This window comes from Flavonifractor sp. An306, assembly GCF_002159455.1.
GTDB lineage: Bacteria > Bacillota > Clostridia > Oscillospirales > Oscillospiraceae > Flavonifractor.
The window spans coordinates 1-56,926 of sequence record NZ_NFIQ01000009.1; the positions used below are offsets into that span (position 1 = coordinate 1).

At 55.8% G+C, this 56,926-nt stretch carries 56 protein-coding genes and 1 pseudogene (1 of these 57 cut by a window edge); 36 read left to right on the forward strand and 21 right to left on the reverse strand.

From position 1 onward, the window contains the following. The 8 genes from B5F88_RS03300 to B5F88_RS03335 form a co-directional block, all read left to right on the forward strand. Positions 1–941, forward strand: a 941-nt coding sequence (locus tag B5F88_RS03300; protein WP_140402050.1) for a DUF4368 domain-containing protein, incomplete at its 5' end; no start/stop codon positions are given. 67 nt (positions 942–1,008) lie between these two features. Beyond that, positions 1,009–2,364 (forward strand): MobA/MobL family protein, encoded by a 1,356-nt coding sequence (locus tag B5F88_RS03305; RefSeq protein ID WP_087341613.1) that lies wholly within the window; start codon positions 1,009–1,011, stop codon positions 2,362–2,364. A gap of 105 nt (positions 2,365–2,469) precedes the next feature. After that, a complete protein-coding gene (mgtA, locus tag B5F88_RS03310) occupies positions 2,470–5,235 on the forward strand; it encodes a magnesium-translocating P-type ATPase (protein WP_087341614.1) in 2,766 nt (921 codons plus the stop codon). 18 nt (positions 5,236–5,253) lie between these two features. Continuing rightward, complete coding sequence (locus tag B5F88_RS21025; protein ID WP_087341616.1) at positions 5,254–5,421, forward strand: hypothetical protein; 168 nt, start codon at positions 5,254–5,256, stop codon at positions 5,419–5,421. A 286-nt stretch (positions 5,422–5,707) separates the two neighbouring features. Then, positions 5,708–6,448 carry a LytTR family DNA-binding domain-containing protein gene (locus tag B5F88_RS03320; RefSeq protein WP_087341618.1) on the forward strand — a complete coding sequence of 247 codons (741 nt, stop codon included), beginning with the start codon at positions 5,708–5,710 and terminating at the stop codon, positions 6,446–6,448. Positions 6,449–6,473: 25 nt separating this feature from the next. Beyond that, entirely contained in the window at positions 6,474–7,724 is a 1,251-nt protein-coding gene (locus tag B5F88_RS03325) for a GHKL domain-containing protein (RefSeq protein WP_087341621.1), read from the forward strand. Between the two features lie 54 nt (positions 7,725–7,778). After that, positions 7,779–9,056, forward strand: coding sequence for a sensor histidine kinase (locus B5F88_RS03330; protein WP_087341623.1), 1,278 nt, complete (start codon positions 7,779–7,781; stop codon positions 9,054–9,056). 64 nt (positions 9,057–9,120) lie between these two features. Next, positions 9,121–10,380 carry a GHKL domain-containing protein gene (locus B5F88_RS03335; protein WP_087341625.1) on the forward strand — a complete coding sequence of 420 codons (1,260 nt, stop codon included), beginning with the start codon at positions 9,121–9,123 and terminating at the stop codon, positions 10,378–10,380. A gap of 91 nt (positions 10,381–10,471) precedes the next feature. Here B5F88_RS03335 and B5F88_RS03340 read toward each other — a convergent pair whose 3' ends face one another. Then, positions 10,472–12,706 carry a hypothetical protein gene (locus tag B5F88_RS03340; RefSeq protein WP_087341626.1) on the reverse strand — a complete coding sequence of 745 codons (2,235 nt, stop codon included), beginning with the start codon at positions 12,704–12,706 and terminating at the stop codon, positions 10,472–10,474. A 253-nt stretch (positions 12,707–12,959) separates the two neighbouring features. On the opposite strand from B5F88_RS03340, the gene B5F88_RS03345 reads away from it, so the two are divergent. The 7 genes from B5F88_RS03345 to B5F88_RS03375 all read left to right on the forward strand — a co-directional run bounded on the left by B5F88_RS03345 (position 12,960) and on the right by B5F88_RS03375 (position 16,447). Then, on the forward strand, positions 12,960–13,370 hold the full coding sequence (locus B5F88_RS03345) for a peptide deformylase (RefSeq protein WP_087341628.1): 411 nt from the start codon (positions 12,960–12,962) through the stop codon (positions 13,368–13,370). Next, complete coding sequence (locus B5F88_RS03350) at positions 13,367–13,681, forward strand: TIGR04076 family protein (protein WP_087341631.1); 315 nt, start codon at positions 13,367–13,369, stop codon at positions 13,679–13,681. Before B5F88_RS03345 ends, B5F88_RS03350 begins: the two co-directional genes overlap by 4 nt. Positions 13,682–13,690: 9 nt before the next feature. After that, positions 13,691–14,209, forward strand: coding sequence for a hypothetical protein (locus B5F88_RS03355; protein ID WP_087341633.1), 519 nt, complete (start codon positions 13,691–13,693; stop codon positions 14,207–14,209). A gap of 51 nt (positions 14,210–14,260) precedes the next feature. Beyond that, entirely contained in the window at positions 14,261–14,818 is a 558-nt protein-coding gene (locus B5F88_RS03360; RefSeq protein ID WP_087341635.1) for a TetR/AcrR family transcriptional regulator, read from the forward strand. 69 nt (positions 14,819–14,887) lie between these two features. Further along, the gene (locus B5F88_RS03365; protein ID WP_087341637.1) at positions 14,888–15,337 is read left to right on the forward strand and encodes a hypothetical protein; all 450 of its coding nucleotides are present in this window, start codon (positions 14,888–14,890) and stop codon (positions 15,335–15,337) included. A gap of 3 nt (positions 15,338–15,340) precedes the next feature. After that, positions 15,341–16,006: a hypothetical protein gene (locus B5F88_RS03370; protein ID WP_087341639.1), complete on the forward strand. Its 666-nt coding sequence runs from the start codon at positions 15,341–15,343 to the stop codon at positions 16,004–16,006. 24 nt (positions 16,007–16,030) lie between these two features. Beyond that, positions 16,031–16,447 carry a DUF2871 domain-containing protein gene (locus tag B5F88_RS03375; protein WP_087341641.1) on the forward strand — a complete coding sequence of 139 codons (417 nt, stop codon included), beginning with the start codon at positions 16,031–16,033 and terminating at the stop codon, positions 16,445–16,447. Between the two features lie 93 nt (positions 16,448–16,540). Here the strand turns inward: B5F88_RS03375 and catA are convergent, their stop codons facing one another. The 9 genes from catA to B5F88_RS03420 form a co-directional block, all read right to left on the reverse strand. After that, on the reverse strand, positions 16,541–17,176 hold the full coding sequence (gene catA, locus B5F88_RS03380) for a type A chloramphenicol O-acetyltransferase (RefSeq protein ID WP_087341642.1): 636 nt from the start codon (positions 17,174–17,176) through the stop codon (positions 16,541–16,543). Between the two features lie 45 nt (positions 17,177–17,221). Next, positions 17,222–17,986, reverse strand: a complete 765-nt coding sequence (locus tag B5F88_RS03385) for a hypothetical protein (protein ID WP_087341644.1) — start codon at positions 17,984–17,986, stop codon at positions 17,222–17,224. Positions 17,987–18,172: 186 nt separating this feature from the next. Continuing rightward, complete coding sequence (locus B5F88_RS03390) at positions 18,173–19,342, reverse strand: thiolase family protein (RefSeq protein WP_087341646.1); 1,170 nt, start codon at positions 19,340–19,342, stop codon at positions 18,173–18,175. Between the two features lie 31 nt (positions 19,343–19,373). Beyond that, the gene (locus B5F88_RS03395) at positions 19,374–20,117 is read right to left on the reverse strand and encodes a beta-ketoacyl-ACP reductase (protein WP_087341647.1); all 744 of its coding nucleotides are present in this window, start codon (positions 20,115–20,117) and stop codon (positions 19,374–19,376) included. 99 nt (positions 20,118–20,216) lie between these two features. Beyond that, positions 20,217–21,074 carry a 3-keto-5-aminohexanoate cleavage protein gene (locus tag B5F88_RS03400; RefSeq protein WP_087341649.1) on the reverse strand — a complete coding sequence of 286 codons (858 nt, stop codon included), beginning with the start codon at positions 21,072–21,074 and terminating at the stop codon, positions 20,217–20,219. Between the two features lie 23 nt (positions 21,075–21,097). Then, positions 21,098–22,396 carry an acetyl-CoA hydrolase/transferase C-terminal domain-containing protein gene (locus tag B5F88_RS03405; RefSeq protein WP_087341651.1) on the reverse strand — a complete coding sequence of 433 codons (1,299 nt, stop codon included), beginning with the start codon at positions 22,394–22,396 and terminating at the stop codon, positions 21,098–21,100. Continuing rightward, entirely contained in the window at positions 22,393–23,430 is a 1,038-nt protein-coding gene (locus B5F88_RS03410; protein WP_087341652.1) for a 2-dehydropantoate 2-reductase, read from the reverse strand. The genes B5F88_RS03405 and B5F88_RS03410 overlap by 4 nt, the downstream gene beginning before the upstream one ends. A 32-nt stretch (positions 23,431–23,462) precedes the next feature. Beyond that, positions 23,463–24,782 carry a GntP family permease gene (locus B5F88_RS03415; protein WP_087341654.1) on the reverse strand — a complete coding sequence of 440 codons (1,320 nt, stop codon included), beginning with the start codon at positions 24,780–24,782 and terminating at the stop codon, positions 23,463–23,465. 241 nt (positions 24,783–25,023) lie between these two features. After that, on the reverse strand, positions 25,024–26,463 hold the full coding sequence (locus B5F88_RS03420) for a sigma 54-interacting transcriptional regulator (RefSeq protein WP_087341656.1): 1,440 nt from the start codon (positions 26,461–26,463) through the stop codon (positions 25,024–25,026). A 248-nt stretch (positions 26,464–26,711) separates the two neighbouring features. On the opposite strand from B5F88_RS03420, the gene B5F88_RS03425 reads away from it, so the two are divergent. The 3 genes from B5F88_RS03425 (at position 26,712) to B5F88_RS21925 (ending at position 28,843) form a co-directional block, all read left to right on the forward strand. After that, on the forward strand, positions 26,712–27,158 hold the full coding sequence (locus tag B5F88_RS03425) for a helix-turn-helix domain-containing protein (RefSeq protein ID WP_087341659.1): 447 nt from the start codon (positions 26,712–26,714) through the stop codon (positions 27,156–27,158). Next, on the forward strand, positions 27,145–28,209 hold the full coding sequence (locus tag B5F88_RS03430) for an FUSC family protein (protein ID WP_087341662.1): 1,065 nt from the start codon (positions 27,145–27,147) through the stop codon (positions 28,207–28,209). The genes B5F88_RS03425 and B5F88_RS03430 overlap by 14 nt, the downstream gene beginning before the upstream one ends. A 118-nt stretch (positions 28,210–28,327) precedes the next feature. Continuing rightward, on the forward strand, positions 28,328–28,843 hold the full coding sequence (locus B5F88_RS21925; RefSeq protein WP_087341664.1) for a helix-turn-helix transcriptional regulator: 516 nt from the start codon (positions 28,328–28,330) through the stop codon (positions 28,841–28,843). Between the two features lie 180 nt (positions 28,844–29,023). Here B5F88_RS21925 and B5F88_RS03440 read toward each other — a convergent pair whose 3' ends face one another. Further along, positions 29,024–29,680: a hypothetical protein gene (locus B5F88_RS03440; protein ID WP_087341666.1), complete on the reverse strand. Its 657-nt coding sequence runs from the start codon at positions 29,678–29,680 to the stop codon at positions 29,024–29,026. Between the two features lie 188 nt (positions 29,681–29,868). Between B5F88_RS03440 and B5F88_RS03445 the strand changes: the two are divergent. Both B5F88_RS03445 and B5F88_RS03450 read left to right on the forward strand, forming a co-directional pair. Continuing rightward, positions 29,869–29,982: pseudogene (locus B5F88_RS03445) on the forward strand (helix-turn-helix transcriptional regulator); the annotation flags it as partial. A gap of 80 nt (positions 29,983–30,062) precedes the next feature. Next, a complete protein-coding gene (locus B5F88_RS03450) occupies positions 30,063–30,317 on the forward strand; it encodes a DUF6061 family protein (RefSeq protein WP_087341670.1) in 255 nt (84 codons plus the stop codon). A 49-nt stretch (positions 30,318–30,366) separates the two neighbouring features. Here B5F88_RS03450 and B5F88_RS03455 read toward each other — a convergent pair whose 3' ends face one another. Next, positions 30,367–30,672 carry a helix-turn-helix transcriptional regulator gene (locus B5F88_RS03455; protein WP_242959619.1) on the reverse strand — a complete coding sequence of 102 codons (306 nt, stop codon included), beginning with the start codon at positions 30,670–30,672 and terminating at the stop codon, positions 30,367–30,369. Positions 30,673–30,789: 117 nt separating this feature from the next. On the opposite strand from B5F88_RS03455, the gene B5F88_RS03460 reads away from it, so the two are divergent. From B5F88_RS03460 to B5F88_RS03485, 6 genes are all read left to right on the forward strand, one after another. After that, positions 30,790–31,254, forward strand: coding sequence for a hypothetical protein (locus tag B5F88_RS03460; protein ID WP_242959620.1), 465 nt, complete (start codon positions 30,790–30,792; stop codon positions 31,252–31,254). A 98-nt stretch (positions 31,255–31,352) separates the two neighbouring features. After that, positions 31,353–31,556, forward strand: a complete 204-nt coding sequence (locus B5F88_RS20160; protein WP_204246190.1) for a type II toxin-antitoxin system prevent-host-death family antitoxin — start codon at positions 31,353–31,355, stop codon at positions 31,554–31,556. Continuing rightward, the gene (locus B5F88_RS03470) at positions 31,553–33,268 is read left to right on the forward strand and encodes a class I SAM-dependent DNA methyltransferase (protein ID WP_087341677.1); all 1,716 of its coding nucleotides are present in this window, start codon (positions 31,553–31,555) and stop codon (positions 33,266–33,268) included. The genes B5F88_RS20160 and B5F88_RS03470 overlap by 4 nt, the downstream gene beginning before the upstream one ends. Further along, a complete protein-coding gene (locus B5F88_RS03475) occupies positions 33,265–34,515 on the forward strand; it encodes a restriction endonuclease subunit S (protein WP_087341679.1) in 1,251 nt (416 codons plus the stop codon). Before B5F88_RS03470 ends, B5F88_RS03475 begins: the two co-directional genes overlap by 4 nt. Beyond that, positions 34,512–34,892: a hypothetical protein gene (locus tag B5F88_RS03480; RefSeq protein WP_087341681.1), complete on the forward strand. Its 381-nt coding sequence runs from the start codon at positions 34,512–34,514 to the stop codon at positions 34,890–34,892. The genes B5F88_RS03475 and B5F88_RS03480 overlap by 4 nt, the downstream gene beginning before the upstream one ends. After that, positions 34,892–37,888 carry a type I restriction endonuclease gene (locus B5F88_RS03485; protein WP_087341683.1) on the forward strand — a complete coding sequence of 999 codons (2,997 nt, stop codon included), beginning with the start codon at positions 34,892–34,894 and terminating at the stop codon, positions 37,886–37,888. The genes B5F88_RS03480 and B5F88_RS03485 overlap by 1 nt, the downstream gene beginning before the upstream one ends. Positions 37,889–37,898: 10 nt before the next feature. On the opposite strand, the gene B5F88_RS03490 is transcribed toward B5F88_RS03485, so the two are convergent. After that, entirely contained in the window at positions 37,899–39,086 is a 1,188-nt protein-coding gene (locus tag B5F88_RS03490) for a hypothetical protein (RefSeq protein WP_087341685.1), read from the reverse strand. 32 nt (positions 39,087–39,118) lie between these two features. Then, entirely contained in the window at positions 39,119–40,234 is a 1,116-nt protein-coding gene (locus tag B5F88_RS03495; protein WP_087341687.1) for a DUF6076 domain-containing protein, read from the reverse strand. A gap of 173 nt (positions 40,235–40,407) precedes the next feature. Here B5F88_RS03495 and B5F88_RS03500 point away from each other — a divergent pair, with 173 nt between their 5' ends. The 7 genes from B5F88_RS03500 (at position 40,408) to B5F88_RS03530 (ending at position 46,951) form a co-directional block, all read left to right on the forward strand. Further along, a complete protein-coding gene (locus B5F88_RS03500; RefSeq protein ID WP_087237588.1) occupies positions 40,408–41,019 on the forward strand; it encodes a CHC2 zinc finger domain-containing protein in 612 nt (203 codons plus the stop codon). Beyond that, positions 40,997–42,292, forward strand: coding sequence for a phage/plasmid primase, P4 family (locus B5F88_RS03505; RefSeq protein WP_087237590.1), 1,296 nt, complete (start codon positions 40,997–40,999; stop codon positions 42,290–42,292). Before B5F88_RS03500 ends, B5F88_RS03505 begins: the two co-directional genes overlap by 23 nt. Positions 42,293–42,715: 423 nt before the next feature. Then, on the forward strand, positions 42,716–42,937 hold the full coding sequence (locus B5F88_RS03510; RefSeq protein ID WP_087237592.1) for an LLM class flavin-dependent oxidoreductase: 222 nt from the start codon (positions 42,716–42,718) through the stop codon (positions 42,935–42,937). Between the two features lie 351 nt (positions 42,938–43,288). After that, positions 43,289–44,554 (forward strand): plasmid recombination protein, encoded by a 1,266-nt coding sequence (locus B5F88_RS03515; RefSeq protein ID WP_087237594.1) that lies wholly within the window; start codon positions 43,289–43,291, stop codon positions 44,552–44,554. Positions 44,555–44,571: 17 nt separating this feature from the next. Next, positions 44,572–44,871: a hypothetical protein gene (locus tag B5F88_RS03520; protein ID WP_087341689.1), complete on the forward strand. Its 300-nt coding sequence runs from the start codon at positions 44,572–44,574 to the stop codon at positions 44,869–44,871. Positions 44,872–45,003: 132 nt separating this feature from the next. Next, positions 45,004–46,581, forward strand: a complete 1,578-nt coding sequence (locus tag B5F88_RS03525) for a recombinase family protein (RefSeq protein ID WP_087341714.1) — start codon at positions 45,004–45,006, stop codon at positions 46,579–46,581. Positions 46,582–46,654: 73 nt separating this feature from the next. Next, complete coding sequence (locus B5F88_RS03530; protein WP_242959621.1) at positions 46,655–46,951, forward strand: hypothetical protein; 297 nt, start codon at positions 46,655–46,657, stop codon at positions 46,949–46,951. Positions 46,952–47,035: 84 nt separating this feature from the next. On the opposite strand, the gene B5F88_RS03535 is transcribed toward B5F88_RS03530, so the two are convergent. The 5 genes from B5F88_RS03535 to B5F88_RS03555 are packed head-to-tail and all read right to left on the reverse strand — an operon-like array spanning position 47,036 to position 50,413. Continuing rightward, positions 47,036–47,788 (reverse strand): carboxymuconolactone decarboxylase family protein, encoded by a 753-nt coding sequence (locus tag B5F88_RS03535; protein WP_087341691.1) that lies wholly within the window; start codon positions 47,786–47,788, stop codon positions 47,036–47,038. Positions 47,789–47,800: 12 nt separating this feature from the next. Beyond that, positions 47,801–48,283, reverse strand: a complete 483-nt coding sequence (locus tag B5F88_RS03540; RefSeq protein WP_242959622.1) for a cyclophilin-like fold protein — start codon at positions 48,281–48,283, stop codon at positions 47,801–47,803. A gap of 23 nt (positions 48,284–48,306) precedes the next feature. Next, on the reverse strand, positions 48,307–49,281 hold the full coding sequence (locus tag B5F88_RS03545; protein WP_087341692.1) for an alpha/beta hydrolase: 975 nt from the start codon (positions 49,279–49,281) through the stop codon (positions 48,307–48,309). Between the two features lie 14 nt (positions 49,282–49,295). Then, complete coding sequence (locus B5F88_RS03550; RefSeq protein ID WP_087341694.1) at positions 49,296–49,835, reverse strand: flavodoxin family protein; 540 nt, start codon at positions 49,833–49,835, stop codon at positions 49,296–49,298. After that, a complete protein-coding gene (locus B5F88_RS03555; RefSeq protein ID WP_087341695.1) occupies positions 49,832–50,413 on the reverse strand; it encodes a DapH/DapD/GlmU-related protein in 582 nt (193 codons plus the stop codon). Before B5F88_RS03555 ends, B5F88_RS03550 begins: the two co-directional genes overlap by 4 nt. 142 nt (positions 50,414–50,555) lie before the next feature. Between B5F88_RS03555 and B5F88_RS03560 the strand changes: the two genes are divergently transcribed. After that, on the forward strand, positions 50,556–51,443 hold the full coding sequence (locus B5F88_RS03560; RefSeq protein WP_087341697.1) for a LysR family transcriptional regulator: 888 nt from the start codon (positions 50,556–50,558) through the stop codon (positions 51,441–51,443). Positions 51,444–51,526: 83 nt separating this feature from the next. On the opposite strand, the gene B5F88_RS03565 is transcribed toward B5F88_RS03560, so the two are convergent. Both B5F88_RS03565 and B5F88_RS03570 read right to left on the reverse strand, forming a co-directional pair. Then, positions 51,527–53,491, reverse strand: coding sequence for an oleate hydratase (locus B5F88_RS03565; protein ID WP_087341699.1), 1,965 nt, complete (start codon positions 53,489–53,491; stop codon positions 51,527–51,529). Between the two features lie 148 nt (positions 53,492–53,639). Beyond that, positions 53,640–54,200 (reverse strand): TetR/AcrR family transcriptional regulator, encoded by a 561-nt coding sequence (locus B5F88_RS03570; RefSeq protein WP_087341717.1) that lies wholly within the window; start codon positions 54,198–54,200, stop codon positions 53,640–53,642. A 174-nt stretch (positions 54,201–54,374) separates the two neighbouring features. On the opposite strand from B5F88_RS03570, the gene B5F88_RS03575 reads away from it, so the two are divergent. Both B5F88_RS03575 and B5F88_RS03580 read left to right on the forward strand, forming a co-directional pair. Continuing rightward, entirely contained in the window at positions 54,375–56,375 is a 2,001-nt protein-coding gene (locus B5F88_RS03575) for a hypothetical protein (RefSeq protein ID WP_140402051.1), read from the forward strand. 17 nt (positions 56,376–56,392) lie between these two features. Beyond that, on the forward strand, positions 56,393–56,926 hold the start of the coding sequence (locus B5F88_RS03580) for a DEAD/DEAH box helicase family protein (protein ID WP_087341703.1). The gene runs 2,919 nt beyond the window's last position; the window shows 534 of its 3,453 coding nt (coding positions 1–534); it begins with the start codon at positions 56,393–56,395; its stop codon lies off the right edge, out of view.

Sequence of the window (56,926 nt, forward strand, 5' to 3'; positions counted from 1 at the left end):
CTGACTGCGGAGCTAAGATGTATAACCACCGGGGCAAGCGCAAAAAGGCCGGACGGGAATATTCTGTGGATTTTTACAGCTGCTCCACCTACACCCTGACCTTTGAGCGAGAAACGCAGATGTGTTCTTCTCACACGGTCAGCACTAAGGCTCTGAATGCCCTGATTCTGGAAACCATCCGCACTACCGCCAGCTATGCCATCCAGAACAAGGAGGAATTTATTCAGAAAGTTCGCAGCATATCACAGGTTCGCCAGCAGGAAGCGGCCAAGGAGCTGAAACGCAAGGTCGCCAAGGAGCGCAAGCGCAGCGCCGAGCTGGATGTGCTGATTAAAAAGCTATACGAAACCTATGCCATGGGCAAGTTGGAGGAAAAACGGTTCGAGCTGCTGTGTGCCGAATATGAAAAGGAACAGGCGGAGCTGGAACAGCTGCTTGCCTCCGAGCAGGCACAGCTGGACCAGTTTCACGAGGACACCGACCGTGCCAGCCACTTTCTGGCGCTGGCACAGAAATATACGGATTTCACCGAGCTGACCGCCCCTATGATCCATGAATTTGTGGAGAAAATTCTGGTCCATGCCCCGGACAGAAGCACCGGGGAACGGGTGCAGGAAATTGAAATTTACCTGAATTTCATCGGGAAGTTTGAAGTGCCCATGCCCGAACCCACCGAGGAAGAACTGGCTGCGGAGGAAAAGCGCCGCCAGAAGCGCATCCGTGACCATGAAAAGTATCTGCGCCAGAAGGAGCGCAAACAGAAGATTGCCGAGGGGCTGATCGTTCCGGGTGAACCGTACCAGCTGGTGTGCCAGTGCTGCGGGGAGCCGTTCCAGTCTGTCCGCCCCAACGCTAAATTCTGCAAACCCGCCTGCCGGGAGAAGTTCTACCGGCAGGAGAAGCGGAAAGCCAAAGAAACGGAAACATCACAAACTGCATAAAGACTGCGGCCTGCCCCAACAAACCGGGCAGGCCGCTTTTTTTATGCCCTGAAACGGAGGGATTTTTATGACACTCTTTGAACTGGTAAAACAGAATATTTGTGTGCCGGATGCAGCGAAACACTATGGGCTGCAAGTCAACCGAAACGGGATGTGCAGCTGTCCGTTCCATGAGGACCGGCACCCCAGCATGAAGCTGAACGAACGGTATTTTTACTGCTTCGGCTGCGGAGCCACCGGTGATGTGACCGACCTTGTGGCGAGGTTATTTGACCTAAGTAACTACGAAGCAGCGCAGAAACTGGCACAGGATTTCGGGATTGACCCTGACAAGCCCCCGGCGGCAATCGCCTTACCAAAACCGGAGCGTCCTCTGCTGAAAGCATACCGGCAGGAAGAAGTGCGCTGTCTGCGGGTATTGTGCGATTATCTGCATCTTCTGGAAAGCTGGAAGGTGCAGTACAGCGATGAACAACTTGTCCTGTGGCGGGCTGCATGGGCGGATGTAGCAAACCGCTATCTGGAGCGTTCCGGCCACGAAGAACGTATCGACCACCGCAGCCATGCCGAGCGTGGCCTGCTGGAGCGGCCTACGGTCCATGAGGGTGTGGTTGCCAGAGCCATGGAGAAAAAGGGTATTATCTCTGACCGATGCGAACTGAACCGGCAGATCAAGGCCGACAATGCCCTGCTCCAGGAGCTGAGAGGACAGGTCAAAAAGCTGGCGCAAGCAGTCAAAAGTACCCTCCCGGCGCTTGCCGAGGCCATGGAAAATCTACAAAAAAATCTGCTGCTGTTCTGTTATCAGCTGGGTTATCTCTGCAAGGGCAAGGAACGCCTGAATGCTTCGCTGAATACGCTGCGCCCTGCCCTCACACAGTACAATCAGCTGGCAAAGGACATCCGAGATAAGACGAAGGAGCGCCGCAGCCTGCTTACCGAGAAAAAGGCGCTCTCTGCGGTTCATGTGTTCCGGCACCGGGAGCTGGCCGCAAAAATTGCGGCACTGACAGAGGATTTGGAAGAATTGCGTTCTGAGAAAAATCTGCTTCTGGCGTCGCTGGCATATACCGAGGAAGATGCCGCCGATAAATTTCCTAAAGACATCGCTGCCATGGAGCAGAGCCTGAAACGGCTGGAAGAACAGGAGCAGAAATATTCCACCGAGTTGGACGCTGCCCTGAATGAGTATGCCGGGCTTCGGGAGCAGGCACAGGGTTTCAACCGGGTGCAGCTGTATGAAGCAAGGCAGGCCATCCGCCCCGGCAAAGAACAAGAAGCGGAGAACCGGGCACAAGAGGTTTACGGCGAGAAGTACAACCCACTGCTGATGTTTGACAGCAAAAAGGCAGTTTCCCGTATGCTGCATGAGGATATCCTGACCATCTGGGGCATTGGATATAAATTCAACGACAAGCTGTAAATTTAAATTCTTACCAAATCGCAAGAAAATCGCAAGGTTTTGAACCTGTGCTTTTTCTTGCGGTTTTTTATACTCGTTCAGGACGCAAGAAGGAGGTATGAAACGATGCATAAAAAAGAAAATCGCCGCGCGGCTCGTCAGGCTGCGCAGCAGGCTGTCCTCCGCGACAGGCAGAACCGCCGCATTCAGGATGCGGCGGTCGCCCCGGTCAATACCCTTCTGCGTGAGCTTCACGCTCCGCTGGGCGGACTTGAGCCGGAGGCCGTCGCCACCAGCCGTGCCAGATACGGCAGCAACAAAGTGACCCACGAGAAAAAGAAATCCTTGCCCAGGCGGCTGGCGGGCGCGTTTGTCAATCCCTTCACCGCCATTCTGCTCTGCCTGGCTCTGGTGTCCACCATGACGGACATGGTGTTCCCCTGTCTCTCGCTGTTTGGCAGCGTGCCGGAGGATTTTGACTGTTTGACCGTGGTCATTATTCTGACCATGGTCATCATCTCCGGCACGCTCCGGTTTGTCCAGGAATCCAGAAGCGGCAGCGCGGAGGAAAAGCTGTTGGCCATGATCACAACCACCTGCACGGTAACCCGCAAAGGACAGGAAAAAGTGGAGCTCCCCATGGACGAGCTGGTGGTTGGCGACATTGTCCATCTGTCCGCCGGGGATATGATTCCCGCCGATGTGCGCATTCTGGACGCCAAGGATCTGTTTGTCAGCCAGGCCAGCCTCACCGGTGAGAGCGAACCGGTGGAAAAGCAGCCCCAGGCAAACCCGCAAAAGGAAAGTGTGACCGATTATACCAACATCGCCTTTATGGGCAGCAGCGTGGTCTCGGGCAGCGCCGTTGCCGTGGCGGTCTGTGTGGGGAACGATACCCTCTTTGGCTCCATGGCCTCAGCGGTGGCGGGAGAGGCGACAGAGACCAGCTTTACCAAGGAGGTAAACGCTGTCTCCTGGGTGCTTATCCGCTTTATGCTGGTGATGGTCCCCCTGGTCTTTTTGATCAACGGCATCACCAAAGGAGACTGGCTGAACGCCTTCCTCTTCGGCATCTCCATTGCCGTGGGTCTGACCCCTGAGATGCTGCCCATGATCGTGACCACCTGCCTGGCCAAGGGGGCGGTGTCCATGAGCAAAAAGCAGACCATTGTCAAGAACCTGAACTCCATCCAGAACTTTGGGGCCATCGACATTCTGTGCACCGACAAGACCGGAACCCTGACCCAGGACCAGGTGGTACTGGAATACCATCTCAACGTAAACGGCGAGGACGATACCCGTGTGCTGCGCCACGCCTATCTCAACAGCTATTTCCAGACCGGCTACAAAAATCTCATGGACCTGGCCATCATCCGCAAAACGGAGGAAGCTGAGGCGGAGGACCCCCGGCTGGTAGACCTGTCGGAGCACTATGTGAAGGTAGACGAGATCCCATTCGATTTTGCCCGCCGGCGGCTGAGCACCGTGGTACAGGACAAGGCAGGAAAAACCCAGATGGTGACCAAGGGCGCTGTGGAGGAGATGCTGTCCATCTGCTCCTATGCCGAGTGCGGCGGTGGGGTTCAGCCGCTGACGGGCGACGTGCGCCGGCAGATCCTTCAGACTGTGGACGGTCTCAATGACAAAGGCTTCCGGGTGTTGGTCGTCGCTCAGAAGAGCAATCCCTCCCCCGTGGGCTCTTTTGGAGTAAAGGATGAGTGCGACATGGTGCTCATTGGGTATCTGGCCTTTCTGGATCCGCCCAAGGAGTCCACAGCAGACGCCATCCGGGCCCTCAAACATCACGGTGTGACCACCAAAATTCTTACCGGTGACAACGACAAGGTGACCCGCACCATCTGCAAACAAGTGGGACTGAAGGTGCGCAACATGCTGCTTGGCTCCGACCTGGATGGTATGAGCGACGATGAACTGGCAAAGGCGACAGAGACCACTGATGTGTTCGCCAAGCTCACTCCGGACCAGAAGGCACGTGTGGTTTCCGTCCTGCGGGAAAGCGGGCACACCGTCGGCTTTATGGGGGACGGCATCAATGACGCCGCCGCCATGAAGGCCGCCGACATCGGCATTTCCGTGGACACCGCGGTGGACGTGGCCAAGGAGTCGGCGGACATCATCCTGCTGGAAAAGGACCTGATGGTGCTGGAGCAGGGCATCATCGAGGGCCGCAAGACCTACGCCAACATGATTAAATACATCAAGATGACCGCCTCCTCCAATTTCGGCAATATGTTTTCGGTCCTGGCGGCCTCCGCCCTGCTGCCCTTCCTGCCCATGATGAGCGTACACCTCATTTTCCTCAACCTGATCTACGACCTGTCCTGCACCGCCATTCCCTGGGACAATGTGGACGAGGAATTCATCGCCAAGCCCCGGAAGTGGGACGCATCCAGCGTGGGCAATTTCATGCTCTGGCTCGGACCCACCAGTTCTATCTTTGACTTTACCACCTATCTCTTTATGTACTTCGTTTTCTGTCCCATGTTTGTCTCCGGAGGCGTACTCTTTAACGACCTGGCGACCCACTTCAGCGGCGCAGAGCTGGCCTTGATGCAGGCAAAGTATATCGGCCTGTTCCAGGCGGGCTGGTTTGTGGAATCTATGTGGAGTCAGACTCTGGTCATCCATATGATCCGCACCCCCAAGCTGCCCTTCCTCCAGAGCCGGGCCTCCGCTCCGCTGACCCTGCTCACATCGACCGGCATCACCGTACTGACGGTGATCCCCTTTACGCCTCTGGGCGCCGTACTGGGATTTATCGCCCTGCCTGCCGCCTATTTTGCCTATCTGATCCCCTGTATCCTGCTCTATATGGTACTGGCAACCAGCCTGAAAAAGGCCTATGTACGCCATTACGGCGAATTACTCTGACGATGGGAGGAATGTTGTATGACCTGGTCCAAGCTGTGGATGGATCTATTCGGAACCACTTCCTTTTGCGGAATTGACATGGGCTTCTGGGCGGCCATGTCCGCCGTTCTGCTCCTTGTCATTCTGATGAATGTGGTATTTTGGGGGATGAGTCCCAAAAAGGACAGCAGAGAAACACAGATGTAAAGGGTCTCTTACGATTTCCCCATTATGACGGAATAGCGGAAATGCCCCATTGGAGGTCTATTGAGCCTTCAACGGGGCATTTCCGCTTGTTCAGGCGGCGCAACATCCATCTGCCCTGACCAGCTGTAACAGACAATTTTTACACAATCAGGCCTAAATTTTGCACCGGCCGTAGAGCGTTTACAGATTAAATGATACTATATTTTAAAATAGGCACAAAAAGCGCGAGGGAACAGGAGTGCTGCCTGCGTAAAATGCGCGCTCTGCTACAGAAGGAAGGTTGGCTATGCTGCGGATCGCCATATGTGACGATGAAGAAAAACACCTCGAGCAGACAGCGGCGCTGCTGTGTACCTACCTCCAGTCCCGCCCCGGCCTGCACGGGCAGGCGGAGACCTTCCGGAGCGGCAGGGCGCTGCTGGCGCGGGCGGAATGCGCGGGGGGCTTTGACCTCTATGTGCTGGACATCCTCATGCCGGAGCTGAGCGGGATCGACACCGGGCGGCGCCTGCGGGCGCTGGGCGCGGGCGGTGAGATCGTCTACCTCACCAGCTCCAACGACTACGCCGCCGACAGCTATGACGTCCGGGCCTTTTTCTATCTGCTCAAGCCGGTGGAGGAGAGAAAACTCTTCCAGGTACTGGACGGGGCGGTGGCGAAGCTCAACCGGCGGCGAAGCAACGCCGTTGTGGTGGCCACGGCGGACGGGCCCCGGCGTATCCTGCTGGAGCGTATCCGGTATGTGGAGCGGGTGGGGCGCTGCATGCGCTATTACTGCACCGATGACACCATAGATTCTCAGACCATCCGGGTCTCCTTCCGGGAGGCGGCCGCACCCCTGCTGGCCGACCGGCGCTTTTTCCAGTGCGGGGCCAGCTTTGTGCTGAATTTTCAGCATGTGACCGGAGTAAATGGCCAGACCGCCTTGCTGGACAACGGCCGGGCTGTGACGCTGCCCCGCACGGCGGCAACAGATTTCAAGAAGGCCTGGGGGAATTACTGGCTGACGGAAACCAACGAACTATAACGATAATCAGCGGAATAAGGAGGCGTTGAAACTGGACCTCTATCACACGCTGTTTGTGGGGCTGTCACAGGTATTTCTGGGCAGCTATGTGATGCTGATGATTGATTTCCGCAGACCGGTCGACACATGGCGGGCCCGATGGATTGTTATTGTGGTGCTGGTTGTCGGCGCCAATCTGGTTGGACTGCTTTTTCTGAATTTCTGGGACACCTACAAGCGCGTGGCTCTCTTCACCGTGACGCTCCCATATATTTTGGTCACACTCTGGTGCTCCAGGCATCGGGATTTTCGCGCTGTTTTTAATATGGCAACCGCTCTGTTCATCGGCTGCGTTGGAACGGCGATGGCCACGCTGGCAGAATTATTTTTCGTGGAACATGAATATGTTTCTTTTTGCGTGCGCCTCATATCGTTCCTTCTGATGTTCTTTCTCCTGCGACGTTTCAGCAATACATACCGTAATATGCTGCATCAGATGAATCACAGCTGGGGTATTTTGTGCAAGATTCCCATTACCACATTTCTCACCCTGCTGTACGCCATCAATCATGTCCGGTCCATCAACCCCAGCGCCGCACTGATTTTCATTTGCAGCCTGCTGGTGGTATGCGGCTGTGCCTACTACTTGATGTATCTCTTTTTTGATCGGGTACAGAAAGAAAACAGCGCCCGTTATGAGGCTCAGCTGTCCACCCTGCAGGTATCTGCCCTGCGGAGCCGCATGGAGGCGGTGCGGGCTGCGGAGGATGCCATCCGCACCGAGCGCCATGACCTGCGTCACCGCCTCCAGGCCGCCGCGGAACTGGTATCGCGGGGAGACAAGGACGCAGCTCTGGACTTTCTGGACGCCGCTCAAAAGCGGCTGGATGAGCGGAAGGAAATCCGCTGGTGCCGCCCGCCGGTACTGGACGCGGTGCTTTCCTCCTACTTTGACCAGGCCCAAAATCAAAGCATTTTGGTGGAGACGAATATCGCCCTTCCTGATACCCTCCCAGCGAACGAGGGAGAGCTGGCCATCGTCCTGGCCAACGCCCTGGAAAATGCCATCCACGCCAATCTGGAGCTGTCCCCGGAGCGGCGGGAAATCCGCTGCAAGATGGTGGGCAGCCCCGGCGTCATGGGCGAGATCTCCTTTGACAGCAGCGGCCTGCCCGTGGCTCAACGGGAGGGGCACGGCATGGGCATACAGTCCATCTCTGCGTTCTGCCGGAAAAACGGAGCTGTCTGCCGGTTTGACCAGACTGACGGCTGGTTCCGGTTTCAATTGGTGATGTAACAGGAACAATCTGGACCGTAACACTTGCTGCAGGCTGTGGAAGGAGAATTTACGATGACAAATGGGGTGTTCCTCCTCTTCCGCGCCCTTTTTATCACCATGATGACGTTGGGAATGATGGCGAGCCTGACCGAATTTCGCTTTGGACGCCGGAAACTGCTGTGCGTTCTGGCCGTCTACTGTCTCTGGGTCGTCTGCTCCAGCCTGGTTCTGCTGTGGCTGGGCGGAGAATTGCTGCTGCTCCGCCTGTTTTTCCTTACCATTTCCGTCCCGGCTACCTTTCTCACATACTGGGCAGCCAACGACACCCCTACACAGGCTGTATTCAACTATATGACGCAGATCCTGCTGTCTGTGCTGGCGGTTTCCGTCATACGCTTGCTGACGGAGTCTTTCGGTCTTTCCGGATTCGTGAATATTCTGCTGATGTGCGGATTTTATTTCACAGTAATTTATCTGGAGGTCCGCTTCCTGCGGCGGCCTTTTCGGATGCTGCTCAAGGTTATCCCTGCCCGCTGGGGAATCCTTACGCTGATCCCCTGTATATTCTGCGCCTATCTCATTTTTGTCGCCTCCTGGCCGGGGAGCTATCTTGAAAATAAGTTGCAGATCATCTACGTTTACGCTGCTGTTATTCCCCTGGTGGTTGTATATATTGCGGTATTCAAAAGCCTTCTGGACCAGTACCGCACCCAGATGGAGCGGCAGAGCACCATGTTGCTGATGGTACAGATCTCCGCGCTGAAGGAAAAGCTGCAGCGGGTCAAGGAAGTGGAAGAAGGGATCCGGATCCAGCGCCATGACCTGCGCCATCAGCTCCAGGCGGTTGCAGAGTTGGTGGCGCGGGGCGACCGGGAGGCAGCCTTGGATTTTCTGGATGCCGCCCGGAAGCGGCTGGACGAGCGCAAAGAAACCAGCTGGTGCCGCCCGCCGGTGTTGGATGCGGTGTTTGCCTCCTATTTTGACCAGGCCCAGCGGCAGGGTGTCCGGGTGGAGGCAAGGATTGCTCTGCCTGACACGTTGCCAGCAGACGAGGGCGAATTGGCCATTGTTCTGGCCAACGCCCTGGAAAACGCCATCCATGCCAATCTGGAACTGCCCCGGGAACAGCGCAACATCCGCTGTAAAATGGTAGGAACTCCCAGTATTATGCTGGAAGTCTCCAACCCATGCACCGGCGCTGTCCTTTTTGATGGCGAAGGGCTGCCGGTGGCCCAACGGAAGGGGCATGGCCTGGGCGTGCAGTCCATCTGCGCATTCTGCCGGAAAAACGGGGCTACCTGCCAGTTCGACCTGACCGACGGCTGGTTCCGGTTCCGATTGGTCCTGTGACAGGAGAAGCGGAAAGGCAATTCAAAAAAGTCTGGGGCGATTGCTGGCTGGAGGAACGGAAGGTATGGTAGAGCTGTTTATCATGGCGTATTTGACGGTGCTATATATGATTATGGCGTTTCTGTTTATGGACAGCCGGTATTCCCGGCGCCGCACCCTGTTCATCGTCTCCATCGTCACGCTCCTGCTCATGGCGGCGGTGGTCGCCCTGTACCGGTCGGTGGACATGGATGCCGCCTTTTGGCTCTTTGCTATGACCATCCACATCCCGCTGATCCTGCTCTTTTTCACGCTCAGCCGATTCCGGGGATGGCGGCTGATCTTCCAGCAGCTCTCCGTCGTTCTGTTCTGTACGCTGATCCACCACATATCAGGGCTGATCTACTACCTGTCTGGCAGCCGCTTCTGGGTGCTGGTGCTGTCCTGCGCAGTCCTCAGCGCCTGGGTCATCTGGTTTCTGGTCCGCTTTTTGCGGCCGCTGTTTTTCCAGATACTGTTGGAGCTGCACCGGGGCTGGTGGCTGATATGCCTGGTAATGGCGACCTACTACATCATTGCCGTCTACCTGATCCCCGGATACGCAGGCTTCGATCGGAGCAGCAGCATCATCAAACCGGCGATCGCTCTGCTGATGTTGGGAGTCTATTCTATTTTGATGTTTCTATTTTTAAACGTTCGAAAGGAATCAGAGGCGCGGCACAGCGCACAGATGTCGGCTTTGCAGCTTTCGGCCCTGCGAAGCCGCATGGAAGCGGTGAAAGCGGCGGAAGATACCATCCGCACCGAGCGCCACGACCTGCGCCACCGGCTTCAGGCTGTGGCGGAACTGGTGTCACGCGGAGACAATCAGACCGCGCTGGAATTCCTGGATGCGGCCCAAAAGCGGCTGGATGAGCGGAAGGAAATCCGTTGGTGCCGCCCGCCGGTGCTGGACGCGGTGTTTGCCTCCTACTTCGACCAAGCCCAGCGGCAAGGTATCCGGGTGGAGGCAAAAATCGCCCTGCCGGACGTTCTGCAGGTGAATGAGAGCGAGCTGGCCATCGTCCTGGCCAACGCCCTGGAAAACGCCATCCACGCCAATCTGGCCCTGTCCACAGATCTGCGGGAGATCCGCTGCAAGATGGTGGGCAGCCCCGGCGTCATGCTGGAAATTTCCAATCCATGCACCGGCCAGATCTCCTTTGACAGCAGCGGCCTGCCCGTGACCAAAAAAGAGGGACATGGCCTTGGGGTGCAGTCCATCTGCGCGTTCTGCCGGAAAAACGGGGCCGTCTGCCAGTTTGACCGGACCGACGGCCGGTTCCGGTTCCGACTGGTGCTGTAACAGCAGCAGTTGAAAAAATCGAACCATAAAGAACAGCACCCCATGAAATCCTCAGATTTCATGGGGTGCTGCTTGTTTTGTCTGCTGTCTTTCAGAAGGGCTCCAGCTCGGGCAGATACAGGTCGGAGGCGTGGCTGAACTCCTGAATGAGGGTGGGGTAATCGCTGTCCATCTCCTCGGGGATGTAGGTCACCTCCATGAAGCGGTAGCGCCCCTCATCCCGCATGGGCTGGGCCACCAGGAAGGAGATCCGGGCCTCGTCCCCCTCCCAGAAGGAGAACTGCTTGGTGGCAACGTCGGTCTCCGCGTCATACTCGGAATCAAAGATCCCGTCCTGATACAGGTCACGGTTCTCCGCCTGGACCTGGGCCCACGCCTCCTCCACGATGGCCTGGGGCCCTTCGGGGGACCAGCAGGCCCGCGCCTGTATCCGCAGGCCGTGGGCCTGGGCCAGCACTCCGCCGTCCTCCAGATAGGTCACCTCTCCGCCATAGGGCAGGGGGACCCGGAGGAACGGATCCTCCTCATAAGGCGTGGGCACCAGGGCGATACCCACCAGGGTGTATCCCTCTTCCCGGCCCAGGTGGTACATCTCCTGATAGTTCTCCTCGGTGGGGCCGGTGAACTCCATCCCCTCCAGAATATACAACACAATATGTTCCATGGTCTCCTCATCCACCTGGCTGCCGCCGCTCACCTCCACCCGGACCAGGGTGCTGAAGAGATCCTGGGCCAGGGCCACGCCGGACTCCACCGTGCTTCCGTCGGTGAAGCGGATGGTGATGAGGTTGTGCAGACAGCTCAGCCGGTCCTTGGTGGCCAGCTTCACCAGGTCCTGGTCTGTGTTGGTATAGGCAAAGGAGAAGCTGTCAAAGTCGGGCCGGAGCCGGTATTCACCGATGGGCTCAGTCAGGGCGTCCACCGCCATCTCCTCGGTAGCGCCCAGCTCCACGGTGACGGTATAGACCATGCCGGTCTCCGGGTCGGCAAAGCTTCCCTCCTCCGTCCAGACCAGGGCCCCGGGCAGATGAAAGGTAACCCCCATGCTCTGGTACTGGGTGGTGATCTCCGGCTCCGTCCACCGGACCGGCCGGCCGCTTTCCGTTCCCCCGCTTTTCTCCAGCGCCACACCCAGCATGTACCCCCCGGCTGTGAGCAGGATCATCAGCACGGCCGCAACTCCAAACCCCCACCGGCCGGGGGCGGGCCCCTCCGGGGGTACCGTGCCAACGGCTGGAGCAAGTCCGGGATAGGCCTTGGCCACCTGGAGAACCCTGCGCCCCCCTCGCTCCGGCGGCACGCCGGGTGTCTGGGTCTGATAGGAGATCTTCCAGGCCCACTTGTTCTCGCTCTCCAGACGGGGCTCCGGCAGGCACTGGACCACCCGGCTCAGGGCGCTGCCCGGCAGCACCCCCTCGGTGCAGAGCACCCGGATGGCCCGCTCGATGGAGGCCTTGGCCTGGGCCTGCTCGCCCTCGGTGAGCTTATCCCACCGGACATCGCTCATCCGGATGCGCTGCTGCGTAAAGCGGTAGGTATCCACCATGTTCAGCATATTGAGCTGGACCCGCCAGAGTACCCCATCCTGGCGGACGAAGATCCAGCGGAACGCGTCGCTGGGCCCGGCCAGGACGAAAGCGGCGGCGCACATGCCGATCATGCCCGCCAGCCCCCCTACCAGAGAGGCTATGACAGGCAGAGCGCTGCTGTTGCCAGAGAGGGCCAGGGCCAGAGGCAGAAAGATCACCAGCACCACCGCCAGCAGCGGCAGAAAGACGCTCAGCCGCAGGGTGCGCATCCAGGTGGGGTGGGCGGGATAGTACTGGCAGGTGGAGGGCGCCTCCTCCGCCACCTTGACCCGGACCGCCTCCGGCGGCATCCCGGGCTCCGTGTCGCCCCGGAGCGCGGCGATGATCAGGGGAGCCGCCCCCAACAAGGTAAAGAGGTAGAGTAACACCAAACCGCCCCAGTAGGCCCCGGTGTCGAGATACCCCTCTTTCAGCAGCATCCCCATATTCCGGAACGCCAGAAAGACGTCCACCTCGGCGGCAACAGCCACCTGGATGGCGCAGTCGATCTGATAGGCCACATAAGTCATCACCACGGTGATGATTCCGGCGGCCGCCCCCTTCCGGCTGAGGGCGCCCCCCAGCAGCTCGTAGCCCTTCAGGGTGCACACCGCCATGACCACCCCGCAGAGGGAGGCCACATAACCCAGCTGGCTCACCACAATGATGCAGGCCATACCCAGCAGGGAGCCCAAAAAGGCCCCCACCAGTCCGGCCACCAGGCTCTCCCGACGCTTCTCTCTCTCTTTCTGCTCCATGCGGTCTCCTCCCCGTCTCACATCCGCCCGGCCGGGCTCTGGCCGGGACTGTCAGATCCATGATAGCATCTGATCCGGCCCGGCGCAACCTATCGGCAAAATCCATCCTCTCCCCTTCCAAATTCATCGCCTCACCGGGCACCGGCCTGTCTGGAGCTCCGCGGTTGACAAGCCCACGGCCGGGACAGTATGATAGGGACGGCAAGCGCCACGGGTCAGAAGGGCCACATCTGCAAGGAGGAGAGAACCAACTATGGTACAAGATATCTGCAAAGACGAGGCCTTTCTGGCCCAGAAGGCGGAGCCCGCCACGCCGGATGATCTTCCGGTCGCCGCCGATCTGCTGGAAACGCTGCAGCACCACAAGGAGGGCTGCGTGGGCATGGCCGCCAACATGATCGGCGTAAACAAGCGCATCATCGCCTTCGACAACGAGGGCGGATACATGGTCATGTTCAATCCGGAGATCATCAAAAAGTCCGGGCCCTACGACACCGAGGAGGGCTGTCTCTCCCTCACCGGCACCCGCCCGGCCAGGCGGTGGAAGTCCATCAAGGTCCGCTGGCAGAACGAGAAGTTCCAGGAGCGGCTGAAAACCTTTACCGGCTGGACGGCCCAGATCATCCAACATGAAATCGACCACTGCGAGGGTATCATCATATGAAAAAGTGCAAAATCACCGTTATGCGCATCACCCGATACGAGGACCTGATGGCCCGGTACGAGAACCCCATCTCCCATGCCTGCGGCATGGAGGTGGGGCAGAGCTTCACCGCCAACGGCTGGGAAAAACCGGAGGGCTTTTGTCAGAGCGCCTGGGACACCCTCTCCCCCTTTGTGCTGGCTCTGAGCCACGGCGGCGAGAACTTTTACGGCGGCTGGATGAAAAACCCCAAATCCGCCATGCTGTCCTGCAACGACGGATTTCGTCCGGTGAGTTTTCTGGTGGAAGCCCTGGACGAGGACGCGGACTGAGGTGATGTGATGGAACTGGGCCTCACCTTTCCCCTCCAGCGCTTTTTGAGGAGAAAACCGCCGGACTACGGCACACAGCCGGACCGGCGGTTCTGCTGGGACCTGCACAGCATCCACCTGCGGGGGCACAGCTGCCTGCTGGCCGTCCACTGCCACAGCCGGTATACCTTTGTGCGCTATGACGTGGCCCCCCTCCAGTGGGCGGACCTTCCCGGTCTGTTCCGGGACGGGCTTTTGGACAGCCTCACCGCCGCCGGCTTTTCCCAGGCCCGGACAGAGGCTTATCTGCGGCAGGCAGGCGACATTGTGCTTACCCGCACCCACGGCCGCCGGGAGGTGGCCTTCCTCAACCGGGCATGGGAGGATGTGCTGGCGCTGGACCTGTGCCTGGATCCCTCCAGCCAGGGGCAGCCCCTGCTGGACCACGCCGTCAACACCCGCCCCAGCCGCTGCGCGGGCTCTGAGGGGCTGGGGACAGGCCTGGCCCGGCTCACCGCTCTTTTTCAGCATCCGGCAGAAAACACTTGACAAAGGGCCGCAAAGCCTTATAATGAACAATGTTCATATTGAGGTGATCGGATGAATACCCTTGTCACATCCAAAGAGGAGATCCTGGAGGCCAGCCGGGAGCTGATCCGGCAAAAGGGCTGGTCCGCGGTCAACATCCGCTCGGTGGCGGCGGCCTGCGGGGTGTCGGTTGGCTCCATTTACAACTACTTTGACTCCAAGGCCGCGCTGGTCGGCGCGGCGGTGGAAAGCGTCTGGTGCGAAATTTTCCACCGGCCGGAGGACGGCGCCGTGTTCCAGGACACCCAGGCCTGCATCACCTGGCTGTACGGCCGGATGGAATATGGCGGCAAGCAGTATCCCGGCTTTTTTACCCTCCACTCCCTGGGCTTTATGGGACAAGACAAATCTGACGGGAAACGGCGGATGCAGCAGACCTGGCGGCACATTCTGGACGGGCTGTGTACCGTTCTGCAGCGGGACGCCAAGGTCCGTCCCGACGCCTTCACTGAGCAGTTTACGGCGGAAAAATGCGCGGACCTGCTCTTTTCCCTGATGCTGTCCGCGCTGCTGCGGCAGGACTATGACCCCTCAGCGGTGCTGGAGCTCGTCCGCAGGGCCCTTTATTAAAATTCCCACGAAATTGTGGGAATTTTATATCCGAGAAACTGAACATTGTTCATTCAAAGGAGGCTGACCATGCACGTAAAACGCAATACCCTGCTGCTTCTGGCCTGCCTGGTGTGGAGCGCGGCGGGGTTCAACATCCTCCGCATCGGCTTGCTGGCCTATCCGGCCCATCTGACGGCGCTGAATGTCCTGCTGTCCGCGCTGGTGTTCGCCGTGTTTCAACGGTTTATCTTTGGGAAACTGGTAAAAAAGCACACCGCCAGAATCAGCGCCTATTCCGAGGAGCGGCACTTTTTTCTGAAATTCTTTGACGGAAAGGCCTTTGCCATCATGGCGGTCATGATGACCGGCGGCATTGGCCTGCGGGTCAGCGGTCTTGCGCCGGAGCGGTTTATCGCCGTTTTCTATACCGGCCTGGGCGGGGCGCTTTTGCTGGCCGGGCTGCTGTTTGGCCGCAACTACGGCAAGGCGGCCCTTGCCACGGCCGCCCAAACCAACTTTGCGCAAAAAGGAGAGTAAACCATGCAGGCAATCATGGAAACGCTGTTTGACGCCGTCTATCTGATCTCGGTCATCACCATCGGCATTCTGATGATCCGGGGCAGCAGAGGGAATGCCCAGTTCCGGCTGTTCGGCTTTATGGCGGTGGTGCTGGGCGCGGGCGACGCATTCCACCTGATCCCCCGGGCGTACGCCCTGTGTACCACAGGCCTGGAGCACTACACCGTCCCCCTGGGCCTGGGAAAGTGGATCGCCTCGGTCACCATGACGATTTTCTACGTGCTGCTCTACTATGTGTGGCGGCAGCGGTACCAGGTCAGGGGCCAGGGCGGTCTGACCGCCATGGTGTATCTTCTGGCCGGACTGAGAATTTTCCTGTGCATGATGCCCCAGAACCAGTGGCTCAGCGCCGACGCGCCCCTCTCCTGGGGCATCTGGCGCAACATTCCCTTCGCTCTGCTGGGTCTGCTGGTGATCGTGCTGTTCTACCGCAGCGCAAAGGAGCATAACGACCGGGCGTTTCGCTGGATGTGGCTGACCATTGTGCTCAGCTTCGGCTTTTACATTCCGGTGGTGCTGTGGGCGGACACCATCCCCCTGATCGGGATGCTGATGATCCCCAAGACCTGCGCCTATGTGTGGACGGTGCTGATCGGATATACCGCGATGAAGCGGGAATGCAAGTAAAAATGCAAGTAAAGGAGAAGGCATATGAAACGCTACATGAATACAGCCTTGCTGTACGCCATTCTCGCCATGGTGGGCGGGGTATTTTACAGGGAGTTCACCAAATTCAACGGCTTTACCGCCAAAACCACCCTGTCTGTGGTACATACCCATTATTTTCTGATGGGCATGGTGTTTTTCCTGCTGCTGCTGGTGCTGGAGAAGAGCTTCTCCTTTACCGGTCCCAAGACCGGACGGGTTCTGGTTTTCTATCACGTGGGCCTGAATCTGACCGCTGTGATGCTGGTCATACGGGGCGTGACCCAGGTACTGGGGACCACCCTCTCCTCCGGCATGAGCGCGGCCATCTCCGGCATGGCCGGAATCGGCCACATCCTGTTGGGCGTCAGTCTGGTACTGCTGCTTGTGCAGCTCAAGCGGGCCGTACAGGAAATCAGATGACAGAACGGGGCTGGTACCACGTCGCGGTACCAGCCCCGTTTTCTTTTTCTACATTGTGCCGAAACATGACTTGCCTTTCCGTCCGAAGCCGGTTCATTCCCCGGGGAAATTCGCGATCACGGCTCTCAGGTCGGACAGGAACCGGCAGACATGGAACCCGTCGCAGACAGCGTGATGGACCTGTATGGAAAGGGGCAGCTCGTACCTCTCCCCCACCCTTGTATACTTCCCCATGGTGAAAATGGGGAGCAGATATTGGTACCCCTTCTGCAAATTGAGATTGAAGCCGTCAAAGCTTTCCCACGGCACCATGGAGACCGGGAAGGTGTTGGCCGGAGTGTCCGGTTTGGCCTGCATGGCCTTGACGCCGCCGTAGCGCTCCATGTCCTGCCGGTACCGCCGGCAGAATTCGGCATAGTCCTCCGTGTATTCCGTCCAGATGTTGGAAAAGGTCTCCGTATCCTTGTGAAACACGGTATAGCAGGGATGGAGGCGGCTGTAATAGCCCAGCCGCCCGTCGGCGTCAAGCTCCATCCGGAATTCCGCGTGCATCTGGACCGTTTTGGAGATGCAGTGGAGCATGGCGGGATAGAGGCTCTGTCCCGCCTGCAGAATGGGCGTAATGTCCAGCCTGGTGGTCATGCTGTAGGTACAGGGAACTTGAGAAAGATAGTGATGATAGTGCTCCTGTCTGGCCCAATGGGCCAGATCAACGTATGTAAATTCCAAATCCGGGGCTCCCTTCTGTCTGCGGATTGGGTCCGGCGGCTCCGGTTACGCCCGGGTGTCCATCGTGTCCATGGCGGGCTGGGCCGGAGTCTGGGCGGCGGCATAGGCGGCCCGGGCCCGGGCTCTGCGTACCTTCCGCTCCTCCGGGGTCTCCAGCACCGGCGCGGTATCCTCTGTCTCCGGGCTGTCGTGCTCCGGTTCCGCCCGGTCGGGCTCCTCCGGCGCAGAAACATGGACGTCCACCGTATCCTCGTTGGCCTGGATCTCCTCGGAGCGGGTGGGCAGTTCGGCAAAATCCCCGCTGGCTACAAATTCCCGGGTACTCTCGGCCACCCGGTCCACCCGCTGTTTCTCCGCCATGGCGATCTCCAGCTTTTTGGAGAGCGGGATATGGGGGTCGTGCTCCACGGCCCGCACACGGGTGAGGGAGGCGTTGATCCGGCCTATCTGCAGCTGCCGGGCCTCCTCCTGGGTCCTGCAGCGGCTCAGCGCCTGCTCATAGGCCTTCTGTTCCCGCTCCTGATTCACCAGCTCCCGATAGGCCTCCGGGTCATGCTCCTGGAGATAGTCCCGCTCCTTCTGGGTCAGCTTGCCGCCCACGTCCAGCTTCTGGTGGATCTTGCGCAGCGTATCGTCTCCACCGTTCCCCGGAGCGGTTTCCTCCGCCTGGAGCTGGGAATCGCCCAGCCAATCTTCCAGTGTGGTACCCTTGGCATTGTATTGCCCCGTCTGCTGCTTCATCGACCATTGACTCTGAAGCTTCAGGTTTTTGATGTAGCTGTTCAGGTTTTGAATCGACATGAAATCCACTGTGACGTCCTCCTTTCCCGCTTGCGTACCGAGCGTTCTCCGGCTTCCCCGGACATCCTGCAACCACTTGCGCACAAATGGTCCCTTTATTATTATTATCGGCAATTTTTTGGAAAAGTTTACAACTTATTTTGGCGTAAAGAAACGGACTTTCCGCCTCTGTCAAAAGGCGGAAAGTCCGTTTCTTTACGCATGTCCGCAGAATTCAAAGATCCCCGCGGCGCCCTGGCCGCCGCCAATACACATGGTGACCATGAAATAACGTCCGCCGCAGCGGCGCATATGCGAGATGGCTTTGCACAGCAGCATGGCGCCCGAAGCCCCCAGAGGATGCCCCAACGCCATCGCGCCTCCCTCCGGATTGAGTTTATCCTCCGGGATGCCCAGCGTCCGCACACAGGCCAGCGCCTGAGACGCAAAGGCCTCGTTCAGCTCGATATCATCCATGTCGCTCAGCTGCAATCCGGCCAGCTTCAGCGCCTTGGGAATGGCCTTGATGGGGCCGATTCCCATAATCCTGGCAGGTACTCCATCCACGGCAAAGTCTACAAATTTCGTCAGCGGCGTTACCCCCAGCTCCTGGAGTTTTTCCTCCGACACAAGTACCACAAATCCCGCGCCGTCGGTCATCTGAGAAGATGTGCCGGCCGTAACCACTCCATCTTCCTTAAAACACGGCTTCAGCTGGGCCAGGCTCTCCATGGAGGTCCCGGGGCGAATTCCCTCATCGACCGTCAGCACCACCGGATTGCCCTGCCCATCCAGCCCGTCCACGGGGATGATCTGATCCTCAAACCACCCCGCCGCCTGGGCCTGCGCCGCTTTTCTGTGGCTTTCGCAGGCCATGCGCTCCATATCTTCCCGCGAAATATGATACTCCGCCGCCACATGCTCCGCCGTCATACCCATACTGATATAGTTATCCGGCGCGTGTTTGAGCAGATAGGGTTCCACAATATTGGGGTCTGTGGCCATCGGAACCATGGACATGCTCTCCACACCGCCCGCCACAATGACCTCCGCCTGTCCGCAGGCGATGGTGTTGGCGGCAGTGGCCACGGTCTGAAGGCCGGAGGAGCAGAACCGGTTTATGGTCATGGCCGGAACCCGATCCGGCAGGCCGGCCCGCTGCGCCACCAGCCGGGCAATGTTATAGTCCTGCACACCCTTGGGCATGGCGCAGCCAACCACTACATCGTCAATATCCTCCGGCTTCAGCTGCGGAATGCGCTGGAGCACCCCTGCCAGGGTCTGACCGCCGAACTGAACGGGATGAATCTTGGACAGCCCGCCCTTAAACGCCTTACAGTAAGGACTGCGCCCATACGACACCAGATAAACAGGTCTGACATTCATATCATCGTCTCCTTCCGGATTGATAGCTGGCTCAGGAAAAAAACATGCCTCCGTTGACGGAAAGCGTCTGCCCGTTGATAAACGACGCGTCCCCCGAGGCAAGAAACAGAATGGCCCGGGCAATCTCCTGGGGTTCCGCGCCACGTCTCATGGGGATCTTTTTGAGCATGGCCTCCACCACCGTTTCCGGAATGGCTTTGGTCATTTCTGAATAGGTAAACCCAGGCGCCACCGCGTTGATCCGAATTCCCTTGGCGGCATATTCCAGGCACAAAGTCCTGGTCAGAGCCTCCACCCCCGCCTTGGACGCGGCATAATTGCTCTGCCCCACATTGCCCATCTGTCCGGAAACCGAAGCAAGGTTTACGATGGCCCCTTTCCCCTTTTTCAGCATGTGCCCCAGAGCCGCCTGGGTGGTAAACAGCATGGATTTGAGATTGACACTCATCACGCTATCCCACTGTTCCTCGGTGAGTTTGTGAAACAGCGCGTCCCGGGTGATCCCGGCATTGTTGACCAGGATATCCACCTCGCCAAAAACGGATGCGACTTTATGGAACAGCGCCTCCACATCGTTCCGCACCGCTACATCGCACCGCACCGCCAATATGTCGGAATACCCCTGAGCCAACAGCGTTTCACCTGCGGCGGCACAGTCGTCACTGAGGTCGGCCAGCACCACCCTGGCGCCTTCCGCAGCAAACAGCTGCGCCGTGGCGAACCCAATGCCCCGGGCGGCTCCGGTTATGACAACCACCTGATGGGAAAATCTCATAGCAACCATCCTTCCTGAAGTGGGATTTTCCGGTCATATTCCCGCTTGTACAGGCCGTGGACCGCCTGCGGTGTTTGCAGGCGGTCCACGGTCTGACGGTTACCGCACCAAAGGCTTGATGCCCAGGATTTCCCGGGCTTCCGCGGGGGTGGCGGGTTCCTTGCCAAAGGTGCGCACGGCCTCAACCGCCCGGGCGACCAGCATCTGATTGGTGGCCATGATCTTCTCGCCGTTTTTATCATAGCCGTAAACCACATTGTCCTCCAGGCCTACCCGGATATGGCCGCCCAGAGCCAGGGTTGCGTACAGAATGGGCAGATGAGCGGGGCCCACGCCGAAGGCGGACCAGGTGGAACCGGCGGGAATGTGATTCTTCAGATAGAGCAGATTTTCCACCGTGGCGGGCATACCGCCCAGCACACCCAGCACAAACTGATAATGACAGGGGGTGGGGAGCTTGCCCTTTTTCACATAGTACTCGGTAATGCCCAGCATACCGGCGTCGAAAATTTCAATCTCCGGCTTGATGCCCCGCTCGATGTACACTTCGCCCAACTTCTCCAAAAACTGAGGGCTGTTCATAAACACCAGGTTGGGCATCCAGTTGAAGGTACCGGCGTCATAGGAGCCCATCTCGATCTCGTCAATGGTGCGCATATGGGCCATACGCTCCTCGTCGGTGGGGCTGACCGCGCCGGAGGAGGTGCAGTTGATTACCACGTCGCAGTCCTTATGGGCGCGGAGCAGATCCACCGTCTTGCGGAACCGGGCGGCGTCCATCGTGCCGATTCCCTTTTCATCCCGCATATGGAGATGGACAACAGCTGCCCCCAGTTTCCAGCATTCATAGGCAGCCTCGGCAATCTGCTCAGGCGTTTCCGGAATATTGTAGCCGGAGGGGGTAATCGCACCGGTGAGGGCGGCGGTAATGATGACTTTCTGATTCAGATTACTCATGCTGATTTTCTCCTTTCATATCGTCACAAAATTCCATATTGACGGGCTTCCCTTTCCAGGGTCTCCCTGTGATCTGGGTGGGCAATGGCAATCAGGCTCCGCGCACGCTGGGGAATGGTTCTGCCCCGCATCTGGGCAATTCCGTATTCTGTAATGATATAGTCCACGGTATTGCGGGAAAGGGTTACAATGGTCCCTGGAGCCAGGACGGCGGAGATGGTGGAAATCGTGCCCTTTGCAGTGGTGGAACGCAGGGCGATGATGGAACGGCCATTTCTGGCATGGATCGCGCCGGCGGCGGTATCGCTCTGACCTCCGCTGCCGCTATACTGTCTGTTTCCTACCGATTCAGAGGCCACCTGGCCGGTCAGATCCACCGCCAGAGCGGTGTTGATCGACACCATGTTCTCATTCCGCGCCACCACGGAGGGACAAGTGACGTAAGACGCGTCAAACAGAAGTACACCTGGATTTTGGTCCACAAAACGGTAAAGGCTCTCGTCACCCAAAATAAACGAACCTACAATTTTGCCTGGAAACAGGCTTTTCTTCCGTCCTGTGACAATACCCTCCCGGACCAGATTCGCCATGGAGCTGGTGATCATTTCCGTGTGGATGCCCAAATCCTTTTTTCCGCTGAAGCTTTGGGCCACCGCGTCCGGAATCCCGCCAATCCCCAGCTGGATGGTGTCGCCGTCATGTACCAGAGAGGCCACATATGTGCCGATGGCCGCCTCCGCCGCTCCCGTCCGGGCCCGTGGAAGCACGGGCGGCGGGGTGGAGCCGTTCAGCAGGTAATCCACCTGGGAGATATGCAGCGCTGTGTCCCCGAACACCACAGGAAGATTGGGATTGACTTCCAGAATAATGATGTCCGCCTGCTCCAGAAAGGTCTGCTCCACAATGCGCGCCAGCGGCAGGCGAAAGTAGCCGTGCCGGTCCATGGGTGTGGCGGCGCAGCAGAAAATGCGCACCGGATTTTCCTCCACCCAGCGCCGGGGCAGATTGTGCAGATCGCCCGGAAAATAGCTGCACAGGCCGGCCTCCTGTCCGCTTCTGGTAGAGGCGCTGTGAAACGGCGAGACCACATCCACCACGCCCCGGAAGGCCGGGTCACTGAGGTATTCGTACCGCCCCAGGGTCAGGCCAGAAAACACCGTAACATTTTTGACCCGCCCTTTTAAACCAGCCAGCGCGGCGGCAAACCCAAAGGGCTCGTTGCCGCAAAAGCCCAGGGCTACCTGGTCTCCGTCACGGATCAGGGCCAACGCGGCATCCATGGAGATGGTTTTTTCGCGGCAAAGCGTCTCCAGTTCCATCATGACAGTTCCTTCAAAAATTCAAAGAAGCGGATATTTTCATGCTCCAGCGGGAGTGTTCCGTTTTCGATCTTCTTGACCACATCCACCACCATATCGTTGACCGGAGTGGGGACGCCTACCTTCCGGCCCAGCTGGCAGGCGGCGCCGTTGATGAAGTTGATTTCGCATCGGCGGCCGTTACGCAGGTCCTGGAGCATGCTGGCCAGCAGCGCCCGGTGGGGCCCCCACAGCTTGCGGCAGATCTCCTTGGTCCGCTCCATCCCGGCGGCATCAGAAAATTGGAAGGCATCGGTAAAATCCACCTGCACGCCGGCCCCATGGAAGGGCTCCATCTGAATCCCCGCCGCCGCGGTGGCCTGAATGCACTCCCGGCCAATATAGGCTACGGCGGTCAGGCCCAGCGGATCGTCCATAACGGCTCCGAAGGTGTCGCCGATGACTGTGGACATGCCGCTGAAGGTAGCATTCATCAGCACCTTGCACCATCTCAGGCCCATAAGGTTTGTGGAGATGGTGATGGGACACATGTACTCCAGAATCTGTTTGACCTCTTCCAGCTCGGGCGTAAGCGCGCCTGTCACCGTACCCAGCGTGGAGGAGCAGGTGGCAATGGGAGAGGTAAGCTGCGACACACCGGGGCCGATAAAGGTGGCTCCCCATCCCACCGGGCTACCCATGACCCGCTCGGCCCCAAAGGCGTCCACAAGCGCGGTTTCCGGCAGGCCGTTCTGACAGGTACAGAAAATGGTCTCCGGCGTGGCATGCTTCTGCATCTGCGGAATGCAGACGTCATTGTAGGTCTGCTTGGCCATATAGATGAACAGGTCGTAGGTGCCTTCCATCTCATCCGGGGTAAGCGCATGGACCGGCACGGTCAGCTCTGCGCCGCCGATCACCTTCGCTCCATTGGCATTGAGCGCGTCCACATGGGCCTTGTTGGCGTCAATCAGATCCACCTGACGGTTCTGGGCGATGAATGCCCCCAAAATCGTGCCCAGAGAGCCGGCACCCATAATTGCAATACGATTCAGCATAAAAAAGCTCCTTTCCCTTTTGTTTCAGCAATTCAGATACCCAGCAGGATACAAGCGCCGGCAGCCACCAGAACGGTAATGGCCGGAATGGCTACCGAGGTCCAAAATACATGTTTGTAGCCCTCCTTGTGGCTCAGTCCCAGATAGGACAGAACCAGGAACAGGCCGGCGGCATGGGGCAGCGTGTCCAGGCTGCCGGCGGCAACCGAGATCAGGCGGTGAAGCACTTCCAAATCGCAGCCGGAGGCGATGAAGTTCTCGCCCAGAATCTGCAGCGTCAGCCGCAGGCCGCCGGAGGAGGAGCCCGTAATACCGGAGATGACGGCGGTAGAGAAAATGCCCTCCAGATAGGGGTGCATTTTGATGCTCAGCACCCAATCAACCACCACCTGGAACGCGGCGGAATTCTGCACCACAGTGCCAAACGAAACCACCGCCGCCAGACCGCCAATGGCGGAAATACCGTCGTTCAGTCCCACGCCCAGCAGCTGCTTGATGCTTTTTCCCTTCAGGCGGTCCAGGTTGAAAAGCACCACCAAAATCGTGCCGGACAGCATGGCGGCTACGGTCAGCAGCGCGGAATCGGAAATGAAGCGTCCGCCGATGATGATAAACAGGATGAGCACAATCATGGGCAGGAAAGACTTCCAGGCGGCGGGGAGCGTGCTGCGGTCGGCAATCTCATAGGCGCCGGTATTCATATGGGCGGGGTAGGTCCAGCCCTCGCCGGCGGCAATCGCCTTTTTCTCCTGGAGCCGGGCATAGACCATGCACATGACAAACATCGCAATGGAACAGAGGATGCCCAGGATGGGAGCGGCCGTCATTTTGGTGCCCAGAAACTGGGTGGGGATAATATTGGTCAGCGCAGGGGTTCCGGGGAGGGAGGTCATCGTATAGGTGGAGGAACCGATGACCAGGCAGGCCACCGTCAGATGGCGGGGCAGATTAGCTTCCTTGAACAGAAGGAACATAATGGGTCCGACCACAAAAATGCAGACAAACAGGCTCACGCCGCCGTAAGTCAGCACGGACGTAATCAGCACCGAAACCAATATGACGTTCTTCTTCCCAAACCAGTCGATCAGCTTGTAGCCGACGGCGGTGGCGCAGCCAAAGGAATCCATAAATTTTGCATAAAGCGCAGAGAAAATGAAAATCAGGAGATAACTGCTGTAAGTGCCCGCATATCCGCCCATATAGTAGCTCGCGTAAGATTCCCACACAGGCATACCGTTGGACAGAATTACCACAAGAGCCGCCAGCAGGGATAGCGGCAGGGCCGCCAAGCCTTTGTAGGCGCCAATGATCATGATGGCAATTGCCGCCAGCAAACCAATAATACCGATCATAATTCTCCTCCTCTGTCAATCTGCCGTGTTTTGGTTTGGCCAAACCTGCCCCAATAAATTGCAAGATCCACGCCAACTATCGCGCAGCCGACGGAGTAAAGCCGTCAGCCCTTGGGACTCCAGCAAAAAAGAGATAGGTAAAATTTTTGCCCCTTCCATACAATTCGTTCCTGAATCGGTATGGAAGGGGCAATTCATGGCCATATCTGATAATGGATTCACATCTGAATCACTTGTCAGCTTAATAGTCAATCTGATATTTTGACTTTCGCCGCACCACAGAAGGCTGACTGATCTTCAAAATTTCCGCGGCTTTGTAGGTGCTCTTATACTTTTTTAAAATCTTTTCCAAAATGCTTTTTTCGCACTGATTCAAATAGGATTGAAGGGAAAACGATTCCTCGTCCATATCTGGAATCAGATCGTTCGGCTGGATCAGGATGGGCAAGTCGGCGCTGCCGGAGGGTTCCATGGAAAAGGTGCTGCCAAACTGTCCAAAAAAAGAGGACGGAAGTTCTCTGATTTCCATAACCGTCCGGCTGCTGGTCACCACAATCCGCTCCACACAGTTGCGCAGCTCCCTTACGTTGCCCGGCCAATCATAGCTCAGCATTTGCTCAAAAACCCGGTCGGAGAGCACTTTTACCCGGTCATATTTTTGGCAGTACTGCTTCAAAAAATGCAGGCAGAGGGGGATGATGTCGGCCTTGCGGCTGCGCAGCGCCGGAACCTCCAGCGGAATCACGTTCAGGCGGTAGTAGAGATCGGCGCGAAAGCGCTGCTCCCCGATCTGCTGCTGCAAATCTGTATCGGTGGCCGTGATCAGCCGGAAGTCCACATAAATATCCCGATTGGAACCAACTCTGCGCATCTTGCCCGTTTCAATCACCCGCAGCAGCTTGCCCTGGAGATTGAGCGGCAGAGAATTGATTTCATCCAAAAAAAGCGTTCCGCCATGGGCCTCCTCAAAAATACCCCGCTTCCCGGAATCCAGCGCCCCGGTAAAGGCCCCCTTCTCATAGCCGAACAGCTCCGCCTCCAGCAGATGCTCCGGCAGAGCGGCACAGTTGATCTCCACCAGCTCCCGCCCACGGCGGGGGCTGCAGCGGTGGATATATGAGGCCAGCGCGTTTTTGCCCACGCCCGACTCCCCCGTAATCAGAATGCTGGAATCCACCTCCGAGACCTCTTTGGCCGTATCCAGCAGGGCTTTCATCTCCGGACTGTGGGCGATCATGCGTACGGCATGGTCCTGCTGACGGTTCTGATTCAGGAATACCTGGCCCTGAATATCGTTGATCACAGCGTCCTGATACCGGCGATTAAAGTGATCAATGCTCTGCACCACCCCAATAATGAAAAGAATGTTCCCCCTGTCGTCAAAAGTAGGGATGGCGGACACAATCTGGTTGTAGTCGGGAATTCCGTTTCCAGGCACAACCTTCTGCAAAACGGTGTGCTTTTGCTTGGTCTGAAGTACATAGTCAGAAACGCAGTGGTCTGTATAGCCCTCCTCCACCAGCTGATATACATCGCGGGCGGCATACCATTCCTTGGAATAGCCTGTAGTTTTCAGAAAAAAGGAATTTTCAAAAATGAAATGTCCATTTTGGTCCACACACCATATACCCAGGTCGAGATTGTCCAGCAGCGTCTGAAAATCCAGCGATAGCGGATACATATAAACCCTCCTAAAGAATGTGGAAAACTGTGGCCGTCAGCAACGATGAAGTTCTACTCTAATTTTAGAGAAAGCCTATATATTGTCAAGGAAAATTACCCTTGATCCGGCTGATGTAGAATCTGGTTGTCCGCCCCCCTCAGCTGCCAGTCCGGATTTTTGCACCGGCTGGCCCAAACCTCTTGACAGATCTGGCATTCAGGCATATAATTAACAAAGTTAAGTATATGCAGGAGGACAATATCCGGATGGAATGGACTGATATGATGCACTACCAGCAGCAGATGCAAAAGCTGGCCCGGGCTCTGCTGCCCCCGCGCAAAGCTGTGCTCACCGCCAGCGAATGCGAGCTTTTGTCCCGGCTCTACTTGCAGCCGGAGCAAAACACACCCGTCTTGCTCAGTCAGAGCAGCGGCATGAAAATAGAGGCGGTGAGCCGCTGCCTGAAGGCGCTCCACGAAAAAGGCTGCATTCGCAAGCAGCGGCAGACCACCGATGAGCGCAGTTACCGGCTGTTCCTCACAGAAACCGGCCTGACAGAGCTGAAAAAGGGCTGCGAGTGCATATTGCAGCCCTTCTATGACCTGTGGCGCAGCTCCAAGGAAGATTTTGAGGCGTTTGTGTATTACGCGGACAGACTGGCCGCCCATATAGAGAAAGGGCAGGGAAAGAACCGTGACCATGAAGTTTTATGACGCGCTGCAGCTGGACCCCGCCATCCTGAAGCGGAAGAGCGCCGCCTGCGGCGCAAAGCGGGAAAAAGCCTATTACTGGGCCGCCATGGCGGCCCGCTCGGTTTTGATCGTCTCCTTCGCCATCGTGTTTATCAGCCTGCTGTCCAATCTGTTCGGCGCGGACAACACCCCTCTTGCGGTGGCCTTGTTCTGCATGATGCTGGGCATCCGCTTTGTCAATTTTGAATACTGCGCCGGCGACTCCCTTCTGACTCTGGCGGCGGCGCTGGCTATTCTGGTGCTGGCCCCCAGCGCGGCGGCGGCAGCCCCGGCGGTACTGCTGATCCCGCTGCATTTCGGGGCCTTTTTCGCCCTGCTGTATATCACCACCCAGCGGCCCGAAATGGGAAACGGCGGGCTGTACAGCTTTGCCTACATCTACCTGACGGGCAACCCGGTATTTGGGGAGGCCCTGCTCCGCCGGGGGCTTCTAGCCGTGGTGGGCTTCGTGCTCTGCGGCGGGATTTTGCTGCTTAAGCACCGGGGACAGCACAAGGCCACCCGTTTTCATCATGTGGTGCGGCGCTTTGACCTTACCAATCCGGTTCACCTGTGGCAGCTGCGTATGACCCTTGGCGTCAGTCTGGTATTGACCGCCGGACAGATGTTCGGCGTGGAGCGGTTTATGTGGATGGGCTTTGCCTGCGCCTCCCTGCTGTCGGCGTATCCCTACTCCGGCAATACCTCCGTCCGCTTCCGGCAGCGGCTTGTGGGCGCCGCGGCGGGCTGCGGGGCATTTTTCCTGCTTTATCTGACGACGCCCGAGGCTTTCCACCCGCTGATGGGGCCGCTGGGCGGGCTGTGCCTGGGCTTCTGCACGGATTACCGGTACAAAACAGCCATGAACTGCTTCGGCGCGCTGATGCTGGGCGCCGGAATTTACGGCCTTCAGGGGGCGGTCATCCTGCGCATGGTGGACACCTTCCTGGGCGTAAGCTTCGGTCTGGTATTTGCGGCCCTCTTCCACCGGCTGGCAGCCGTCCGGCTCCTGCCCCAGCCGGAAGGAGAATGACCGGAGACCTTTGTAACAGCTTTCTTACATTTCTTCCAGATGCCTTGCGCCTCCGCTTTAAATGGGTTATATTGTTATATTAATTGTCCCACACACAGCGAGAATGGAGGCGGTCTCTATGGCATGTACCCGATTCCCGGTCATCGACCCTGCCGCCACCGGCAGAAACATCGCCCGGCTGCGGCAGGAGCGGGGCTTCACCGTCCGGGATCTCCAGCGGTTTTTCGGCTTTGAGGAGCCCCAGGCCATCTACAAATGGCAGCGGGGACAGAGCCTGCCCAGCATCGACAACCTCTACGCCCTCAGCCACCTGTTTCAGATCTCCATGAACGAGATTCTGGTACCCGTTTCTCCCGTTTACGCAGTTGAGCAGCAGGCTTCCGCCTGCTGCTCAACTCTTTTTATTCCATATGACCGCCGGACACAGGGGGTATGGCAAACCTTCGGAGCCGCATGGGCCCTTATCCGCCGGAGCCCCGGCGCTCCCCGTCCCCGAAAGGAAGGGGAGCGCCTGCGGCTTTCCAGGCGACTTCATCTAATACATCCATCAGGCGAACCTGAAACGGAGGGAGACGTATTTGCGGGGCTGTGCAGTGACAAGGTTTGCGGGGGGAGCACATGCGACGGGGCGTAAAACGCAGCGCGAGGCAAAGGACGGACAGAAAGAAACCGGCCAGACTGGCCGCCGTTTCCGATCCCAGTGTTTGACTCCTCTGCAAGGCACGCAGCATCATAGTTCATCTGCGTCTGAACCGGCCCCCAGCGGCCCTTCCGGTTTGCCATACCCCCCGTGCCCGGAGAGGACGGGGCATCACTATGCTCCGGCGTGTCTGCCGCCGGCCGCTTTCTCAATGAAGTCGGTCAGGATCACATCGAAGCTGTCGTTGAGATCAAAGGGCGGCGTATAGTCCACTTCGGTATTCACCAGGCACCGGTCCATCTCCATGGAGAGCGCATCCGCCTTTTTCCCCAGGGCGGCCGCCAGCCCGCGGAGCTTGTTGCGGTCAAAGTCGATGGTAACCACCTGTTTGGCGTCGCAGCGGTAGGCCACCTGGTTCCCGTCGCCGTTGAACCGGTATCCGGAGCCGCCGCCCGGGATCAGCTTCTCGCTGTTGCGCAGGGCGGTCATATCGCGGAACACCCGGGCCAGGGCCTGCCGCTGCCGGTTGAGGCCCACCTCGCTGTCCATATCCAGCGCCAGCCTGCTCTTGGCATCGTGAATGGCCCTGCTGAGGATTTCCCGCTCTTCCATCATGGCCATGAGGAATCCGGCGATTTCGTTGGCATGGCCGGCATACTCGCTGGGGGCGTTCTCCTCCACCACCACGTCCTGGGCGTCGCCCATCACCTTGCTGCGCAGATGGGTCGTCTTGACCTTGAGAATGTTCCGGTGATCCTCCAGAATGTCTATGGCCTGGTCCATCACAAGCTGGAGCTTATTCTGGGTGCGAAACGCATCTTTCAGGTTCATTCAGCCTGCCTCCTTTTTGCTTTCGTTGGGTTTATCATAGCTCCGCTCCGCCCGTTTGTCATTGAACCGCTGGTTGAATCCGCTGTCTGTCAATAAAACGGGCGAAACTGACGGCTTTGGTTGGTGGCGTTTTGTCCGCCGAAGCGGTATACTGGAAAAAACGGAAGCGCAAAGAGGGAGGAACTGTAATGCGTTTAGGAAGCAGTTTGTACCACGCCCGGAAAAAGAGCGGCCTGTCCCAGGAAAGCGTGGCGGAAAAGCTGGGGGTCAGCCGCCAGACCATCTCAAAATGGGAGACCGAAGTTTCCCATAGTTAAGGATACCACACCACAAACCCACGCTTACACTACTTCCAAAACATCAAATTTTGGAGGTACTCCCCATGAAAAAACTGATTTCCTGTGAGTTTAATATCGACACCGCCTGTGTGGAGCTGAAGTATTCTGACGGCAGCATGATTTCTATTAACTGCACCGCTGTAGAGGACGAAGTTGCGAATAGCCGTTTCCAGCGGTCTGAACTGGACTGGCTCATCCACAACGATCCGCTGTCCTATGCAGAATTGATTTTGAATGGCGATCCGGAAGAATACCTGCGAACCGTAACGGAGGCTCCACAGTTAGATTTTGATTCATAAGCAAAGCCGCCAGAGGCACATCCATGAGATGCTGCTTCTGGCGGCTTTTTTACATTTTGTCAATCAAAGCAAACACTACCGCTTGTTGCTCTTCACTCAATCTTGACCATCGTTCCAGGAGCTTCCTTTGTGAATCAGTCAGAGAAACCGGTGAATCTTCTTCTGCGAATAGCTGAGAAAGCGTGATGCCAAAAGCCATGCAGATTTTTTCCAACGACGGAATAGTGGGAACCATATTCTTACGATACCACGAGGAGATCGTAGATTGAGGCAAACCAGAGCGTTCTGCAAGCTGATACTCCGTCCAGCCCCGCTCCTCTCGATATGTGGTTATGGCAGAGAGAATATCTTTCACCTGCATCACCCCTTTGCTTGTGTTCTTCGTAAATTATACTTTTGTTTGTCGTTGCTCTTTAATAATTTTAATCGCATAATTTTAACGATATACACAAGCAAAAGGAGAATGATTTCAGTGAGCCAGAAAAGCTGTTTCTTTATTGGGCACAGAGAAACACCGGAAGAAATTTACCCAGTGCTATGCGCCGCTGTTGAGGAGCATATAGTCCGCTACGGCGTTACTGAATTTATTGTTGGTCGTTATGGATGTTTTGACGGTCTTGCGGCAAAAGCCGTAAAAACCGCAAAACAAACCCATTCAGAAGTCGAACTGACATTATTGCTGCCGTACCATCCAGCAGAGCGCCCGATTCCTGTACCGGATGGATTTGACAGCACCTACTATCCTCCGGGGATGGAAAATGTCCCTCGTAAGGTTGCTATTGTCAGGGCAAATCGGTATATGGTCGATCATACTGATTTCCTCATTGCCTATGCGTGGCACCCTGCCAGCAATGCAAGAGATCTTCTCGAATATGCAAGAAAAAGAGAGGGCAAGGGATTAATCCATGTGACAGCCTTGCCGCATATTGATTTATAAGAAAAAGTCATTACTTTTATATAGTTTTTTATCTTGCGAAAAGTAATGACTTTGTGTTAAAATTTAATCGACATATTTTGCCGAAAAGAGGTGGTTTTGTGGCGAAAAAGAGGTCCGATTCTACCGTGACGCCGGATTACGAAGCAATTACATCATTTCAAAAAGGCCAGGCTTCACGCATTTTCAAGGAAGTGAACGAGCAGGACAAGGTTTTAATTGTCAGCAAGCAAAACAAGCCGCAGAACGTCGTTATCTCATACGAACGGTATAAGAGACTCAGGGAAGAGGGAGCAGATATATGAACATCAATGAACAGGCCAATTTTATATGGAGCATAGCCGATTTGCTGCGTGGCGATTTCAAACAGAGCGAATACGGCAAGGTGATTCTGCCCTTTACTGTGCTGCGTCGCTTTGACTGTGTGCTGGCACCTTCCAAGGCAAAAATTTTGGAGGCCAATAAGACTTTGACGGTCAGCAACAAGCGCCCTATTTTTAAGCGCATGACTGGCCATGATTACTATAATGTCAGCCAGTTCGATTTCGAAAAACTGATGGATGACAGCAACGCTATCGAAGCCAATCTGCGGGATTACATCAATGGCTTTTCCGAAGATGTCCGTGAAATCATGGACAACTTTGAAATTTTCGGGGTAATCGATCGTCTATCAAGGGCGAATCTGCTTTATCTGGTCGTACAGCGTTTTGCGGAGATTGATATGAGCGATACCCAGATTGACAATCTGGAAATGGGGTATATGTTCGAGGAATTGATCCGGCGATTTTCTGAGCAGTCCAACGAAACCGCTGGTGAGCACTTCACGCCCCGTGAGGTAATCGAACTAATGGTAGAAGTGCTGCTCGATCCCGATATGGACGAAATTGCAAATACTGATGGAAAGGTCATTACCATTCTAGACCCGGCCTGCGGCACGGGTGGAATGCTGTCCGTTGCCCAGAACAAAATGGAGTCTCTGAACAGTACGACCCAGGTAATCCCCTTTGGGCAGGAATTAAACCCCGAAACATACGCAACGTGCCGTTCCGATATGATTTTGAAAGGTAATACCAACAGCCGTATCGTTTTGGGAAACAGCTTCAACGAGGACGGATTCAAGTCCCAGACCTTTGACTATATGCTGAGCAACCCTCCTTTTGGCGTGGAGTGGAAAAAGGTAGAGAAGTTCATTAAGGACGAAGCGGCTTCTCAAGGGTATCGTGGCAGATTTGGCGCTGGTTTGCCTCGTATCTCGGACGGTTCTTTCCTGTTTCTACAGCATCTGATTTCCAAAATGAATCCGCCGGAAAAAGGCGGAAGCCGCATTGGTATTGTCTTTAACGGTTCGCCCATGTTCTCCGGCGATGCCGGAAGCGGAGAAAGTGAAATCCGCCGCTGGATTATTGAAAATGATCTGCTGGAGGCTATTATTGGCCTTCCGGATCAGCTGTTCTACAACACCGGCATTACCACTTATATCTGGATTTTGACCAACCGCAAAGAGAACCGAAGGAAAGGAAAAGTGCGTCTGATCAACGGAGCCGGTTTCTATGAAAAGATGCGCAAGGGTCTCGGCAACAAGCGAAACATGATCAGCCCGGAAAATCGTGCGGACCTGGTGCGCCTGTACAGCACCTACGAGCCGGATGAGAACTATATGGATCTGGATAATGAAGATTTCGGATACCGGAAAATTGTTATAGAACGTCCCCTGTACAACGAAGATGGCACACCGGTAACCGACCGCAAAGGCAATAGAAAAGCAGATGCCTCCCTTCGTGACTACGAAATGGTGCCGTTGAAGGAAGACATCCACGAATATTTCAATCGTGAGGTTCTGCCGTTTGTGCCGGATGCCTGGATTGACGAGAGCAAGACCAAAATCGGCTATGAGATTCCGTTTACCCGCTATTTCTACAAGTTCACTCCGCTGCGTGACAGTTCTGTAATTATGGAAGATATTAGAGCTCTTGAGGAACGCATCCAAGCGAGCTTGGCGGAGGTGTTCTCGAAATGAAGCGGTATGCAGAATATAAGGATACTGGAGTAGCATTTTTAGGCGAAATTCCTTTAGAGTGGACTATCAGCAAATTGAAATATTGCGTAAAAGTGCGTAATATAAAGAAAAACTATTTAGAAGGAATATATGTTGGGCTGGAAAACATTGAGCCACTCAATGGACGATACATAGAAGTTAATAATCAAGAAATCAATGGGGTATCAAGCGAATTTGTATCTGGCGATGTGCTTTTTGGAAAACTTAGACCATATTTGGGTAAATGTATTGTGGCCGAGTTCAATGGTATGTGCTCTACCGAATTTTTAGTTCTTGAGCCGTTAAAAGTGTGCAATCGTTATTTGAAGTACTGGTTTTTATCTGCGCCAGTAGTAGATGCTATAAACGCGTCTACCTATGGAGCAAAAATGCCACGTGCTAATTGGGATCATATTGGTGAAATGGCATTACCATTACCAGCAAAATGTGTTCAAACATCGATAGCAAATTATTTAGATACAAAAGTCAACGCTATTGATGCCACAATTACTGATAAAGACAAACAAATTAGGTTGCTGGAGGAAAAGCAAGTCTCTATCATCACCACTGCTGTGACCAAAGGAATCAATTCTACTACCGAAATGAAAGACAGCGGCACCGAGTGGCTTGGATATATCCCCTCTCATTGGAGAGTTGTACCTGCGAAAGCATTGTTTGCACAGAGCAAAGAAACCCGCCATGAAACGGATGTTCAGCTGACCGCCAGCCAAAAGTACGGCATTATCTCCCAAGAAGATTACATGGAGCGACAGAACTACAAAATTGTTTTGGCCGATAAAGGGCTTGAAAACTGGAAGCACGTCGAACCCAACGATTTCATAATTAGTTTGCGTAGCTTTCAAGGTGGGCTGGAGATCAGCTATATTCCCGGGTGCATCACATGGCATTACATCGTTCTGAAGCCTAAGGCGGGTGTAGAGCCAGAGTATTTCAAGTGGCTGTTTAAGTCTCCCCGATATATACAGGCATTGCAGCGCACGGCAAACTTTATCCGTGATGGTCAAGATCTGAGATTTTCAAACTTTGTGCAGGTTCCGCTGCCCTTGATTCCAATGGATGAGCAAAAAGAGATCGCCGAATATTTGAATAAGGAAACCGCACGAATTGACAGCATTATTGCAGATATTACAGAACAGATCGAAAAACTAAAGGAATACCGCCAAAGCGTCATTTCCGAGGTTGTAACTGGAAAGGTGGCAGTAGAATGAACTATCAAGAATTGTCACCGCAAGGCGAAGCTTTGCTGAAAGAAATTATTGACCTCCAAGCCAGCGGTCAGGACAATGCAGCTTATTGGAGCAAGCGGTTTGATGGATTATCCATGCAGCAGGATACCCTGCTCCGGGATACGTTTCGAGAGCTGAAAGAATGTGGTTATGTCCACATACAGTGGGCTGACAACATTCCATACTATCTGTCCCTCACAGTAGATGGTCAAAATTATTTCACTAACAAAAAGGCCGCAAAAAAAGCCGAGAGAAAACTCTCCCGGCGGGAATGGCGGATTGCTGTCCTATCGGCCATTATTGGCGGTATGGTTGGGCTAATTCCCTGGATTTGCACTTTGATAGGAGGTGGTCAATAATGGCAATCGAAACCAAAGAAATTACATTTGAACAAGAGATTGAATACAGCCTGCTTGACCACGGCGGATATATCAAAGGGAATCCCCGTGACTATAATCGTGAATTTGCCATAGACACCAAGCAGCTCTTTCAGTTTCTTCAAGACAGCCAGCCCGTTGAATGGGAAAAGCTGTGCAGAAAACATGGAGAGAATGTGGAAACGGGTTTTCTGAAGAAGCTGTATCGTGATCTTGATACATACGGAACATTATATGTGCTGCGGCATGGCGTTGTAGATGCTCCCGCTAAACTATCCCTGTGCTATTTCAAGCCTGCCAGCGGCATGAACCAAACCAGTCAGGCACTTTACGAGAAGAACGTTCTCTCCATCACCCGGCAGGTGCATTATAGCCTGAAAAATGAGAACTCCATAGATGTTGTGCTGTTCATCAATGGTCTGCCTGTTGCGACGGTGGAACTGAAAAATCCGATCACCGGTCAGACTGTCGAAAATGCAAAGCGTCAGTACATGAAAGACCGTGATCCCAGAGAACTTCTGCTTTCGTTCAAAGCTCGATGCCTGGTTCACTTTGCTGTGGACACCGAAGAAGTGTGGATGACCACAAAGCTCAATGGCCTCAATACCTATTTTTTGCCGTTCAATAAGGGAAACAACGGCGGCAAGGGAAACCCTGTTGGGAACAGTACCTACCGGACTTCGTATCTGTGGGAAGAAGTCCTGCAAAAAGACAGCCTGCTGGACATTGTACAGCGATTTATTCATTTGCAGGAAGATAAAAAGAATCCTAAAAAGTCTGTTATGATCTTCCCACGTTACCACCAGCTGGATGTGGTCCGCAAGCTCGTTGCCGATGTCTACGCAAACGGAACCGGACACAATTATCTGATTCAGCACAGTGCGGGGAGCGGAAAATCCAACTCTATTTCTTGGCTGGCACACCATCTGTCTAACCTGCACGATAAAAATGACAAGGTTGTATTCAACAGCATCATTGTAATTACAGATCGCCTCGTATTGGATAAACAGCTTCAGGATACCATCTACCAGTTTGAGCACGTAGAAGGCGTTGTGACTAAAATCGACAACAACGCCGCACAGCTGGCAGATGCTTTGAACACAGGTAAGAAAATCATTATTACCACACTTCAGAAGTTCCCGTTTATCCTTGAAAAGGTAGATGATTTAAGCGGCAAGCGGTTTGCGGTCATTGTGGATGAGGCCCATTCTTCCCAGACCGGAGAAGCCAGCAAAAAAATGAAGGCGATCCTGGGAAACGCTGAGGGGCTAACGGAAGAAGAACAGCTCCAAAAGGTTGCGGATGAGGAGGCCAAGGAAGAGCGCAAGCAATCCGACAGCGAGGATGAAATCGCAAAAGAAATGGCTACACATGGTCGGTTGCCTAACCTGTCCTTCTTTGCCTTTACCGCAACACCCAAGGCGAAAACGCTGGAGATGTTTGGAACCCCGGATGCAAGCGGTATTCCCCATGCTTTTCATATTTACTCGATGAAGCAGGCCATTCAGGAAGGTTTTATTCTGGATGTTCTGAAAAACTATGTGACCTACGACACCTATTTCAAAATCGGCAAGAAAATTGCCGATGATCCTCGCTATGAAAAAAGCAAGGCAAATAAGGCGCTTGGCAAATTCTTAAGTCTGCATCCGCACAATCTGGCCCAGAAAACCCAGATCATCGTAGAACACTTCCGCACTGTCACCAAAGACAAGATTGGCGGCAAGGCCAAAGCAATGGTGGTGACCGGCTCACGCCTGCACGCAGTCCGGTATTATCAGGAGTTTCAGCGTTACATCAAAAAAATGGGATACGAAAATGAGCTGGGTATCCTGATCGCATTTTCTGGGACTGTCCATGATGGCGGTGAGGAGTACACCGAAGTCAGTCTAAATGGGATAAAAGAAAGCGAACTGCCGGAAAAATTCCACAGCGGCGAGTATCAGGTGCTTTTGGTTGCGGAAAAATACCAAACGGGGTTTGATGAGCCGTTGCTGCACACCATGTTTGTAGATAAAAAGCTCAGTGGTGTAAAAGCTGTTCAAACACTTTCCAGATTGAACCGAACCTGCTTCGGGAAAGATGATACATTTGTTTTGGACTTTGTAAATTCTGCCGAGGATATACGGGCCGCTTTTGCCCCGTATTATGAAGAAACCAGCATTGAGGAGACAACAGACGCCAACATTGTATATGAACTGAAATCCAAACTGGATGAATTTCGTGTGTATTGGCAGAGTGAGATTGAGGCTTTCTCCAAAGCATTTTTCAAGCCTACCAAGAAACAGGGAAATATGGATTTTGGCGTACTCAACAGTTTCCTTGATCCGGCAGTGGATCGGTATAACGGTTTGGATGAGAACGAGCAGGAAGAATTCAAGTCTACCCTCGCAAAGTTTGTTCGTACCTACACATTTCTCACCAACATCATCCGATTAGATGACGCCGACCTGCATAAGTTCCATGCTTATGCAAAATTTCTTCAGAAGAAACTGCCAAAGCGAGAGGGCGGCGGTCCTATTTTTCTGGATGATGAAGTATCGCTGCAATATTACCGGGTTCAGAAGATTTTTGAAGGGTCTATTGCGCTGGAGCAGAGTGAGCCGTTGCCCAATAAACTTCATCCCGGAAAACCGAAGCCAGAGGAAGAAAAGGCTCCCCTGTCTGAGCTGATTGATAAAATCAACGAAAAGTTCGGTACAGAGTTTACTAACATCGACAAGGTCTTGGAACAAATTGTTTCTGACATGGATGCCAATGAGGAATTGCGTGTCCAGGCTCGCAACAATTCACAAGAACATTTCCGTTTTCCCTTTAACGATGCGTTCATGGACGTGGTTATCGGGCGCATGGCGCAGAATCAGCAGTTTTGCGAAAGGGTTCTGGATGACGCCAAGTTCGGAGATACCGTTCGTGATTTGTTGGTAGGTGTTGTCTATGAACGATTGCGGAGCACAACAGGAAGTGGAATCCATCCATAGCTGTTGACATTTATTCATATATTAGAGTGGTTTCTTTACATAATTTGGCATTGCAGGTCAGAATGTATTGAATCGCTTTTTGTGCAAAATTCTTGCTGACTGTCGTATCACACTCTGCCAACCGGACAATCTCCGCTGTTCCAGCCTCAAAATCAAACGAAACCTCACCCCATTCGCCGTCGTTGTCCACCTGATACAGGTAGACAGCGGCGGCGATTTTCTTTTTGCGTTTGGTCTGGGATTTGCGTTTTAGGCGAATTATGTGAAGCACTCCGGCTTCTGTCAGCAGACAGGCCAAGTGTTCCACAGCTTTGCGGTAGGCCCGTTCTGCGCCGCTGGCCGTGCTGCCCTCAAAGAGGACTGCCAGTTCTTCAAAGGTCAGTCGGGTGCTGAGTGGGCTGACCCGTCCACAGGTCATACAGATGGCGTTTCTCTTTTCCAAAAGGATCTGCTCCCGGTAATTCAGCTTTTCAAATGCCTCCCGGACAGCTTTAGCCTGGATGCCGTTCCATAGAATCTCCGCATAGTCCCAGTGATCATCCCGGCTGACATCCTCGCCGGTTTCTTCGCTGTCCTCTTCCTGTACGGTTTGGTAAAACGGAACACGGCTGCGATTTTGCTTGGCCAACGCCAAAAACTTCGCTGCGGTCTCCTCGGTGCAACCGTTTTTCTGGGCATATTTCTGGATTGCCGCCTGTTCAGACTGGCCAGATTGATTGTAGAGCCATGCAATTCCACGCACAGCTTTGTACTCATCCACATTTTCAAAGGAACCGGCCTCCTCCTGCATTCGGCAGGTCAAAAGAGCGTTCCCGATAAAATGATGGGCATAGGTCAGAAAATTCGCCCCTTGTGCTGGATTGTATCCCCTGAGACAATCCAGCATGGCAAGTACACAGCCCATTTTATAATCCCAAAAGCGTTCTGGGTTATAGCGATCCAGCCCTTCCCGCAGCAGGAAACGGCGAACACGACCATTAAGCAGATTTTCATAGCAGTGCAGAAAAAATGAGAACCAGCGCAATTCACGGCTCCGCACAGCCTCAATGATGTAGTCGTTCATAGTTTCCAGAGCAGGCGGTTCCGGGTTAAGCTGAAAGATGCGTTCTACTTCCCGCATGGTCAAGCCCTTGGGTTCCGTCAGAAAGCTATATTTGGCACAGTAGCCGGACAGCTCCCATGTCCACGCTGTATCCATTTTTCCTCACCACCTTTCGGATGTTTCGTTGCTTATTTCTTTTGTATGGCCTTTAAAAGTGCATCCTGGGTCATTTCCTGCTCATAGACAGTGCTGGCATAACGCTGATCCGAAAGCGCACGGAGCATCTTATCTTTTGCCAGCTTTTTCATAGCTGCTGCCGTTTCTTTATCCAGATTTCCACGGCGGGTGCTTTGCAGGATAGTGTTCATACGGCGGGTATAAATCGCCTTTATCGGATGATCGTCTGCAAGCTCCCGCTGCTCCCGGCCTCTCAGATTGCCGATTTGTCGGCACGTCCGTCCCCGTTGGTCGCCGGGGGCCAGACCGCCGCAGTATTTGGTGTGCCGTGCGTCAATGGTGAGAAACCATCTGCCGCAGATGGGGCATTTCTTGGGTGCATGGCCCACACAAAGTCCCTCAAACAGATCGGAACGGAACATTCCCACAAAGGAGACATAGTGCATCCGCTTGACCAGTTGCGGCTCTGTCTTTCCGGGGCGAATGGCGGATACATACTGCACCGAAGCATTGGTTAGGGTCATCCAGGCCGGGTTATCCAGCGACAGGGTTGGCTCACCTTGGAAGAACTGCCCGAACATTGTCGCATAACCGTCCGAGGTACGGTCATAGTCTGGTTCATTCAACCGCTCTGCAAATTTCGTCAAGGCTTCCTTGTACTGCCCCAGAGAATAACTCAAATGCCCCAGCACCTGCGCGATTCGCACGAGCATGGTCGCCTTGCCATGCTGACCAGTCAAGGCACAGATCAGCTGCTCCTGTTGGGTGAGCTGCAAATAAGCTTTGGCATCCTCCATGTATTCTTCGGAAAAGATGGTTGCAAGTTTTTGCTCGAAATAGCTTCGATTCAGGCGGGAGAAGGGCGATGTGGTCTGTAAAAAAGAGATGATCTCGCCAGCGGCCTGCTGCACCTGCGGTAGCAGCTCCATATCCACGGAACCGGTGTTCATCCCCTGAAGCAGCTGGTTCAGCACATTGCAAGGAGTATCCAGCTTTCCAATGGTGCTGTCCGGGATGTTCAGCACCTCGCAGCCAATAGTTCCTGCGGGCATCGTACACCCCTCATAGGTTACTGTATCCTGCCAGAAATCCAGCGATAAAACCGCATGGTTGATGATTTGATCCATCTTCTCCCTCCTGTCATGTTTTTCTATTTTCATAATAGCACATAATTAAATCCTTGTCATGTTTTTTGAAAACGGCCTGTCATGCCATCAGCCTGTTTTTTTCGATTTTCCCCATAATCTATACAGAGGGGTGAGAAAACTGCCCCATCAAAAAGGAAATGGAGGGAATCTGTATGAATCTGTTTGAAGTGGTGAAAGCCAGTATCAACACACAGGAAGCAGCGCAGGCGTATGGAATTGACGTCAATCATTATGGCATGGCACTGTGTCCGTTCCACAATGACCGTCATCCGAGCTTATATGTATCGGGTGACCACTACTACTGTTTTTCCTGTGGGGAACATGGGGATATGATCGACCTGACCGCCAAACTGTTTGACCTTCGGCTGTATGATGCGGCCCGAAAACTGGCGTCGGACTTTCATCTTGCACCGGACAAGCCCTTGCCGGAACTCATTCGCCGGAAAATGAAACACAAAACCAAAGCACAGCAGCTTCGTGAGAACGAGCGGCTGTGCTTTTCTGTTTTGAACGAGTATCGGCGGCTGCTCCTGGATTGGGAAAAACGGTATGCACCGCAAGCACCGGAAGATGTGCCGGACAAGCGGTTTGTAGAAGCCTGCCACCGGCTACCCTGGGCAGAGTATCAGCTGGACATCCTGCTGCAAGGCGATTCCTATGAACGAGGCGAAGTCGTAAGCGAACTAACGGCAGACGGATACATCCGCAAATTACAGGCCCGCCTGAGAGAGGAGCAATACCATGAACAACCCTGTTTGGATTGATGAGAAAGGGAAAATCATCGAGCCGGAATATTGCCGGGATTTCCTGTCCCGGCATCCAATGCGCTGTATCAACGACCGCTTTTATACTGTGGAGGGACCGTTGCCGGATGAAAGCAAATTAAAGCGAACGATTTATGAGGAAATCTCGCCCTGGCTCCATGCCAAGGTCGCACAGACGGTGGAGCAGATAATCAAAGCGTTGAAGCTGGCGGCATATACAGACCCTTTGCCCCTGCAATGTGACCGCATCCATGTAGCAAACGGCACTTGTTTTCTGGATGGCACGTTTACAGAGGAAAAAGAATACTGCAACAACCGCCTGTCGGTATCCTATCGGGCTGATGCTCCGGCACCGGAACATTGGCTGCGTTTCCTTTCGGAATTGCTGGAGCCGGAGGATATTCCCGCCTTGCAGGAGTATCTGGGCTACTGCCTGATTCCGTCCACCAAAGGTCAGAAAATGCTCATGCTGATTGGCAAGGGCGGCGAGGGCAAAAGCCGGATTGGTGTGGTGATGAACGCCATTTTCGGGCTCAACATGAACACCACTTCCATTCAGAAAGTAGAAACTAATCGTTTCGCCAGAGCCGACCTGGAGGGCAAGCTGCTCATGGTGGACGATGATTTGGACATGAATGCCTTGACCAAGACCAACTATGTAAAATCCATCGTGACAGCAGAACTGCGGATGGATTTGGAACGGAAGAAAGAACAGAGCTATCAGGGACTGCTTTATGTACGCTTCCTCTGCTTCGGTAACGGGGCATTGACTGCACTGCATGACCGCAGCGATGGTTTCTTTCGCCGTCAGATCATTCTGACCACCAAAGATAAGCCTGTGGATCGGTTCGATGACCCGTTTCTTGCTGAGAAATTGATTGCCGAAAAAGAGGGAATTTTCCTCTGGATGCTGGAGGGGCTGCGGCGGCTGATCGCCAATCGCTATCACTTTACCATCAGCCAGAGGGCCAAGGACAATATCTCTTCCGCGGTTCGTGATGCCAATAACATTCTGGACTTTCTCGATTCTGAGGGCTATGTGGCATTCAAGGCGGATTATGAAGCCAGTACCAAAAATCTGTATGCAGCCTATAAACGATGGTGCGAAGACAACGCAGAAAACCCACTGTCCCAAAAGAGCTTCGCAAACCAGCTCAGCCAGAACGCAGAACGCTACCATTTGGAGCCGGTCAATAACCTGCACATCGGCGGTGGGAAGCGATGCCGAGGATATATGGGCATTTATGTTCTGCTCTCACCTGTGGAATTGTAATGAAACTTCAAAACCTTCTGTTCGTGCGTTCATGCGTTCTGGATCGGGCGCAGCCGTTGGAACGAAGGAACGCACGAACGCAAAAAATCCAAGTTCATTTTTTATTGTTCGGCTCAGAGGGCGCTCTAAAATCCGCACTTCCCAATCAATGGTTGTGCAAACAGTGAAAAACACTACCATAAGCAGAACACAAATCATTATTCGGTGATTTACAGAATGGTGATGGTGGTATGCGGGAAGGTGGCTATTTTCGCGGTTTCGTTTGCAAGCCCACCTAATGGCAAAGTCGATGGGGTACTGTTGCGGACAGTTCTTCACAAACGCAGTTCTGAGCGATTTTTGAGAAGTAATTAAGATTAACTGTACCGTGCAGCGTGTGTTCTCCACGGCAAACTAACTTTACGAAAGAATGAGGTATTTTCTATGAAATCCAATTTAAGAAATGAAATCAAGTCGTACATCGTGCGTTCCGGCTACACGATGCAGGAAGTCGTTGACCGGCTTTCTGAGGATTACGGCTGGAGTGACAGCGTTTCCAACCTGTCCAACAAACTCCAGCGGGAGTCTCTGCGGTATGTGGAGGCGGTACAGCTTGCTGACGCCCTTGGTTATGATCTCGTATGGCAGAAGCGGATGGACGAATGATGCCTGTCGTTCTTACCCGCCGTATCTCCCGTCTCCATCGAAAAATCCGCAGATTTGGAGATGGATGGCAGAGTGGATTTGCAAAATCTGCTTTGCCTGTGGGCGGCAGAATTGAAGCAATCAAGATTGCAGAGAGACTGTCGGTCACACCGCCTTTTGAGGATTTGGGTGCCACACACAAGCCTCTAAAGGCGGCAAGGCATCCGCAGATGCCGCATTCCCCCTCGGAGAGCCCACGGCACTTTGCAGCCCTCTGGGATGAAAGTGTCATAGTGGGTTATTACACTTCCCGCAGGAAGTGCATCCCCGTCCCTCAGCCGTCTGCCGTACAACAGAAAGGAGCTGATTTTTATGGCCAGAAACGACGGAATCGATCGCACCTTTGCCCGTAACCAGGACTTGCCCACACTTGATGATGTGGCGAAAGTTCAGGAACATAACGAACGAGAAAAGGACAGCTACTCCAACCAGGATATTGATACCACCCAAACCTACCGGAATATCCACTTCAAAGCTCCCACCGACAGCTATGCTGCCATGTTCGATCAGATGATTGCCGATGGCGTTATCTCCACCCGTGGACTGAAAGCCGATGCGGTGAAATATGGAGAACTGATTTTTGATGTGAACTCCGCTTACTTCCACAATCACGGCGGCTACGAGTATGCCAAGCAATTTTACACCGACGCATACAAAGCTGCCGTGGAGATTGTGGGTGGTGAGCAGTATATTCTCTCTGCTGTCATGCACGCCGATGAACGCAACCGGGCTATGTCGGAAGCTCTGGGGCAGGATGTGTATCACTACCACCTTCACGTGGTCTATATCCCGGTGGTGGAAAAACAGATTCTCTGGTCGAAGCGGTGCAAAGATAAGGCCCTTGTGGGCACAGTCAAGGAGACCATCATGCAGGTCAGCCGCAGTAAAAAGTGGGAATCCAAGGTAGCTTTGGATGAGCAGGGTAATCCGCTTCTGACCTCCAAGGGCAAGAAAGTCCTGCGGACATCATACAGTGTCTTGCAAGACGATTTCTTCAACTATATGAAAGCTGCCGGATATACCGATGTGGAGCGTGGAGAGCGTGGCAGCACCGAAGAACATCTGACTGTGACCCAGTTCAAAGTGGCACAGGAGCAGCAGCGGCTAGAAGATGTGACCGCTCAAATCGCTCAGACAGAGCAGGCGCTGGACACTGCACAGGCTGCCGTTGAGAAAAAGCAGAAGGAACTGCAATCCCTGCAAAAGCAGACCAAAGAACAGCGCACCACCGCCCTGACCGTACAGGAAATCCGCTCCATGGGGAAAAAGGCGATCACCGGCAATATCACTCTGACCCCATCCGAGTGCAGCACACTCAAGGATTATGCGGTCAACGGGATTCTTGCCAAGGCGGAAAACAGCCGTTTGGAAGAAAAACTGCAAAGCGCACAAAAAAGTGCCGCTGTCTGGAAACAGCGATATGAGTCGCTGAAAGAACAGGCACGGCCCTATCTGGAAGCTGTCAAGCTCGCACCCGAGAAGGTGCGGGCTTTTCTTGATGCCATTTTGACTCTGACTCGGCAAACAAAGCAGCACAATCAACCTTCCCGCCGCAAGTCGCAGGATATGGAACTTTAATTGATGGAGGAAACTGCATGAGAAAACACAAAGATTTTATGAGCGAACCCGACGATGGTTATATCGACATTGAATCCTGCTTTGAACCGATTTTTGAGCCGCCGTTGGAAACTCTGGAAGAATGGCGCAGCTGGAAGGATGAACCCGAACCGACACTGGAGAACACCTCGGTCTATGTCACAGAGCCGGATGGCATTCAATACTTTTACTGCGGCAATACCCGGATTCGGGTATCCGAGCATTTCTCCCAGTCAGGAAAGCCCATGGACAAGCTGATTGAAAAAGTGGTCCAGTATGCCGCCCGCAACGCTGGATAAACCCACAACAAAATGTCGTTGAACCACATCCACGCTTACGGTATAATAAAAGCAGAAGTATTGTAAGCGTGGGTTGTTTCGATTAAAAGGAGGATTTTTACCGTGAAACAACCTTACAATACCGCACTCTATATGCGTCTCAGCCGTGACGACGAAAACTATGGCGACAGCGTGAGCATTGAGACCCAGCGCACCATTTTGCAGCAGTACGCAAAGGAACATGGCCTTTCGGTGTATGGCGAGTATGTCGATGACGGATGGAGCGGAACAAACTTCGAGCGTCCCAGCTTTCAGCGGATGATGGATGATGTGGAGGCCGGAAAGGTCAACTGCATCGTTACCAAAGATCTCAGTCGCTTTGGCCGTGAACACGTGATGATGGACTACTATCTGGAATTTGTGTTCCCGGAAAAGCAGATTCGCTACATTGCCGTGGCCGAAAACGAGGACACCGAAAAAGGACTTTCGGATTTTGTGCCGTTCAAGAACCTTTTCAACGAATGGTTTGCAAAGGATACCAGCCGCAAGGTGAAAACGGCGCTCCGTGCCAAATTTGCTGCCGGAGAACGCACTTTTGCCTATGCGCCGCTGGGATACATCCGCCATCCCGAAGTCAAAAACACTTTGGCCATAGACGAAGAAACCCGCTGGATCATCGAGAAAATCTTTGACCTTGCGTTTCATGGGGCGGGTGCAGCGAAGATCACCAAGGCCCTGATTGCAGAGAAAGTCCCGACTGCGGGCTGGCTCAATTATCAGCGGTATGGAACTTTCGCCAATATCTATGCCAATGCGCCGGAAGAAAAATCCTATGCCTGGACGATTGCTCAGGTCAAAAGTATCTTGCAAGATGAAACCTACATCGGCAACAGCGTACACAATAAGCAGACCAACATATCTTATAAAAACAAGAAAAAGGTGCGCAAGCCGAAAGAAGAATGGATTCGGGTGGAAAACACCCATGAGGCGATCATCAGCCGGGATGTGTTTGAACAGGTACAAAAGCAGATCACCAGCCGTAGGCGGCAGCAAAAGGATGCTACAACGCAGATTTTCGCCGGTCTTGTAAAATGTGCAGATTGTGGCTGGTCTATGCGCTTCGGCACGAACCGGCAAAACAAAACACCGTATAGCCATTTCACTTGCAGCCAGTACGGACAGATGGGGACACAATGCTCGGCGCATTATATCCGCTATGACACACTCTATGTCTATGTGCTGTCCAGAATCCAGTATTGGTCCCATCGGGCACAGCTGAGCGAAGAAAAACTCTTGCAGCAGATTTTGAAAAACGGTGACCGGGAACGCATGACCGTCGCCAAGCGTCAGGAATCCGAACTGAAACGGGCGGAAAAGCGCAAGGCAGAAGTGGACGGAAAATTTGTCCGAATGTATGAGGACTGGTCCGCCGGACGCATCACCGAGTATAACTTCAATCTGCTGACTAAAAAGTACCAGGCAGAACAGCTGGAACTTGAGGAGAGGATTAGCCGCTTGCAAGCGGAGCTGTCCGCAGAGCAGCAAACTGCCCTGGATGCCGAAAAATGGGTCGCCCTCATCAAGCAGTACGCCAACCCCACGGAACTAACTGCCGAACTTCTCAATACCCTGATTGAAAAAATCGTCATCCACGAGGCCACTAAAGGCGAGGATGGTATGAGAGAGCAAGAGATTGAGATTTACTACCGCTTTATCGGCAAAATTGATTAATCTGTATCCATATCCTTAACTTTGGGAAACAGACGAGACCCTTCCAGACATCCGCCAGTCCAAGAGGTTGGCCATGCTCTACCACATGACGCTGGACGAGCTCATTGCCTACGACTTTGACGAGCAGCAGGCCCAGCAGATGCTGGACAGCGTCAGCGAGGAGGCCCAGGCCAAAATCGACTGGAACAAGGTCTGGAGTAAAAAGTACCCGGTGCTGACCACCTACCAGGACAGGGTAAAGGTCAACGACTATGCCCCCGGCCTGCAGGAGATGCTCACCCAATTACAGGTAGATTACGGCTACAACCGCACCGACGCTCTGCTGGTGCTCAAGGACATCTTGGCCCGGGTATGGAAGGGCACGGTGTAGCCCGCCCGCAAATTGTGCATCAAACGAGCAAAGCGCCCCCATCTTTTCCAGATGGGGGCGCTTATGCAGTTGCGTGCGGCCGCCTCAGACCAGTTTGCCGTAGTCCTCGTCGGCGACGGCCTCCAGCCACTCATTGGAGCAGTTCTCGCCGGGCACCTCCAGAGCCAGGTGGGAGAACCAGCTGTCCGGGGCGGCCCCGTGCCAGTGCTTCACCCCTGTGGGGATGTTCACCACATCTCCGGGGCGCAGCTCCCGGGCCGGCTTGCCCCACTCCTGATAGTAGCCCCGGCCGGCCACGCAGAGCAGCAGCTGGCCGCCCCCCTGATCGGCGCGATGGATGTGCCAGTTGTTGCGGCAGCCCGGCTCAAAGGTCACGTTGTACACCCCCACCTGACTGGTGGAAAGGGGCTGCAGATAGCTCTGACCCACAAAATACCGGGCAAAGCCGTCGTTGGGGGCACCGATGGGAAAGACCATCTCCCGCTGGTGCCGGGCCTTGCCGTCCTCTCCGGCGTCCTCGGCCCACACCTCCTTGGCCATGCGGAAGGCCGCCCAGGCCTTGGGCCAGCCTGCATAGAAGGCCGCGTGGGTCAGGATCTCGGCAATCTCCTGCCGGGTGATGCCGTTCTGTCTGGCGGTGGTCAGATGATACTGGAAGGAGCTGTCCACCAGTCCCTGGGCCATCAGGGCCACCACGGTAACCAGGGAGCGGTCCCGCAGGGAGAGCTTATCCTCCCGGCTCCAGACCTGCCCGAACAGCACGTCGTCGTTCAGCTCCGCAAATTTGGGGGCGAACTCCCCCAGGGCATCCCTGCCCGCCGTCTGCTTGACTGCCATATAAATAACCTCCTATGTCAGAGAAAATGTAACGGAGACCGTGCCCGCCCCCAGCTTTTCCTCCAGATCGGTGGGATCGTCGATGGTGGCAAGCCGGGTAAAGCTCCAGGAGTTGGTGCCGTAGTAAATGGTGATCTGGTTGCCCTGGTAGAGGATCACGTCGCCGGGCTGGGCGGTAATCTGCCGGTCGTTTCTGGTCAGCTCCGTACCCAGCGCCCCCACCTTTTCAAAGCCGCCGTAGTCCGCCATCTCAATGGTCAGCGGCCCCTGGGCCAGCAATTCCCGGAACGCCTCCGCGGAGCTGTTGTCCGCAAAGGTGGCCGGCAGTTCCTCGTCTCTTACCGTAATCTTCAACCTGGTTTCCTCCTGTCCGGTGCTCTCCGTCTCTGCCGTCTCCGCCGCCTGGGGCGTGGGCGTGGTGGGAACTGCCGGGGTCTCCCCGGCGGCGCAGGCGGAGAGGCCCAGCAGAAGCAGAAGCATCCACAAGCGCTTCAAAGCCTTCCCCTCCCCCCTGACGTTCACTTCAAATGAACCTCAAAAAACCGCTGGATTTGGTCAAAGGGAATGATGTCCTTTCTGTCGTAGAGATCGGTGTGAACCGCCCCGGGGATGAGGAGCAGCTCCTTGTTTCCGGCGTAGAGGTTGTCCTTCACCATGTCGGCAAAGGCGTCTTTGCTGAAATAGCAGGAATGGGCCTTCTCCCCATGGATCACCAGCACGGCGCTGCGGATCTCGTTGCTGTAGCGCAGGATGGGCATATTGAGAAAGGACAGGGCGGAGGTCACGTTCCAGCCGTCATTGGAGTTGAGGGACCGCTCGGTATAGCCCCGCTGGGTCTTGTAGTAGTCGTAGTAGTCTTTGACAAAGAAGGGGGCGTCCTCCGGCAGCGGGTCCACCACGCCCCCCGCCCGGGCGCAGGTCCCGGTTCTGTAGTCCTCCGTCCGCTGGGCGTTGAGGGCTTTTCTGGTCTCATACCGGGCGTCGGCGCTGTCGGCGGCGTCAAAGTAGCCCCTGGCGTTTACCCGGGTCATGTCGTACATGGTTGAGGTGACGGTGGCCTTGATCCGGGTATCCATGGCGGCGGCGTTGAGGGCCATGCCGCCCCATCCGCAGATGCCCAGGATGCCGATTTTCTCCGGGTCAAGAAACGTCCGGGTGGAGAGAAAGTCCACCGCGGCGGAAAAGTCCTCGGTGTTGATATCAGGGGAGGCCACGTTCCGGGCCTCGCCGCCGCTCTCCCCAATGAAAGAGGGGTCAAAGGCCAGGGCCGCAAAGCCCCGGCCGGCCAGCTCCTCGGCGTACAGCCCGGCACACTGCTCCTTCACCGCGCCGAAGGGCCCGGCCACCGCCACGGCGGCCAGCCTGCCGGAAAATCCCTTGGGCAAGTACAGGTCGCCTGCCAGCTCAATGCCGTAGCGGTTGTGAAAGCGCACCTTTTCCCGCTCCACGGTGTCCCGCAGAGGGAAGGAATAGCCGTTATACCTGGAATGCATACGTTCTGTCCTCCTTACAGATTCCGGCCCAGCTCATAGGCCTGCCGCAGGGCGTCGTGGCCCTGGATCTCCCCCACCGAGGTGACCCCTCCGGCAAAGACCGTTCCCGCCAGGCGGGCCTTTTCAAAGCAGGAGAGCCACCCTTGCAGGCCGGTAACGGCCCCGTCCACCGTGTGCCCGTCCTCCTCCGCCGCCGAGGCCAGCAGATAGACCTCCCGAAACTGATAATCAGAGGGGAACAGGGGATTGGCCCGGTCCAGCATGGTTTTCATCTGGCCGCACATGCCGTAGTAGTAGATGGGGGTGGCAAAGGCGAGCACGTCGGCGCTCCCCATGGCCTGGGCGATGGTATCCGCGTCATCGTGAATGACGCAGCGTCCGGTGCTCTGGCAGGCCAGGCACCCTTTGCAGAATCCGATGGTCTTGTCGTACAACGTGATCTTCTCCACCCTGTGCCCGGCCTCCCGGGCGCCCCGGACAAATTCGTCGGCCAGGGCGTCGGAATTGCCGCCCTTCCGGGGGCTGGTGGAGAGTACCAAAACCTGTTTGCTCATTGCAGTTCCTCCTCGCTCAACGGGCGGATAACCCGGGCAGGCACGCCGCCCACGATTGTGTTTTCCGGCACGTCCCCGGCCACCACGGCTCCCGCCGCCACAATGGCGCCGTCACCGATGGTCACGCCGGGCAGAATGGTGGCGTTTGCGCCGATCCAGACGTTTTTCCCAATGTGGATGGGAGCGGGGATCATGCTGGCCCGGTCACTGGGGGATTTGGCGTGGTTGAGGGTGGCCAGCACCACGTTGTGGCCGATGAGGGCCCCGTCCCCGATGAAAATGCCCCCCTGGTCCTGAAACTTGCAGCCCATGTTGACAAAGACGTTTTTGCCGATGTGGATGTTCTTGCCGCAGTCGGTGTAAAAGGGCGGAAAGAAAGCGAAGCTCCCGTCCACCGGCTTGCCGATCAGCTGGGAGAACAGGTCCCGCAGCTCCTCCGGCTGGTGGTAGCCGCTGTTGATCTCGGCCGTGAGGCGCAGGGCCTGCTGGCTGACGCCGTGCATGAACAGATGGGCCTCTCCGCCCCCCTGTACCGGCCTTCCGCTATTAAGATGGTCCAAAAATGCTTCTAAATCCATGTTGCACCCCTGTTTCCCGTGGTCTTTGCCTTCATTTTATCACCAGCTAGTCGCAATAACAAATACCTATATAGAATACTTTATTATGCTTGAAACCTATATTTGATTTATGCTATCATCAGACCAATGGGAGGTGGCGCCGATGGAATTGCGGGTACTGCAGTATTTTCTGGCGGTGGCAAGGGAGCAGAATATTTCGGCGGCGGCCCAGTCGCTGCACCTCACCCAGCCCACCCTCTCCCGGCAGCTCAAGGAGCTGGAGGAGGAGCTGGGCAAGCAGCTGATGGTCCGGGGCAACCGGAAGATCACCCTCACCGAGGAGGGCATGCTGCTGCGAAAGCGGGCGGAGGAAATCCTGGAGCTGGTGAACCGGACGGAACAGGAGCTGGCCCGGTCTAACGACGCCGTCAGCGGGGATATCTACATCGGCACCGGCGAGACCGACGGCGTGCGCCAGCTGGCCCGGACCGCCAAGCAGCTGCAGAAGAGCTGCCCGGGCATCCGCTTTCACATTGTCAGCGGAGACGCCGTGGATGTGTGCGAGCGGCTGGACAAGGGACTGCTGGATTTCGGCGTCCTTCTGGGCGATATCGACAAAATAAAGTACCGCTATCTGGAGCTGCCCATGAAGGACACCTGGGGCGTCCTGATGCGGCGGGACAGCCCGCTGTCGGCTCGGGAGACCGTTTCGCCCCGGGACCTGTGGGACAAGCCCCTGATCCTCTCCCGGCAGGTAGACAACAAAAGCGGCCTGTACCGCTGGCTGGGAAAGGAGCCTTCGGAGCTTCACACCGTGGCCACCTATAATCTCATCTACAACGCCTCCCTGATGGTGGACGAGGGTATGGGCTACGCCTTTACCCTGGACAAGCTGGTGAACACCACCGGCAGCAACCTCTGTTTCCGGCCCCTGCGGCCCAGGCTGGAGCTGGGCATGTACCTGGTCTGGAAAAAATCCCAGATCTTCTCCCGGGCGGCGGAGCTGTTTCTGGAACACCTGCAGGCCCATCTGATTCCTCAGGGCCATTGATTGCGCGCAGAAAGGCGGCCCCCGCCGCGCAGCTCATGCTGCGCGGCGGGGGCCGCCTGGTCTTTCTTCCCTTTGCGCCGGAGTTACTGCTGCCGGTCCCGCAGGATATGGTGCTCCCGCAGCAGCTGCTCCACCACAGTGCCCCGGAGCATCTTGAGAGCCGGCTTTTTCAGCAGGTTCAGGGGCCCGGGCAGCTCCATGTCCAGCGGGGAGCGGCCGTCCATCAGGCACACCGAGCTGTCCAGCAGCGCCCGGATATCATACACGCTGCCCCACACCTCGGGCACACCCCGGTCCACCCCCAGCAGGCCGTACACCGCCTCCATGGCGGTACGCACGGAGTACTCGGTGGTGAACACGGTGTCCCGGGGGGTCTCGGCGAACTGGCCCAGGAAGGCAAAGTTCACGCAGCCGTCGGGGATCACGTCCGGCCGGTCCCCCTTGGTCCGGGGCATAAAGAAGGCGGTGATATAGGGCATCATAGTGGGCACACACACGGCGCTCTCCCGGGCCAGCTGGGCAATCTGCTCCACAGGCACGCCCAGGTGGTACAGCCACTCCTCCGTGATCTCCCTGCCGGTACAATCCTTCATGGTTTTTTTTACATAGTCGCCGGGCACGTCGGTAAACAGGCCGTACACCCAGACGCACACCTGTTCGGGGTTCTGGGCCTTGAACTGGCCCTGGCGGTTGATGGTCCAGCTCAGCAGCCACTTGGAGTCCTGGCAGCTGACGATGCCGCCGGTGACCACCTTGCCGGTGCGGGGATCCCGCTTGCAGATGTTGGTGATATAGGGGAGGATCCTGTCGTCCAGGGTGGTGATGGTGGCCGACTCCCAGTTGGTCTTGCCCACGTCGGAGCAGAACTTCTCCGGGCGGCCGAAGGCCGGGTCCTGTCTGGCGATGTTTTTCCACAGGCTCCAGCAGCCGCTGGTGCGCACCTCCGCGTCTCCGTTGGGGGCGTGGTCCTGGTCGCCGTAGATGGTGCCCTCGGTGCAGGAGCCGTTGGTGACGAACACCAGGTCGTTTTCCGTCAGCACGATGCCCTGCTCCACCCCGTTGACCTTGCACTCGATGGCGGTGGCCGTCTTTTTACCTCCCCGGATATCAAAGAGCACGTTGGTCACTTCGGTACCGAACCGGAAGTCCACCCCGGCCGCCTCCAGGTACTTCTGCATGGGCAGGATCAGGGACTCGTACTGGTTATAGCGGGTGAATTTCAGGGCGCTGAAGTCGGGCAGGCCGGCGATGTGGTGGATGAAGCGCTGGAAATAGAGCTTCATCTCCAGGGCGCTGTGCCAGTTCTCAAAGGCAAACATGGTCCGCCAGTAGAGCCAGAAGGTGGAGGAGAACACCTCGTCGTCAAACACGTCCTCAATGGTCTTGTCATACAGGTCCTCGTCGGGGGTCATGAAGAGCTTGACGATCTCCATACAACCCTTCTGGCTCAGGTTGAATCTCCCGTCGGTGTGGGCGTCCTGGCCCCGGTTGACGGTGGCCCGGCACAGGGAGTAGTTGGGGTCGTGCTTGTTGAGCCAGTAAAACTCGTCCAGCACGGAGGCCCCGGGCTTCTCCAGGGAGGGGATGGAGCGGAACAGATCCCACAGACATTCAAAGTGGTTCTCCATCTCCCGGCCGCCCCGCATCACATAGCCCCGGGCGGGGTCGCAGATGCCGTCGCAGGCGCCGCCGGCCACGTCCATGGCCTCCAGAATGTGGATGTGGGAGCCGGGCATCTGGCCGTCCCGCACCAGGAAACAGGCGGCCGCCAGAGCGGCCAGGCCGCTGCCCACGATGTAGGCGTTTTTCTCCTCCACACCCTCCGGCTTCTCCGGGCGGGCAAAGGCCTCGTAGTTGCCGCTGGAGTAGTAAATGCCCTTGCGGTTTTTCTGCTGCCGCCCCAACTCGGTGTTGCGGTAATCCTCCAATTTCTCCCCGCCGGAGGCCTTCTGGGCCTGCGTCGCCTTTTTCGCCAGCATCACGGCCGCGCCCGCGCCGGCAAGGCCGGCGGCAGCGACGGCGGTCAGTTTCCCAAGATTCTTTGCCATAAAAAGAGCCACCTTTCCATATGTCACCGTTTTCACGGTTTCGCTGTCTGCTTACAGCCCTTATCCTACCCCTTTTTCCCGCCGTCCGCCATTTACAAAACAGGCCCGATGATCAGTTTTTGATCATCGGGCCTGTTTTGTAAAGATTTCATGCCTGAGCGGCAAAGTTCTGGATGGAGTTGACAATGTTCCCCCGCATGGTGGCCCCCACCTTTTGCACAATCATCCGGTAATCGGCCTGCATGCCCTGCCTGATCCAGTCCAGCATAACCCCCACAAAGCTGTATTTGTAAAACTCCGCGATGAAGGCCTTGTCCGCCTCGGCGATGTCCACGCCCTGGCTCTTTTCCTCCACCACGTCCCGGAGCAGGCCGTAGGTCAGCTGAAACAGGAAGCGCTCCATCTGGTCCCGGCTGATGCAGCGGAAGGCGTTGAGTACGAAAGCTTTGTTCTCCAGCACCGCCTCAAAGATCTGCTCCAGCCCCTCCTGCCAGGTATCGTAGGTCTTTTTTCCCTGAAGCGCCCGGGCGGCATCCTCCACACAGGACCACTCCACCAGGTCGTAAATATCCTTGAAATGGTAGTAGAAGGCCATCCGGCTGACGCCGCAGTCCTCCGTAATGTCCCGAATGGTAATTTTGTCCAGCGGCTTCTGCAGCAGCATCCGCTTCAGGGACGCCTCCAGCGCCTGCTTGGTGGTATTTGACACGGGCTCCACTCCTTCCGGGATCTTTTCTCCTATTATACGGGGAAACCGCTCTTTTGCAAGAGGGAGACCCGTTGTAACTATATGCCAAATGGTGTATAATGGTGCAGAATATACGCGAATCAGGGCTCCCGTCTGTTTGACAATCCATACACGGGAGCGAGGGGGATGGGCGATATGCAAGTATATCCGGAACGATACCTCCAGCTTGAGCTGACAGCCGAAGAGCGGGCCTTCACACGGACCCTGCAGCGGCTCTTTGCCGAAGAGGACATGGCCTATTATGTGCTCCACATCAATCCCAGGAAGAAATCCGCCAACGGCGTGCCCGAGCTGTTCAGCCTGCTGCTTCTGCCCCAGGGGCTCTTTTTATTTCGTTTTTTCCCGGTTTCCAGTGGAGATGCCGCCCAGCTGCTGCTCCAGAGCTTCTCCTCCCCCGTGGTCTACGGCACCCTGGAGACCGAGCTGCGCAGCCAGCTGGAAAAAAGCCGCTACCTGACCGACACCCAGGGCAAGCTGCAGCACGCCATGAACGTGTGCTTCGTGCTGCCCAACATCGACTCCAACCAGTTGGAGGGCACGCTGAGCGACCAGGCGCAGGCCTTCTGCCGGGAGCATGTGCTCTTCCAGGACCAGCTTTCCGCCCTCCGGAAATCCGGTCCCCAGGAGCTGCTGCGCAGGCTGCCGCCTGCCGAGCCTCTGCGGGAGGAACTGGTCAACAACGTCTTTCAGCGCTTGTGCCCGGAGCTCACCATTCCCAGGGTGGTCTTTCTGGACGAAACGGCCTCCATCCAGGCCAGGGACGGCGAGCTCACCTCCAGAGACCGGGCCGTCCAGTCCTACCGTCTGGACAACCAGCAGATCAACCTGGTCAACCGGCTCACCAAGGGCAACCAGCTGATTTTGGCCTGCGCCGGCAGCGGAAAGAGCGTGCTGCTCATCTCAAAGTGCTTCAAGCTGGCCAGCCTGAATCCGGACCAGACCTTCCTGATCACCTGCTACAACCGGAATCTGTACCACTATTACCAGTGGGCCATCGCTCAGGCCGGCTTCACCCACAAAAATGTGCGCTGCCTCACCTTTTACGGGCTGTGCAAGCACCTGCTGGACCGGAACCGCCTGCCCTCCCCCACCCAGGACGGTCTCCGGCACGGCACCCCCGAGTACTATACCCGGCTGTTTGACACGGTGAACACCGCTCTGGCCGAGGGCAAGGTCACGGACCGGTTTTACGGCATCTTCATCGACGAGGTGCAGATCTTCAAACCGGAGTGGTACCGCTTCTGCTTTAACCTGCTGAGCAGCAAAAACGCCGACGACCATGTGTTCGTCATCGCCGGGGACAAGTCTCAGGACATCAAGAACAACATCAAAAAGGGCACCGCACCCTGGCAGGGCGGCGGCGCCCAATACCCGGAATACCGGGGAAAAACCCTCCACCTCAAGACCAATTACCGAAACTCCAGGCAGATCAACCAGGCCGTCCAGCGCTTTGTGGAGGAAGCCAAGCAGCGCGGTGCTGCCATCGGGGCGGACCTGGCCTCCGATCCCGAGCTCTTTCTGCTGGGTGAGTCCATTCACGACGGGCCTCCGCCCCGGCTGGTGGAGCCGCCGGCGTGGTCCAACCAGGGCGAGGAGGACGCGGTCTGCGCCGCCATCCGGCATCTGCTGGAGGCGGAGGGGCTCAGCGAGGTGGATATCGCCGTGCTCTTTTACAACCGGCGCACCAGATATACCCCGCCTGGCTGGAGCACCGACAGCTATGAGTTCTTTCCCGACCTGGAGGAGCGGTTTCAGCGGGAGGGCTGGCAGCCCCCCACCCTTCTCACCTCCGGAGAAAGCGCCGGAGCCACCTACGGCTCCCGCACCGGCGTCACCTTCGCCACCATCGAGGGCTCGCTGGGGCTGGATTTCCGCGCGGTCATTCTGGCCGGGCTCCGCCCGCTGGGCGGCCATGAGCGGGCCGTCAGCCTCCATGATTTCCTCTCCTTCGACGACGAAAAGGAGCAGGAGCAGAAGCAGGAGGCCTTTGTGAAAAACGTCAACTTCCTCTACACCGGCTGCACCAGGGCAAAGGATCATCTGGTGGTGGTGCTCTCCGCCCAAAAGGGAGCCAACGTGTACATAGACCTGCTCCGCGCATCCATGGGCGGGGAGACCGGCCTGGATCAGGCCTGAAAAGGGGTGGAAACTGTATGTCCAATCATCGTGAACTTCTCGCCAGGGGCATCGCCCAGCGGTTCATCACCGCCATTTCCGGCACCGACAAGCAGCAGATCGTTTTCTACAATCCGGAGGACCGCATTTTTGTAGGCAAGCTCTCGCCCCAGAACACCGCCGACAGCTTTTCCTCCCGCGTCCTCATCAAGCAGCTGGGGGTGGATTTCCGCATCCCCAAACAGGACGTGGACCAGGCCCGCCTTGCAATTTCCCCCCAGGGCAATTTCTTCTTCCGGGTGCTGCCCACCCTGCAGCAGCAGCAGGAATTCTTCCTTCGAAACTTCTGCACCGCCTTCGACCTCCAGCAGACCTACCCCGGCTTTTCCGACCTGGCCCAGGCCTATCTGGACGGCCGGCTGTCCCAGGAAATGGCCCGGCACAAGGTGCAGCTGCTGCCCATCTATGAAAAAATCGCCATTGATCAGGACAACACCTGCTTCGAGCTGGCCCTCTCCGACGTCTACTGCCCGGAATTTGACTGCGGCAGCCTGCCCCAGAACCATCCGCTG

What these genes read in the sequence shown, in the direction of transcription:
- B5F88_RS03535 (WP_087341691.1), bottom strand. Translation starts at nt 47,788, where the DNA reads ATGGCAGTCAAGCAGACGGCGGGCAGGGATGCCCTGGGGGAGTTCGCC.
- B5F88_RS03470 (WP_087341677.1), top strand. Translation starts at nt 31,553, where the DNA reads ATGAACATCAATGAACAGGCCAATTTTATATGGAGCATAGCCGATTTG.
- B5F88_RS03305 (WP_087341613.1), top strand. Translation starts at nt 1,009, where the DNA reads ATGACACTCTTTGAACTGGTAAAACAGAATATTTGTGTGCCGGATGCA.
- B5F88_RS03400 (WP_087341649.1), bottom strand. Translation starts at nt 21,074, where the DNA reads ATGAGTAATCTGAATCAGAAAGTCATCATTACCGCCGCCCTCACCGGT.
- B5F88_RS03350 (WP_087341631.1), top strand. Translation starts at nt 13,367, where the DNA reads ATGAAAAAGTGCAAAATCACCGTTATGCGCATCACCCGATACGAGGAC.
- B5F88_RS03510 (WP_087237592.1), top strand. Translation starts at nt 42,716, where the DNA reads ATGAAATCCAATTTAAGAAATGAAATCAAGTCGTACATCGTGCGTTCC.
- B5F88_RS03525 (WP_087341714.1), top strand. Translation starts at nt 45,004, where the DNA reads ATGCGTCTCAGCCGTGACGACGAAAACTATGGCGACAGCGTGAGCATT.
- B5F88_RS03390 (WP_087341646.1), bottom strand. Translation starts at nt 19,342, where the DNA reads ATGAATGTCAGACCTGTTTATCTGGTGTCGTATGGGCGCAGTCCTTAC.
- B5F88_RS03555 (WP_087341695.1), bottom strand. Translation starts at nt 50,413, where the DNA reads ATGGATTTAGAAGCATTTTTGGACCATCTTAATAGCGGAAGGCCGGTA.
- B5F88_RS03485 (WP_087341683.1), top strand. Translation starts at nt 34,892, where the DNA reads ATGGCAATCGAAACCAAAGAAATTACATTTGAACAAGAGATTGAATAC.
- B5F88_RS03545 (WP_087341692.1), bottom strand. Translation starts at nt 49,281, where the DNA reads ATGCATTCCAGGTATAACGGCTATTCCTTCCCTCTGCGGGACACCGTG.
- B5F88_RS03420 (WP_087341656.1), bottom strand. Translation starts at nt 26,463, where the DNA reads ATGTATCCGCTATCGCTGGATTTTCAGACGCTGCTGGACAATCTCGAC.
- B5F88_RS03395 (WP_087341647.1), bottom strand. Translation starts at nt 20,117, where the DNA reads ATGAGATTTTCCCATCAGGTGGTTGTCATAACCGGAGCCGCCCGGGGC.
- B5F88_RS03490 (WP_087341685.1), bottom strand. Translation starts at nt 39,086, where the DNA reads ATGGATACAGCGTGGACATGGGAGCTGTCCGGCTACTGTGCCAAATAT.
- B5F88_RS03575 (WP_140402051.1), top strand. Translation starts at nt 54,375, where the DNA reads ATGCAAGTATATCCGGAACGATACCTCCAGCTTGAGCTGACAGCCGAA.
- B5F88_RS21025 (WP_087341616.1), top strand. Translation starts at nt 5,254, where the DNA reads ATGACCTGGTCCAAGCTGTGGATGGATCTATTCGGAACCACTTCCTTT.
- B5F88_RS03530 (WP_242959621.1), top strand. Translation starts at nt 46,655, where the DNA reads ATGCTCTACCACATGACGCTGGACGAGCTCATTGCCTACGACTTTGAC.
- B5F88_RS03340 (WP_087341626.1), bottom strand. Translation starts at nt 12,706, where the DNA reads ATGGAGCAGAAAGAGAGAGAGAAGCGTCGGGAGAGCCTGGTGGCCGGA.
- B5F88_RS03370 (WP_087341639.1), top strand. Translation starts at nt 15,341, where the DNA reads ATGCAGGCAATCATGGAAACGCTGTTTGACGCCGTCTATCTGATCTCG.
- B5F88_RS03365 (WP_087341637.1), top strand. Translation starts at nt 14,888, where the DNA reads ATGCACGTAAAACGCAATACCCTGCTGCTTCTGGCCTGCCTGGTGTGG.
- B5F88_RS03330 (WP_087341623.1), top strand. Translation starts at nt 7,779, where the DNA reads ATGACAAATGGGGTGTTCCTCCTCTTCCGCGCCCTTTTTATCACCATG.
- B5F88_RS03515 (WP_087237594.1), top strand. Translation starts at nt 43,289, where the DNA reads ATGGCCAGAAACGACGGAATCGATCGCACCTTTGCCCGTAACCAGGAC.
- B5F88_RS03425 (WP_087341659.1), top strand. Translation starts at nt 26,712, where the DNA reads ATGGAATGGACTGATATGATGCACTACCAGCAGCAGATGCAAAAGCTG.
- B5F88_RS03360 (WP_087341635.1), top strand. Translation starts at nt 14,261, where the DNA reads ATGAATACCCTTGTCACATCCAAAGAGGAGATCCTGGAGGCCAGCCGG.
- B5F88_RS03405 (WP_087341651.1), bottom strand. Translation starts at nt 22,396, where the DNA reads ATGATGGAACTGGAGACGCTTTGCCGCGAAAAAACCATCTCCATGGAT.
- B5F88_RS21925 (WP_087341664.1), top strand. Translation starts at nt 28,328, where the DNA reads ATGGCATGTACCCGATTCCCGGTCATCGACCCTGCCGCCACCGGCAGA.
- B5F88_RS03520 (WP_087341689.1), top strand. Translation starts at nt 44,572, where the DNA reads ATGAGAAAACACAAAGATTTTATGAGCGAACCCGACGATGGTTATATC.
- B5F88_RS03480 (WP_087341681.1), top strand. Translation starts at nt 34,512, where the DNA reads ATGAACTATCAAGAATTGTCACCGCAAGGCGAAGCTTTGCTGAAAGAA.
- B5F88_RS03505 (WP_087237590.1), top strand. Translation starts at nt 40,997, where the DNA reads ATGAACAACCCTGTTTGGATTGATGAGAAAGGGAAAATCATCGAGCCG.
- B5F88_RS03565 (WP_087341699.1), bottom strand. Translation starts at nt 53,491, where the DNA reads ATGGCAAAGAATCTTGGGAAACTGACCGCCGTCGCTGCCGCCGGCCTT.
- B5F88_RS03375 (WP_087341641.1), top strand. Translation starts at nt 16,031, where the DNA reads ATGAAACGCTACATGAATACAGCCTTGCTGTACGCCATTCTCGCCATG.
- B5F88_RS03475 (WP_087341679.1), top strand. Translation starts at nt 33,265, where the DNA reads ATGAAGCGGTATGCAGAATATAAGGATACTGGAGTAGCATTTTTAGGC.
- B5F88_RS03440 (WP_087341666.1), bottom strand. Translation starts at nt 29,680, where the DNA reads ATGAACCTGAAAGATGCGTTTCGCACCCAGAATAAGCTCCAGCTTGTG.
- B5F88_RS03335 (WP_087341625.1), top strand. Translation starts at nt 9,121, where the DNA reads ATGGTAGAGCTGTTTATCATGGCGTATTTGACGGTGCTATATATGATT.
- B5F88_RS03410 (WP_087341652.1), bottom strand. Translation starts at nt 23,430, where the DNA reads ATGCTGAATCGTATTGCAATTATGGGTGCCGGCTCTCTGGGCACGATT.
- B5F88_RS03345 (WP_087341628.1), top strand. Translation starts at nt 12,960, where the DNA reads ATGGTACAAGATATCTGCAAAGACGAGGCCTTTCTGGCCCAGAAGGCG.
- B5F88_RS03415 (WP_087341654.1), bottom strand. Translation starts at nt 24,782, where the DNA reads ATGATCGGTATTATTGGTTTGCTGGCGGCAATTGCCATCATGATCATT.
- B5F88_RS03320 (WP_087341618.1), top strand. Translation starts at nt 5,708, where the DNA reads ATGCTGCGGATCGCCATATGTGACGATGAAGAAAAACACCTCGAGCAG.
- B5F88_RS03500 (WP_087237588.1), top strand. Translation starts at nt 40,408, where the DNA reads ATGAATCTGTTTGAAGTGGTGAAAGCCAGTATCAACACACAGGAAGCA.
- B5F88_RS03560 (WP_087341697.1), top strand. Translation starts at nt 50,556, where the DNA reads ATGGAATTGCGGGTACTGCAGTATTTTCTGGCGGTGGCAAGGGAGCAG.
- B5F88_RS03430 (WP_087341662.1), top strand. Translation starts at nt 27,145, where the DNA reads ATGAAGTTTTATGACGCGCTGCAGCTGGACCCCGCCATCCTGAAGCGG.
- B5F88_RS03550 (WP_087341694.1), bottom strand. Translation starts at nt 49,835, where the DNA reads ATGAGCAAACAGGTTTTGGTACTCTCCACCAGCCCCCGGAAGGGCGGC.
- B5F88_RS03495 (WP_087341687.1), bottom strand. Translation starts at nt 40,234, where the DNA reads ATGGATCAAATCATCAACCATGCGGTTTTATCGCTGGATTTCTGGCAG.
- B5F88_RS03450 (WP_087341670.1), top strand. Translation starts at nt 30,063, where the DNA reads ATGAAAAAACTGATTTCCTGTGAGTTTAATATCGACACCGCCTGTGTG.
- B5F88_RS03355 (WP_087341633.1), top strand. Translation starts at nt 13,691, where the DNA reads ATGGAACTGGGCCTCACCTTTCCCCTCCAGCGCTTTTTGAGGAGAAAA.
- mgtA (WP_087341614.1), top strand. Translation starts at nt 2,470, where the DNA reads ATGCATAAAAAAGAAAATCGCCGCGCGGCTCGTCAGGCTGCGCAGCAG.